General features: G+C 72.2%; 44 protein-coding genes, 2 pseudogenes and 1 riboswitch (1 of these 47 running past the window's edge). Of the genes and pseudogenes, 14 read left to right on the forward strand and 32 right to left on the reverse strand.

Annotated elements, in window-relative coordinates; all coding sequences use genetic code 11:
* Positions 1-21 precede the first annotated feature (21 nt).
* The 8 genes from gcvP to ACWGL3_RS05795 form a co-directional block, all read right to left on the reverse strand.
* Positions 22-2,916 carry an aminomethyl-transferring glycine dehydrogenase gene (gcvP, locus tag ACWGL3_RS05760; RefSeq protein ID WP_267945348.1) on the reverse strand — a complete coding sequence of 965 codons (2,895 nt, stop codon included), beginning with the start codon at positions 2,914-2,916 and terminating at the stop codon, positions 22-24.
* Between the two features lie 98 nt (positions 2,917-3,014).
* A riboswitch (glycine riboswitch) is annotated at positions 3,015-3,103 on the reverse strand.
* Positions 3,104-3,536: 433 nt separating this feature from the next.
* The gene (locus tag ACWGL3_RS05765; protein WP_267945349.1) at positions 3,537-4,022 is read right to left on the reverse strand and encodes a MerR family transcriptional regulator; all 486 of its coding nucleotides are present in this window, start codon (positions 4,020-4,022) and stop codon (positions 3,537-3,539) included.
* A gap of 438 nt (positions 4,023-4,460) precedes the next feature.
* Complete coding sequence (locus ACWGL3_RS05770; RefSeq protein WP_267945350.1) at positions 4,461-4,934, reverse strand: bifunctional nuclease family protein; 474 nt, start codon at positions 4,932-4,934, stop codon at positions 4,461-4,463.
* Between the two features lie 171 nt (positions 4,935-5,105).
* Positions 5,106-5,648, reverse strand: coding sequence for an FHA domain-containing protein (locus ACWGL3_RS05775; protein WP_267945351.1), 543 nt, complete (start codon positions 5,646-5,648; stop codon positions 5,106-5,108).
* A 610-nt stretch (positions 5,649-6,258) separates the two neighbouring features.
* The gene (locus tag ACWGL3_RS05780) at positions 6,259-8,763 is read right to left on the reverse strand and encodes a mannose-1-phosphate guanyltransferase (RefSeq protein ID WP_267950431.1); all 2,505 of its coding nucleotides are present in this window, start codon (positions 8,761-8,763) and stop codon (positions 6,259-6,261) included.
* A gap of 204 nt (positions 8,764-8,967) precedes the next feature.
* The gene (locus ACWGL3_RS05785) at positions 8,968-9,723 is read right to left on the reverse strand and encodes a CDP-alcohol phosphatidyltransferase family protein (protein ID WP_267950432.1); all 756 of its coding nucleotides are present in this window, start codon (positions 9,721-9,723) and stop codon (positions 8,968-8,970) included.
* Between the two features lie 324 nt (positions 9,724-10,047).
* Positions 10,048-11,439, reverse strand: coding sequence for a flavin monoamine oxidase family protein (locus ACWGL3_RS05790; RefSeq protein WP_452460939.1), 1,392 nt, complete (start codon positions 11,437-11,439; stop codon positions 10,048-10,050).
* Positions 11,440-11,550: 111 nt separating this feature from the next.
* A complete protein-coding gene (locus ACWGL3_RS05795; RefSeq protein ID WP_267945353.1) occupies positions 11,551-12,366 on the reverse strand; it encodes a PRC and DUF2382 domain-containing protein in 816 nt (271 codons plus the stop codon).
* 290 nt (positions 12,367-12,656) lie between these two features.
* On the opposite strand from ACWGL3_RS05795, the gene ACWGL3_RS05800 reads away from it, so the two are divergent.
* A complete protein-coding gene (locus ACWGL3_RS05800) occupies positions 12,657-13,205 on the forward strand; it encodes a chorismate mutase (protein ID WP_452460940.1) in 549 nt (182 codons plus the stop codon).
* Between the two features lie 160 nt (positions 13,206-13,365).
* Here the strand turns inward: ACWGL3_RS05800 and ACWGL3_RS05805 are convergent, their stop codons facing one another.
* Entirely contained in the window at positions 13,366-13,887 is a 522-nt protein-coding gene (locus ACWGL3_RS05805) for a DUF6309 family protein (protein ID WP_452460941.1), read from the reverse strand.
* A 133-nt stretch (positions 13,888-14,020) separates the two neighbouring features.
* Positions 14,021-15,274: a right-handed parallel beta-helix repeat-containing protein gene (locus tag ACWGL3_RS05810; protein WP_267945356.1), complete on the reverse strand. Its 1,254-nt coding sequence runs from the start codon at positions 15,272-15,274 to the stop codon at positions 14,021-14,023.
* A 292-nt stretch (positions 15,275-15,566) separates the two neighbouring features.
* Between ACWGL3_RS05810 and ACWGL3_RS05815 the strand changes: the two genes are divergently transcribed.
* Entirely contained in the window at positions 15,567-15,830 is a 264-nt protein-coding gene (locus tag ACWGL3_RS05815) for a hypothetical protein (RefSeq protein ID WP_452460942.1), read from the forward strand.
* A gap of 34 nt (positions 15,831-15,864) precedes the next feature.
* Here the strand turns inward: ACWGL3_RS05815 and ACWGL3_RS05820 are convergent, their stop codons facing one another.
* Positions 15,865-17,046, reverse strand: a complete 1,182-nt coding sequence (locus ACWGL3_RS05820) for an amidohydrolase (protein WP_452460943.1) — start codon at positions 17,044-17,046, stop codon at positions 15,865-15,867.
* Positions 17,047-17,632: 586 nt separating this feature from the next.
* On the opposite strand from ACWGL3_RS05820, the gene ACWGL3_RS05825 reads away from it, so the two are divergent.
* The 4 genes and pseudogenes from ACWGL3_RS05825 to ACWGL3_RS05840 all read left to right on the forward strand — a co-directional run bounded on the left by ACWGL3_RS05825 (position 17,633) and on the right by ACWGL3_RS05840 (position 20,061).
* On the forward strand, positions 17,633-17,851 hold the full coding sequence (locus ACWGL3_RS05825) for a hypothetical protein (protein WP_452460944.1): 219 nt from the start codon (positions 17,633-17,635) through the stop codon (positions 17,849-17,851).
* A 26-nt stretch (positions 17,852-17,877) separates the two neighbouring features.
* Positions 17,878-18,407, forward strand: a pseudogene (locus ACWGL3_RS05830) (DUF6879 family protein).
* A gap of 248 nt (positions 18,408-18,655) precedes the next feature.
* Positions 18,656-19,108: pseudogene (locus ACWGL3_RS05835) on the forward strand (hypothetical protein); the annotation flags it as partial.
* Positions 19,109-19,257: 149 nt separating this feature from the next.
* Complete coding sequence (locus ACWGL3_RS05840; protein ID WP_452460950.1) at positions 19,258-20,061, forward strand: hypothetical protein; 804 nt, start codon at positions 19,258-19,260, stop codon at positions 20,059-20,061.
* 21 nt (positions 20,062-20,082) lie between these two features.
* On the opposite strand, the gene ACWGL3_RS05845 is transcribed toward ACWGL3_RS05840, so the two are convergent.
* The 4 genes from ACWGL3_RS05845 to ACWGL3_RS05860 form a co-directional block, all read right to left on the reverse strand.
* Entirely contained in the window at positions 20,083-20,556 is a 474-nt protein-coding gene (locus tag ACWGL3_RS05845) for an SRPBCC family protein (RefSeq protein ID WP_344180774.1), read from the reverse strand.
* A gap of 183 nt (positions 20,557-20,739) precedes the next feature.
* Positions 20,740-21,537: an FAD-dependent thymidylate synthase gene (gene thyX / locus ACWGL3_RS05850; RefSeq protein WP_267945364.1), complete on the reverse strand. Its 798-nt coding sequence runs from the start codon at positions 21,535-21,537 to the stop codon at positions 20,740-20,742.
* Positions 21,538-21,776: 239 nt separating this feature from the next.
* Positions 21,777-21,917, reverse strand: coding sequence for a GPGG-motif small membrane protein (locus ACWGL3_RS05855; RefSeq protein ID WP_267945365.1), 141 nt, complete (start codon positions 21,915-21,917; stop codon positions 21,777-21,779).
* Between the two features lie 140 nt (positions 21,918-22,057).
* Positions 22,058-24,292 (reverse strand): anthranilate synthase component I, encoded by a 2,235-nt coding sequence (locus ACWGL3_RS05860; protein WP_452460945.1) that lies wholly within the window; start codon positions 24,290-24,292, stop codon positions 22,058-22,060.
* A 354-nt stretch (positions 24,293-24,646) separates the two neighbouring features.
* Between ACWGL3_RS05860 and ACWGL3_RS05865 the strand changes: the two genes are divergently transcribed.
* On the forward strand, positions 24,647-26,929 hold the full coding sequence (locus ACWGL3_RS05865) for a HelD family protein (RefSeq protein WP_267945367.1): 2,283 nt from the start codon (positions 24,647-24,649) through the stop codon (positions 26,927-26,929).
* Between the two features lie 128 nt (positions 26,930-27,057).
* Here ACWGL3_RS05865 and ACWGL3_RS05870 read toward each other — a convergent pair whose 3' ends face one another.
* From ACWGL3_RS05870 to ACWGL3_RS05895, 6 genes are all read right to left on the reverse strand, one after another.
* Positions 27,058-28,038, reverse strand: a complete 981-nt coding sequence (locus tag ACWGL3_RS05870) for an SEC-C domain-containing protein (protein ID WP_267945368.1) — start codon at positions 28,036-28,038, stop codon at positions 27,058-27,060.
* A gap of 164 nt (positions 28,039-28,202) precedes the next feature.
* The gene (locus tag ACWGL3_RS05875) at positions 28,203-28,970 is read right to left on the reverse strand and encodes a hypothetical protein (protein ID WP_267945369.1); all 768 of its coding nucleotides are present in this window, start codon (positions 28,968-28,970) and stop codon (positions 28,203-28,205) included.
* On the reverse strand, positions 28,967-30,760 hold the full coding sequence (locus ACWGL3_RS05880; RefSeq protein WP_267945370.1) for a hypothetical protein: 1,794 nt from the start codon (positions 30,758-30,760) through the stop codon (positions 28,967-28,969). The genes ACWGL3_RS05875 and ACWGL3_RS05880 overlap by 4 nt, the downstream gene beginning before the upstream one ends.
* 256 nt (positions 30,761-31,016) lie before the next feature.
* Complete coding sequence (locus ACWGL3_RS05885) at positions 31,017-31,856, reverse strand: hypothetical protein (protein ID WP_267945371.1); 840 nt, start codon at positions 31,854-31,856, stop codon at positions 31,017-31,019.
* A 119-nt stretch (positions 31,857-31,975) separates the two neighbouring features.
* Entirely contained in the window at positions 31,976-32,686 is a 711-nt protein-coding gene (locus ACWGL3_RS05890; protein WP_267945372.1) for a Crp/Fnr family transcriptional regulator, read from the reverse strand.
* A 227-nt stretch (positions 32,687-32,913) separates the two neighbouring features.
* Complete coding sequence (locus ACWGL3_RS05895) at positions 32,914-34,209, reverse strand: DUF5685 family protein (RefSeq protein ID WP_267945373.1); 1,296 nt, start codon at positions 34,207-34,209, stop codon at positions 32,914-32,916.
* A gap of 286 nt (positions 34,210-34,495) precedes the next feature.
* On the opposite strand from ACWGL3_RS05895, the gene ACWGL3_RS05900 reads away from it, so the two are divergent.
* Both ACWGL3_RS05900 and ACWGL3_RS05905 read left to right on the forward strand, forming a co-directional pair.
* On the forward strand, positions 34,496-35,893 hold the full coding sequence (locus ACWGL3_RS05900; RefSeq protein WP_267945374.1) for a DUF2201 family putative metallopeptidase: 1,398 nt from the start codon (positions 34,496-34,498) through the stop codon (positions 35,891-35,893).
* 94 nt (positions 35,894-35,987) lie between these two features.
* Positions 35,988-37,850, forward strand: a complete 1,863-nt coding sequence (locus ACWGL3_RS05905) for an ATP-binding protein (protein ID WP_267945375.1) — start codon at positions 35,988-35,990, stop codon at positions 37,848-37,850.
* A gap of 60 nt (positions 37,851-37,910) precedes the next feature.
* Here ACWGL3_RS05905 and ACWGL3_RS05910 read toward each other — a convergent pair whose 3' ends face one another.
* From ACWGL3_RS05910 to ACWGL3_RS05945, 8 genes are all read right to left on the reverse strand, one after another.
* Positions 37,911-39,791 (reverse strand): hypothetical protein, encoded by a 1,881-nt coding sequence (locus tag ACWGL3_RS05910; protein WP_267945376.1) that lies wholly within the window; start codon positions 39,789-39,791, stop codon positions 37,911-37,913.
* On the reverse strand, positions 39,788-40,564 hold the full coding sequence (locus ACWGL3_RS05915) for a leucine-rich repeat domain-containing protein (protein ID WP_267945377.1): 777 nt from the start codon (positions 40,562-40,564) through the stop codon (positions 39,788-39,790). The genes ACWGL3_RS05910 and ACWGL3_RS05915 overlap by 4 nt, the downstream gene beginning before the upstream one ends.
* A 428-nt stretch (positions 40,565-40,992) precedes the next feature.
* Entirely contained in the window at positions 40,993-43,839 is a 2,847-nt protein-coding gene (locus ACWGL3_RS05920) for a hypothetical protein (protein ID WP_452460946.1), read from the reverse strand.
* A gap of 305 nt (positions 43,840-44,144) precedes the next feature.
* Positions 44,145-45,122 (reverse strand): aldo/keto reductase, encoded by a 978-nt coding sequence (locus ACWGL3_RS05925; protein WP_267945379.1) that lies wholly within the window; start codon positions 45,120-45,122, stop codon positions 44,145-44,147.
* On the reverse strand, positions 45,122-45,520 hold the full coding sequence (locus ACWGL3_RS05930) for a MerR family transcriptional regulator (protein ID WP_267945380.1): 399 nt from the start codon (positions 45,518-45,520) through the stop codon (positions 45,122-45,124). Before ACWGL3_RS05930 ends, ACWGL3_RS05925 begins: the two co-directional genes overlap by 1 nt.
* Before the next feature lie 99 nt (positions 45,521-45,619).
* The gene (locus ACWGL3_RS05935) at positions 45,620-46,297 is read right to left on the reverse strand and encodes a TetR/AcrR family transcriptional regulator (protein ID WP_267945381.1); all 678 of its coding nucleotides are present in this window, start codon (positions 46,295-46,297) and stop codon (positions 45,620-45,622) included.
* A gap of 56 nt (positions 46,298-46,353) precedes the next feature.
* On the reverse strand, positions 46,354-47,148 hold the full coding sequence (locus ACWGL3_RS05940) for a hypothetical protein (RefSeq protein ID WP_267945382.1): 795 nt from the start codon (positions 47,146-47,148) through the stop codon (positions 46,354-46,356).
* Positions 47,149-47,335: 187 nt separating this feature from the next.
* Positions 47,336-48,217: an SPFH domain-containing protein gene (locus tag ACWGL3_RS05945; protein WP_452460947.1), complete on the reverse strand. Its 882-nt coding sequence runs from the start codon at positions 48,215-48,217 to the stop codon at positions 47,336-47,338.
* Positions 48,218-48,813: 596 nt separating this feature from the next.
* On the opposite strand from ACWGL3_RS05945, the gene ACWGL3_RS05950 reads away from it, so the two are divergent.
* On the forward strand, positions 48,814-50,043 hold the full coding sequence (locus tag ACWGL3_RS05950; protein ID WP_267945384.1) for an acyl-CoA dehydrogenase family protein: 1,230 nt from the start codon (positions 48,814-48,816) through the stop codon (positions 50,041-50,043).
* Positions 50,044-50,543: 500 nt separating this feature from the next.
* Here ACWGL3_RS05950 and ACWGL3_RS05955 read toward each other — a convergent pair whose 3' ends face one another.
* Together ACWGL3_RS05955 and ACWGL3_RS05960 are read right to left on the reverse strand one after the other, a co-directional pair.
* Entirely contained in the window at positions 50,544-50,894 is a 351-nt protein-coding gene (locus tag ACWGL3_RS05955) for a hypothetical protein (protein WP_267945385.1), read from the reverse strand.
* Positions 50,895-51,239: 345 nt separating this feature from the next.
* Complete coding sequence (locus tag ACWGL3_RS05960) at positions 51,240-52,688, reverse strand: XRE family transcriptional regulator (protein ID WP_267945386.1); 1,449 nt, start codon at positions 52,686-52,688, stop codon at positions 51,240-51,242.
* Between the two features lie 217 nt (positions 52,689-52,905).
* On the opposite strand from ACWGL3_RS05960, the gene aceA reads away from it, so the two are divergent.
* From aceA to ACWGL3_RS05975, 3 genes are all read left to right on the forward strand, one after another.
* On the forward strand, positions 52,906-54,204 hold the full coding sequence (gene aceA, locus ACWGL3_RS05965) for an isocitrate lyase (RefSeq protein WP_267945387.1): 1,299 nt from the start codon (positions 52,906-52,908) through the stop codon (positions 54,202-54,204).
* A 260-nt stretch (positions 54,205-54,464) separates the two neighbouring features.
* Complete coding sequence (locus ACWGL3_RS05970; protein WP_452460948.1) at positions 54,465-54,704, forward strand: DNA primase; 240 nt, start codon at positions 54,465-54,467, stop codon at positions 54,702-54,704.
* A 67-nt stretch (positions 54,705-54,771) separates the two neighbouring features.
* Positions 54,772-55,590, forward strand: coding sequence for a CPBP family intramembrane glutamic endopeptidase (locus tag ACWGL3_RS05975; protein ID WP_267945389.1), 819 nt, complete (start codon positions 54,772-54,774; stop codon positions 55,588-55,590).
* Here ACWGL3_RS05975 and ACWGL3_RS05980 read toward each other — a convergent pair.
* Positions 55,559-56,845, reverse strand: coding sequence for a CynX/NimT family MFS transporter (locus ACWGL3_RS05980; protein ID WP_267945390.1), 1,287 nt, complete (start codon positions 56,843-56,845; stop codon positions 55,559-55,561). The genes ACWGL3_RS05975 and ACWGL3_RS05980 overlap by 32 nt on opposite strands.
* Positions 56,846-57,013: 168 nt before the next feature.
* On the opposite strand from ACWGL3_RS05980, the gene ACWGL3_RS05985 reads away from it, so the two are divergent.
* Positions 57,014-57,671: the 5' portion of a FadR/GntR family transcriptional regulator gene (locus tag ACWGL3_RS05985; RefSeq protein ID WP_267945391.1), read on the forward strand. The gene runs 44 nt beyond the window's last position; only the first 658 of its 702 coding nucleotides appear in the window; the start codon lies at positions 57,014-57,016; its stop codon lies off the right edge, out of view.

Below are 57,671 nucleotides of genomic sequence, written 5' to 3' on the forward strand. Positions count from 1 at the left end.
CCCCTCGTCCGTCCCGCTCGCCTACATCGCGAAGGCCTCCGGCGGCGGGCAGGAGCAGACCAGGTTGCGGTCGCCGTAGGCCTGGTCGATACGGCCGACCGGCGGCCAGTACTTGTCCGTGCGCAGCGACGGCAGCGGGTACGCGGCCTCGGCCCGGGTGTAGCCGTGCTCCCACTTCTCGGCGGTGACCGCCTCGGCGGTGTGCGGGGCGTTGCGCAGGGGGTTGTCCTCGGCGTCCCACTCCCCGCCGGCCACCCGGTCGATCTCGGCGCGGATCGCGATCATCGCCTCCACGAACCGCTCCAGCTCGGCGAGGTTCTCGCTCTCGGTCGGCTCCACCATGAGGGTGCCGTTGACCGGGAAGGACATCGTCGGGGCGTGGAACCCGTAGTCCATGAGGCGCTTGGCCACGTCCTCGTTGCTGATCCCGCTGGCCTTCTGGAGCGGGCGGATGTCGATGACGCACTCGTGGGCCACCAGGCCCCCCGCACCGGTGTAGAGGACCGGGAAGTACGGCTCCAGCCGCTTGGCCAGGTAGTTCGCGGACAGGACCGCGACCTCGGTGGCCGAGCGCAGGCCCTCCTCCCCCATCATCCGGACGTACGCCCAGGAGATGGGCAGGATGCCCGCCGAACCGAACGGCGCGGCCGACACCGGGCCCACCCCCGTGTGCGGGCCCGCCTCGGACTGGGCCGGGTGGTTGGGCAGGAAGCCGGCCAGGTGCGAGCGGACCGCGACCGGCCCCACGCCCGGGCCCCCGCCCCCGTGCGGGATGCAGAACGTCTTGTGCAGGTTGAGGTGGCTGACGTCGGCGCCGAACTCGCCCGGCTTGGCCCAGCCGAGGAGCGCGTTGAGGTTGGCGCCGTCGACGTACACCTGGCCGCCGGCCTCGTGGACCAGGCGGCACACCTCGGTGATGGTGTCCTCGTACACACCGTGCGTGGACGGGTAGGTGACCATGATCGCGGCCAGGTCGTCCGCGTGCTCGGCGGTCTTGGCGCGCAGGTCGTCCAGGTCGACGTTGCCGTTGTCGTCGCAGGCGACGACGGCCACGCGCATACCCGCCATCACGGCGCTCGCGGCGTTGGTGCCGTGCGCGGAGCTGGGGATGAGGCACACGTCGCGGTGGGCCTCGCCGCGCGAGCGGTGGTAGCCCCGGATGGCGAGCAGTCCGGCGAACTCGCCCTGGGACCCGGCGTTGGGCTGGAGGGACACGGCGTCGTAGCCGGTGACCTCGGCCAGCCAGGCCTCCAGGTCGCGGATCACGGTCATGCTCCCGGCGGCCTGGTCGATCGGCGCGAACGGGTGCAGGCCCGCGAACTCGGGCCAGGTGACGGGTTCCATCTCCGTGGTCGAGTTGAGCTTCATGGTGCACGAGCCCAGCGGGATCATCGTGCGGTCCAGGGCCAGGTCTCGGTCGGACAGGCGGCGCATGTAGCGCAGCAGGGAGGTCTCGCTCCGGTGGGTGTTGAACACCGGGTGCGCGAGGTAGTCGACCTCCCTGGCCAGCTCGGCGGGGAGGCGTGCGGCCTCCGGGTCCACGTCGGGGAGGCCCTTGGCGGAGCCCCGCTCGGCCTCGCCGAAGGCCGCCAGCACCGCCTCCAGGTCGGCCACGGAGGTGGTCTCGTCCACGCTCACGCCGACCGTGTGCTGGTCGACGGGGAGGAGGTTGTACCCGGCCTCCAGTGCGGTCTCCACGACGCGGGCGGCGCTGGGCACGCGCACGCGCAGGGTGTCGAAGTAGGCGGAGTGGACGATCTCGAAACCGCGCTCGACGAGGGCGTCGGCCAGCGCCGCGGTGCGGGTGTGCACCTGGCGGGCGATCGCGCGCAGGCCGTCGGGGCCGTGGTAGACCGCGTACATCCCCGCCATGACGGCCAGGAGCACCTGCGCGGTGCAGATGTTGCTGGTGGCCTTCTCGCGGCGGATGTGCTGTTCCCGGGTCTGGAGGGCGAGCCGGTAGGCGGGCTTGCCCGCGTTGTCCACCGAGACCCCGACCAGGCGGCCGGGCAGCTGGCGGCGCAGCTTCTCCCCGACGGCCATGTAGCCGGCGTGCGGGCCCCCGAAGCCGAGCGGGACGCCGAAGCGCTGGGTGGAGCCGACCGCGATGTCGGCGCCGAGGTCGCCCGGGCTGCGCAGCAGGGTCAGGGCGAGGATGTCGGCGGCCACCACCGCGAGGGCCCCCCGCTCGTGGGCCGCGGCGATGACGTCGCCCGGGTCGCGCACGGCGCCGCCGGAGCCCGGGTACTGGACGAGGACGCCGAAGGCGTCGCCCTGGGGAAGGCCCTGCGTCAGGTCGGCGACGACGACCTCGATGCCCAGGGGTTCGGCGCGGGTGCGCAGGACCTGGAGGGTCTGCGGGAAGACGTCGGCGTCGACGACGAAGACGTCGGCCTTGCTCTTGGAGGCCCGGCGGGCCAGCGTCATGGCCTCGGCCGCCGCGGTGGACTCGTCCAGCAGGGAGGCGCCCGAGACCGGCAGGCCGGTCAGGTCGCAGACCATGGTCTGGAAGTTGAGCAGGGCCTCCAGGCGGCCCTGGGAGATCTCGGGCTGGTAGGGCGTGTAGGCCGTGTACCAGGCCGGGTTCTCCATGATGTTGCGCAGGATGACCGGCGGGGTGAAGGTGCCGTAGTAGCCCTGGCCGAGCAGGGAGGTGCGCACGTCGTTGCGCGCGGCCAGGTCGCGGAGTTCGGCCAGGGCCTCGGCCTCCCCGATCGCGTCGGGGAGGGCGAGCGGGGCGCTGCTGCCGGGGCCGGTGAGGATGGACTCCGGTACGGCCGCCGCCATGAGCTCGGCGGTGGAGCCGTGGCCGACCGTCTTGAGCATCTCCTGGATCTCGGCCGGGGTGGGGCCGATGTGGCGGTCGGCGAACACCCGGGCGGGCGCGCCGGGGGTGTTCACGGGCTGATCGGGCACGGAGACCTCCTGGTGACAGGGCCGAGTCGACTCGGCGGTGTTCCTCACGGTCTCCCCCTCTGTCACCGGGCACGGACGTGCCCCGGCTTCAGAGCGGCCTCCTCCGCGCGGTCCGTGGTGCCTGAGAGGTTACTGGGGAGTATTGCCCCGTCGGCGCCCCTGCCGGGGTCTCTCCCGCGCGGTATTGACAGCCTGCTGACGCTATGTACGCATGTGGGGACAGGGCGAATTCCACCCTTCGTCCCTGTTGTGAGTACGACGGTACTCGATCATCACCGCAGGCGCAGAGCCCGCCCACGCGTTTCGGCCACCTGTGCGCACCGGTGCGCACAGGGGTCCGCCACCTGTCGGGGGGTCCGCGTACACCCCTGCCTTGCCGGTGCGGTCGCCGGAACGGTCCCCGCCGCCGACGGGGCGGCCTCGGGCGCCGGGTCCCCGCGCCCGGGGCCTCGACGGCGGACCGGGCGGGCGGCCGCTCCCTGCTCGGCCCCCGGGCACACCGCAGGCCCGCGGTCGTCCGGGCACGGGCCGGGCACAGCACGGCCGGGGAACGGCTCTCGAATACCTGCCTGCTCCGGCGCGCGCGGGCGACACCGGTGGATGCCCGGAGGTCCCCGGGGTCAGCCCGTCCGGCGCTCCCTGCGCCGCCTGGCGAGTTCGTCCACCGGCGGGGGCGCGGAGGGGAGCTCGGTCCGCTCCTCGTCGGGGACCACGCCCAGTGCCTCCTCCAGCTCACGCCACACGTGGGCCAGCGCCAGGCCGAACATGCCCTGGCCGCGCTGCATGAGGTCCACGACCTCGTCGGGGGAGGTGCACTCGTAGACGCTGACGCCGTCGCTCATGAGGGTGATGCGGGCCAGGTCGGGGGCGGGGCGTCCGCGCAGGTGGTCCACCGCGGTCCGGATCTGCTGCAGCGATATGCCCGTGTCCAGCAGCCGCTTGGCCACCTTGAGCATCAGGATGTCGGGCAGGCTGTACAGGGGGGCGTTCTGGGCTCCGGTACGCACGCTCGGCTCGACCAGGCCGGTTCTCGCCCAGTAGTCGAGCTGACGGTAGGTGATCCCGGCGGCGGTACACGCCGCTGGGCCCCGATACCCGACGTCCATAGGCCGCGCCACCACGTCCTCTTCGCACAGTAGGCCCTGCTGCCCCGCTAGCCGCAGCGCGGACCGCCTGTCATGGGGATTCCGCTTGCCGCTCGCTACCGCCACGCCGACCTCCGGCTTCTCGTCCCGCGGCGGCCTCGACAGGGGATATCCACTCAGGGGATGGGTGCGCCGCGGGTTCCACTGCACTGACGGTAGGACTACCGACCGGCAGCGTCAACGACAGGACCCGGCGCGTCGCCAAGTGCGCGCGCCGTTGGTGCCCCGGGGCCCGCCCGGAGGCGCCCTGTGCGCCTCCACGGGTTTCGGCCCTGACCGCCACGGTCACTTCCCCAGCCCAATCTATCACCGGCACGTCGGACAAAGCCGCAGGTCGCAGCTGTGTCCCTTCTGCTTCCACGCTGGTCGGAGCCCTCGCCGCACGGACCCCGCAGCGGTCTATTCGGCCTTCCTGCCGAAGTCCTCGGGCGAGATGTTGTCCAGGAACTCCCGGAACGCCTCGACCTGGTCCTCCTGCTCGTCCGGGATCGGCATCCCGGCCTCGGCGATCACGTCCTCGTGGGCGTAGATCGGCGCACCCGTGCGTAAGGCGAGGGCGATGGAGTCGGAGGGGCGGGCGCTGACCTCCACGCCGTTGCTGAAGACCAGCTCGGCGTAGAAGATGCCGTCGCTGAGACCGGTGATGTTCACCGTGGTGAGGCCGGTGTCCAGGGCGTCCAGGACATCCCTGAACAGGTCGTGGGTGAGCGGCCTGGCCGGCGCGACGCCCTGTTGTGCCAGCGCGATCGCGGTCGCCTCCACGCCGCCGATCCAGATCGGCAGGTAGCGGTCCCCCTCGGATTCCTTGAGCAGGACTATCGGCTGGTTCGAGGGCATCTCGACCCGGACGCCGACAACCTCCATGTGCTTCACAGCGGCTCCGTCCCACGCGTCGTCATACCGGATGGGCGCTCGTCACCTGACCGCCGTCGGATTCAGGACCCGAAGGCGAAATCGGCACCCTTCGTTACAAAGCTCTCCGGCGGCGGGGGGCCGCAAACCTCATCGGCCCACCCGCCGCCGTCGTCCGTGGTCAGCGACCCCTCAGCGGCGCGGCTTGGTCAGCAGAACCATGCGGAACTTGCCGATCTGGATCTCGTCCCCACCACCGAGTTGGGCCTCGTCGACCGGCTCACGGTTGACGTAGGTGCCGTTGAGGCTGCCCACGTCGCGGACGCCGAACCCGTCGCCGCGGCGGAAGAACTCCACGTGGCGTCGGGACACGGTGACGTCGTCAAGGAAGATGTCACTGTTGGGATGCCGTCCGGCGGTGGTCACGTCGCTGTCCAGCAGGAAGCGGCTTCCCGCGTTGGGGCCACGCCTGACAACGAGCAGCGCCGTGCCCGGAGGCAGGGCGTCGGCGTTGGCGGGGTCGTCACCGCCCAGCTCGTCGCCGGACTCCTCCTCCTCCAGGGCCTGTATCCCCGAGATGGAGATGGTGGACGTGACGTCTCCGGCGGCGTCCCCACCCGAACCGGGTCGGGGGCCCTGCTGTTCGGCCCTGCGGACGGGGGTTCCACAGTGGGAGCAGAAACGGGCATCATCCGCAACGGCGTGACCGCACTGCGTGCAGTAAACGCTCGACATAGGTCGGCTCGGCCTCCTACCGCACGGGGCGGTGCTTGATTCGGCTGATCGGTGACACGCCCCGGGTCCCGCGCGGACACCTGGTCCACACGTCGCCCGGCACGTGGTGGGGCGGTTCGCTGTCGCGGCAGCGGTGCGCCTCACACGGTCGGTCGCTAGGTCTCATCCCCCGTGTCGTACTCCTCGTCACCCCCGGTCAGGGTGTCCGCCGTTGCCGGGATACCCGGTCCGGTGGGCGACGCGGCGCTCCAGGGAACACTCGACTTTAAACCATATCCCTGTCCAGGAAGGGTTTCGCTCCTCCTCGGCCTGCCGTAGGCGCCCCGGCCGCTCGTGCGGCGCGGGGATCGGTGGACCCGGCGCCCGGGGCGCCGCCTCCACCGGTGGCCGGCCTCGGGACAGTGAAACACCTGTCCTGATGCTGATGCTCCTCCGGGGGATTTGGTTCTCGGTGAACCCCCACGGATTCGCACTGCCGTCATCGGACGGCCTCAACCTGGTGATATGTCCATTTTATCCCTCAAAAGGGCGGCCCGGAGGGCCGTGACCGCCCCGGGCGCGACGCACGGGCGGGGACGGGGGGACCGCCCTCGCCCGCGCGTCGCACCGGTCAGCCCTCGGCCCGTTCGACCACGGCCGCCCACTCGTCCAGCAGGCGGTGAGCGGTGTCGGAGTCGGGACCTTCGGCCCAAAGATGGGTCACGGCCTCCGCCGTGTCCGGGAGGACGAGCGCCCAGCTGCCGTCGGACTCCAGGACGCGGACGCCGTCCGTGGTGTCCAGCCGACGGTCCCCAGCCGCCTCCACGACGGCGCGCATGACGCTCCCCTTGACCGCCCAGGGGGTGGGCACCGAACGGCGCAGGAGGTGCGCCTGGGGGATCGCCCGGTCGATCTGGCTCAGCGAGCGGCGGTCCCTGGCCACCAGTCCCAGCAGCCGGACGAACGCGGCGATGCCGTCGCTGGTCGGGCTGAACTCGGGGACGACGAAACCGCCCCGGCCGTCCCCGGCCAGAACGACGTCCTCGCCCCCGCTCTGGACCGCCTTGGTGAGTTCGCCCGTGGCTGTGGCGGTCCAGTGCACCTCGACCCCGTGCGCGGCCGCCACCGTCTCGGCGACCCGGGTCGTGGTGACGGGAAGCGCCACCCGGCCTCCCCCGCGCTCGGCGCAGACCAGCTCCAGGACGACCAGCAGGGCGCGGTCGTTGTCGACCAGCTCGCCGTTGCCGTCCACGATGGCCAGCCGTTCGGCCACGGGGTCGAAGCGCACCCCGAAGTCGGCTCCCGACCCCGAGACGAGCTCGCCCAGCCGCTCCAGGTCGCGGTTCTGCTTGGCGACGGTGTCGGTGGGCGAGGCCTCGTCGAGCCGGTTGTTGACCGTGAGGACGTCCACGCCGATCCGCCCCAGCAGGGAGGGGAGGATGAGCGAGCCGCTGCCGCCCGCGCAGTCGACGACCACCTTGAGCCCGGCCTCGGCGACCCCCGAGGTGTCGACCGAGCGCAGCAGGTCGTGCGAGTAGTTCTCGACACCGCGCGAGGGGAAGGTCAGCTCCCCGATCTCCCCGGGGAAGGCCCTGCGGTACTCGGCGCGGGAGAAGACCCGGTCGAGCTTGCGCTGGGCCGCCGGCGACAGGTCGGCCCCGCCCCCGTCCAGGAAGAGGATGTCCACCGACTCCGGGTCGCCCGGGGTGGTGCGGAGCGTGATGCCTCCGCTGACCCCGCTCTGGGAGGTGTGGAAGCGCGCCACGGGCAGCGGCACCACCTCCAGGTCGCGCACGTCGATGGCGGCGGCCGTGAGCGCGCTGATCACCGCGCGCTTGAGCGTCCGGGCGGCCCGGGACACGTCACGGGACGTGGTGACGAGCGCGCCCTTCTTCAGGGTGGTGGCGTAGGCGTTGGCCAGGCGCACCGCCAGCTCGGGGGTGATCTCGACGTTGATCAGCCCGGACACGCCGCGGGGGCCGAACAGCGAGCGCTGCCCGCGCGACTCCCAGATGACGTTGGTGCTGACGACCGCGCCGGCCTCGATGGTCTTGAAGGGGTAGACCTTGACGTCGGCGTTGACGTAGGCCTCGGACTCGATGACGCAGTCCTCGCCGACGATCGCCCCCTCCTCGATCCGGGCGGCGGCCATGACGTCGGTGTTCTTGCCGACGACGCAGCCGCGCAGGTTGGCGCCCCGGCCGACGAAGACGTTGTCGTGCAGGACCGTGCGGTGGCAGAAGGCCTCGGACCGCACCACGGCGTTGCTGCCGACCACGGTGAACTCGCGCAGCTCGGCGCCCGCCTCGACCTTGGCGTAGTCGCCGATGAAGAGCGGGCCCTTGAGGATCGCGCGGGGGTGGACCTCCGACCCCTCGCCGACCCACACCCCGGGAGAGACCTCGAAGCCGTCGATGTCGACGTCCACCTTGCCGGACAGCACGTCGGCCTGGGCGCTCAGGTAGCTCTCGTGGGTGCCCACGTCCTCCCAGTAGCCGTCGGCGATGTAGCCGTAGAGGGGCTCGCCCTCCTCCAGGAGCTGGGGGAAGACGTCGCCCGACCAGTCGACCACCTCCCCCTCGGCGACCCGGTCCAGGACGTCCGGCTCCATGATGTAGATGCCGGTGTTGACGGTGTCGGAGAAGACCTGGCCCCAGGTGGGCTTCTCCAGGAAGCGCTGGATCCGGCCCTGCTCGTCGACGATGATGATGCCGAACTCCAGCGGGTTGGGGACCCGCTTGAGCGCGATGGTGACCTTGGCGCCGCTCTCCTTGTGGAAGCGCACCATGTCGGTGAGGTCGATGTCGGTGAGCGCGTCGCCGGAGATGACGATGAACGGCTCCCCGCGCAGGTGCTCCTCCGCGTTCTTGACGCTGCCCGCGGTGCCGAGGGGGACCTCCTCGGCGACGTAGTGGAGCTTCATCCCGAGCTCCTCGCCGTCCCCGAAGTAGTTGCGGATGAGGGTGGCCAGGAACTGGACGGTGACCACGGTCTCGGTGAAACCGTGCTTGCGCAGCAGGCGGAGCACGTGCTCCATGATGGGCTTGTTGACCACCGGAAGCAGGGGTTTGGGCTGGTTGGCGGTCATGGGGCGGAGGCGGGTCCCCTCGCCGCCGGCCATCACGACGGCCTTCATGGGAGGCGCCTGAAAAGCGCTCTCCGGGGTTTCCTCGTGGGTGCTCATCGCCGGTGCCTCCGTAGGACGGTGCCGTGGGAGGACGCGGCGGGGGACGGGTTCTCGGAGCGCGCGCCGTGGCGCGCGGTGGGACATGTTCTCATGACGGAGACGACACTCCCTTTCGATCCGACAGGACTCGCGGTGAGCCGGTCCGTCGGTGGATCAGGGTCCGGTCCGTCCCTGATCCGGGCGGCTCGGCCGGTCCGAGCCTTCGGCTACCGCTCCAGGATCGCCGTCAGCGGCCGCCGATGTGGCTGGATCGGGTCGATCCGTGTCGTGGCCGCGGACGTGGTCGCTGTCTCCGGCGACCGGTCGGTCCCCGTGGTGATCAGCGCTTTCGTCGCGGCGGGTCTGGGCCATCAGGCGCAGGCCCTGTACGGCGTAGAGCAGTCCGGCCCACCAGTAGAGAGCAGTTCCCCAGAGCGCGAAGGCCCAACCTATAATTCTCGCCACATCCGCCACGGTGGACTCGTAGCCCGCGATGAAAAGCAGGGGGAACGAGTAGAGGAGGCACAGCGTGGCGGCCTTCCCGGCGAAGTTCACCGGGAGGGGCCCGTAGCCGAAGTGGCGCAGGAGCGGCAGCGCGCCGAGGATGAGGACGTCGCGCAGGACGAGGATGGCCATCAGCCACCACGGGACGATGTCCCGGATCACCAGGCCGAGCAGCGCGGCGAAGATGTAGAGCCGGTCGGCGAGCGGGTCGAGGACCGTGCCCAGGCGCGAGGTCTGGTTCCAGGCGCGGGCGATCTTGCCGTCGAGCCAGTCGCTGAGCCCGGCGAAGCCGAGCACCAGCAGCGCCCACCAGTCGGCCTGGGGTACCAGGACGAGCCAGAGGAACAGCGGCACGCCCAACAGCCGGAGCATGCTCAGCAGGTTGGGAACCGTCCAGATGCGGTCACTGACCGCCGGGCTGGCCACATCGCCCCCCGCCTCGAGTCTGCCATCTTCCGCGGATCGCCCCATGGCGCCCACGATAACGGGCGGGTGGGTCGTTTCCCGCCATCACGGGGGCCGACGGCCCCGACGTGGCCCGAGGGACGATCGTCCGCCAATCGTACCGTGTACGTTTTGGGCCTTTTACCAGCGCAGTGTCTGTTTCGGAAAGCACGGACGCGTATCCGGCCGCCTCCGGCCACGGCGCCCGCTCCCTCCCACGGGTTCCAACGAAGGGGCCTCCCCCGGGGTTCCCGGCCGCACGGGCCTCCCCCGGCGCGGCCGCTCCCCCGGACACCGCGGGGGCCGCTAGAGCGTGAGGATGCGGTCGGCCGCGCGGCGGCCCGACAGCAGGGCGCCGTGCACCGTGGCGGTGTGCTCGATCTCGGTCGCCTCCCCCGCGAAGAACAGGCTGTCCCCCACCGGGTTGTCGAGCGCCACCCGGTCCGCGTCGCCCGAGCCGACGGCCGTGTAGGAGAAGGCGCCCCGCGCGAACGGGTCGTCCCCCCAGTGGGTCACCAGGTGGTCCACCGGGTCCGGCGCCTTGCGGAACATGCCGCGCAGGGTGGCCATCGCGTGCTCGACCACCTCGCCGTCCTCCTTCCCCTCCAGGAACCGGGCCGCGTTGCCGCCGTTGCGGCTGACCAGGACCGGCGCCCCGAGGACCCGCTGGCCCGCGTACCAGTGGAACCAGGTGCCCTCCTCCGCGCCCAGGTGGACGATGACCTCCGCGTCGCCCCAGAACACCTCGTCGAAGCGCAGGAACAGCTTCTCCAGGCTGCCGTTGCCCAGGCGCTCGACGGCGTCCCGCTTCTCCTGGGGCAGCGGGGGGTCGAACCCGACCTGCCCGGCCTTGAGGACGCCCAGGGGCACGGTGACCAGGACGCGGTCGGCCGTCAGGGTCCTCTCCCCCTCGGGGGTGTCGACCCGCACCCTGGCGCCGTCGCCGCCGTGGCCCACCGACAGCACGACGTGCTCCAGGCGCACGTCCAGACCGCGCGCCAGGTGGTCGGTGATCCGGTCCATCCCGTCGGGGAAGACCACGTCGTCACCGCTGAACTCGTGCCGGGCGGCGACCGCGGAGAAGGCGATCTCCTCCGCGTCCGCGCCGTGGTCGCTCTCGGCGATGCGGTGCACGATCTCGTCGGCGTCGCGGGCACGGGCGCGCACCAGGTTGGCGTCGTAGAGGGCCTGCTTGATGCCCTCCTCCATCGACTCCTGGGGGTTGGCGCCCACGGTCCCCCAGTACATGTGCTCCTGGAGGAGGTGGACGTCCTCCATGTTGCGGCGGTGGCGGTCGAAGAGCAGCCTCCGCCCCTTGGGGTCGTAGGCGGTCTCGGTGGACCTGTTGAACACGGCGGTGCGCAGACCGATCTCGTTGACCAGGTCGGCGAGGGGGTTGTTCTCCTCGCCCCGCATCCAGGAGGCGCCCACGTCCAGCGTCGTGGAGCCGCCCCAGTCGCGCACGGAGTGGATGCGCCCGCCGGTGCGGTCGCGGCCCTCCAGGACGGTGACGCGCTCCCCCTCCCGCGCCAGGCGGTCCGCGGCGGCGAGTCCGGCCATGCCGGCGCCCACCACGACGGTGTGGCCGCGCCCGGGGCCCGCCTCGCGCCCGCGCGGTTCGACCTGCTCGCTCCCGGCCTCCCGTCCGGCGTCCTCCCCCTGCGTGTCCTCCCCGCCCGCGTCACCCGGGTCAGTCATGGAACTCCCCCTCCGTGCCGGTGACCGACACGAGCGACTGTAGGCGGTCCCCGGGCCGCGCCCGGGGACGACACCCCGCCCTCGGTCGGAACCGCTCGGCCCCGGCTCCGGTCAGGAGCCGGAGGGCTCCCCGTCCTCGTCCTCCAGTTCGATCCTCTCCCTGCGGCGCTCACCCTGGACGTGCTCCTCACGGGTGACGTCGCGCTTGCGGACGTGGACCTCCTCGACGGGCACGCGCTCCTTGGAGACGACCGGCCGCTCCTCGTAGAGCGTGAAGGTCTGATCCTCCTCGTGCATGTCCCCGGCGTCGTCGGCCCTGGTCTCGTCGGTCACCGGACGGCGCTCCATCTGGAGCTCGTCGTGATGGAGCGGGACCGTCTCGTCGTACTGCTCGGTCTCCACGTACTTGTGGAGCCTGGCGTGGCCGGCCTCGCGGCGCTCCACACCGATGTCCACACGCTCCTCGGAGCGGACCATGGAGATGTCGTCCGCCTCGGGCCGGCCCGTGTCGCCGGCCGCCCCGGCGGTTCCCGCGGTACCAGCCGTGCCGGCGCGGTCCCCCATGCCCGCCGGGGGAACGCCGCCCGCGCGCTCGCCGCCGGAGGCGTCCGCGCTGCCGTGGCGGGCGTAGTAGTCGCGGACCAGCCGCTCCTCCTCAGGGGAGATGTGCCTGTCCGCGTCGATGTTCGGGGCGTCCTTCACCGTGGACTTGTCGAAGGGCACCTGGATGTCCTCCTCCTTGGGCCGGGAGCCCTGGAGGGGCACGAGGGTCTCGTTGCGGCCGAAGAGGCCGGTCTCGACCGACACCCAGCTCGGCTCGTTCGTCTCGTCATCCAGGTAGACCTGCTTGATCTTGCCGACGTTGTGGCCCTCCTCGTCCAGGACGTGGTGTCCGATGAGATCTCCGGGTGCGCGGTCGCGTGCCATGGTCCCTCCCCTTCTCTGCGGTCCCCTGCCGGAACACCGGGTGTCCCGGCCTCGTACGACCTCACCCCTACCCCTCGTGGCCTGCGGGAAGAGCCGTGAAAGGGAGCCGCTAACGGGCCGAGGCCGAGAATTGAGCAGAAGTTTTTCCCGGCCTCCAGTCCTTGACCCGTGCGAGGGGCGCCGCTGTCCTCCATGGACGTTCGACCACGGCCGGTCACTCTTGGCATGCGGACGAACACGCACGGATACACTCCAGGGGTCCCCGCCAGAACCGTCCGAAGGAATCCGCCGTGCGCCCAGCCGTGGCCGTCCCGCTGGCCGTCCTGTTGCTCGCCTGTCCCGCCGCCGGCTCCACCCGTGCCGTGGGGCCGGGCGCGGTCGTGGAACTGTCCGCCGACCGGCTCGCGACGGCCCTGCCCGTGGCGGCGGCCAAGTGGCACAGCGGCGACCCGGTCGACTCCCCCGAACGCGAGAGGGAGGTCCTGGCCGCGGCCGAGCGCCACGCGTCGGCGCTCGGGGTGGAGCCGGAGGCCGTCGCGGCGGTGGTGCGCGACCAGATCGAGGAGAACAAGACGGTTCAGCGGAGCCTGCACGCCCGATGGCACGCGGACCCCGGCGGCGGGCCGGGAACGGAACCCGACCTCTCCCGGGTCCGGGCCGAACTGGACCGGCTCACCCCCGAGCTGGTGCGTGCGCTGGCCGACGCCGGCCCCGCCCTGCGCTCGCCGGACTGCGGGGCGGACCTCGCCCGGAGCACCCGGGAGGTCGCGGACGAGCGGGGGCTCGACCGGGTCGGCGCAGCGGCCCTGGCACGCTCCCTGGCCTCGGTCTGCCCCTGACCCGTGCCCGGCCGGAGGGCGCCGGGGCGACGGAGGAGGGAGGCGACGGCTGGGCCCTGCCCCCGGGGCTCCGGGAGCGGGGTGCGGGCCCGAGGGGGGCACGGGCCGGGGAGGGCGCGCGGGGGCGCGTGCGCGCACCCGCGCCGTCGGGGCCGTGTGCCTACAGGGGGCCGGCCACGTAGGCCTCCAGGCGGGGCCCGTCCGGCAGCCGCCCCCAGAGCGCCCAGGCGAGCATGCGGTGCAGGCCGTCCAGGTGGGTCAGGGCGTCCGTGCGTTCGAGCCTCTCGTAGTAGGGGTGGTCCACGGCCGAGGAGCTCAGGAAGACGGGACTGGGGTCGGCCGCGGCGTGCCAGGCCAGCTTCCCCCAGCACACCGGGTTGCTCTCGGTGTAGCGGCCCTCCCACGAGGAGAGGGTGTCCACGGCGTCGGCCACGGTCGTCCCCTCGGGGTCGACCAGCACCAGCTCGCCGCCCTCCCCCGTGTGCCAGGGCAGGACCGTCGCCAGGACGTCCTCGCGGTCCAGGGCGACCCTGTGCCACGTGCCGCCCAGCTGGCGGGAGGCGAGGTCGAGGATCCCCTCCGCGTACTCGTTGGTGCGCCGGGAGACCTCGTCGCTCACGGGGTGGGTGGCGCGGAAGCGCCGGAGCACGTCGTCGGGGGTGACGGTCGCGATGGTCTTCACGGGCTCGGCTTCCTCCGTTCCGCGCCCGACGGGGGCCGGGCGTCGAGTGCGTAGAAGGATAGACGGCCCGGGGCGCGGCCGGGAGCCCGTCCGGAGCGGTCCGGCGGGCCCCCGGCGTCGTCGCCGGACGGGATCAGCAGGTGTTGTCCCGGCTGTTGTCCCAGGTGATGTTCCGGACGACCGTGCCCGCCGCGCACGGGTTCTCGTTGAGCGCGGTGTTCACCAGCCTCAGGTTCTCGAACGTGATGTCCGAGGTGTTGGCGAACTCGGAGCGGGCGGCGATCCGGATGTCGCCGGGACCGGCGATCGTCCCGCCGTCCTCGGCGATGGTGACGTTGTGGCAGTTCTCGACCAGGACGGCATTGCTCCCGGTCTGCGCGATGTCGACGCGCTCGATCACCGCGCCTCCGCTCTCGGAGACGCAGAAGATCCCGCGGCCGCCTCCCCGGGCGCGCACCTCGCCGACCCGGATGTTGTCCGGGTACCCGTTCCCGATCCGCCCGTTGCGGTTGGCCATGCGGAAGGCGGCGTAGCCGGTGCCCGTTCCGGCGTCCACCGCGTCCACCAGGCCGACGTCGGCGTTGACCGTGTTGTTGAGGAGCAGACCGGAGTACCCGGTGTCGCGGGCGGTGACGGTGCCGATGGTGAGCCCGTCGACGCTGTAGGTCTCCACGCCGTGGTTGTTCGTGCCGGAGACGTAGACGTCGTCGATGGTGATGTCGCGGGTGGTGCGCACGGCGTCGCTGCCCCGGCTGTCGACGCGTATGCCCAGGCCCGAGGAGAGGCGCAGGTCGATCTGGCCGAGGTGCACCTGCTGGGAGCCCCGCACGAAGACCCCGAAGTAGGGGGCGCCGGTGACCGACAGGTGGGGCACGGAGACGTTCTGGGCGTTGCGCACCCGTACCGGGGCGTGGTCCGCGGCGACCGCGCCGGAGACGTGGATGGTGCCGCAGACCTCCAGGGAGGTGTGGCTCGGCAGGTCGAGCGAGGCGTTGCCCGGGACGGTGCCCGACTGCCACACCACCACGCGCTCCTGGGAGGAGCGGCCGGGGGTGAGGCTGCCGACGGCCGTGCGCATGGCGGTGAGCATGTCACCGCCCTCGTAGAGGACGGTGCCGCCGTTGCGCGCGACCCAGGTGGAGCCGAGCAGGTAGGCCTCGGCGTCGAAGCCGCTGTCGCCGCACGCGGCGGCCGCGGTGCTTCGGTCGCTGCCCGCGTTCCGGATGTCGTGGGGCTCGGGTGCGGCCGGCGCCTGAACGGCCGCGGCGGCCGTTCCCAGGGCGAGGCCGGCGGCGAGCGCCGCGTTCAGCAGGAGGCGGCGGGCGCGTCGTCGCGGTCCGGCGGCGCGGGTCCGGCCGCGCCCTCCGGTGGTGGGGGTGGGTGTCATCGGTGCTTCTCCTGTGCGAACTCCGGGACGTCTGCGTCCCGGGAGGGGTGAGCGGGGACAGGGAGCGCTCCCAGGAGTCCGGAACCTAACACGGAAAGCGCATTCCGGGTAGCCGTGCAACTACGCATGGAACACGGGTCTGGCCACGGAGACAGGGGTTCTGGCACAATCCGTCCCATGCACAACAGCCGAGAGGACCGTGCCGCGTAGGCGGCCGGGAGACGTCCGCTCCGGGGCCCCGCCCCGGGAACGGCGACGACACACCGCGATCGACGGCCTCTCCGGACCCGCGATGGCCGAGATCTCGCGGCTCGAACACCGGCACCCGGAGATGTCCCCGGGGTGGACGCGCGAGCTGGTCGGGATCTGGCGGCGGTTCGTGCGCTCCTCGTACCACCGGCTGTGGGAGGAGCGCGACGACAGCTGCGGCGTATGGGAGTGCTGCGGCGACCCCCACGAGGCCCGCGTCCTGCTGGAGGCCGTGGCCCACCGCATGACCTCCCGCCGTGCCCGTGAGTTCCGCGCCCTCCTCCGGACCCTGGACGACCTCTACTGACGGCCGGGGACCGGCGCCCCCGGCCGCGCCCGGGTCAGACCAGGCGTCCGTCCCGGGCGACCACGCGCCCGGCACGGACGACCGTCCGGCGCCGGGGGAGGTCCACCACGACCTGCGGCAGGCACTCCCCGTCCACCAGCAGGAAGTCGGCGGGAGAGCCCACGGCCAGGTCGGCGGCGGGCAGCCCCACCACCTCCGCGCCGGAGTGCGCGGCGGTGAGGTAGGCGTCGGACAGCTCCCCGTCCAGGCGCGAGCTCAGCGCCCTGGCCATCATGTGGGCGCGGTGGAGCATGTCCGCGTCCCCGAAGGGGCTCCAGGAGTCGCGGACACCGTCCGAGCCGACGCCCACGCGGACACCGTGCTCGCGCAGGCGCGCGGCGGGCAGGACCCGGGCCGCGTCGGAGGCGACCGTGGTCAGGGAGATTCCGGCGGCGCCGATCCGGGCGGCCAGCCGGTCGAAGCCGTCACCCGCCTGGGCCACGCAGAAGGCGTGGCTGACGGTGACGGAGCCGCCCATGTCGAGAGCGCGGGTGCGCTCGATGACGGCGTCCATGGTGCGCACGCCCAGGTCGCCGCGGTCGTGCAGGTGGATGTCGACGCCGACGCCGTGGCGGTCCGCGATGTCGAAGACCAGGTCGAGCTGGCCGTCGGGGTCCCCGTCGAAGCCCTCCGGGTCGATGCCGCCGACCAGGTCGGCGAGCCCCGTCCTGACGGCCTCCTCCAGAAGGCTGTCGGTCCCGGGCGAGCGCCGGACACCGTGCTGCGGGAAGGCGACGGTCTGGACGTCCAGGGCGTGCGCCAGGCTGCGCGCCGCCCGCCGGACCCCCTCCAGGCCCTCGAGCCCGTAGACGGGCGCGACGTCGGCGTGCGCGCGCATGGCCCGCGTGCCCCGGGTGACGGCGTGGGCCATGAGCCGCTCCGCGCGGACGCCGACCGGCGTGGGCGAGGTCCGGAAGAGCTCGGCGTCCTGGGCCCCGAACCCGGCGATGCCCTGTGCCGGGCTCCGGGAGTGCCAGGGCTCGCCCCAGGTCGTCTTGTCCGGGTGGATGTGGGCGTCGACCAGGGTCGGCAGGGCGATCAGCCCACCGCAGTCGACGACGGCCGTCTCCCCCTCGGCTTCCGCGGCCACATTTCCGTCTACCACGACCAGGTCGACGGGGTCGCCGCCCAGGGGGCGCAGGTCGCGGAAGACCGTCGTACGGGGCTGTTCGTCCATGGTGGGCCTCTCCACACGGGTGCCGGTACGTGCGCCGGGGACCGACCGGCCCCGGACGCGCGGCGAATGCTACGCCTCCGACCGCGCAGCACCGCAGGTGGGGCCGGATGCGGGGCTTCGCCTTGCACGGGCCGTCCGGGCGGACGGGCTCCTGAGGAGGAGGCGGATGCGCTTCACTGGAGGAGGGCCCGCCGACCACGGCACGGGAAGGGCCTCGTTCCCCACGGCCGCTCCGGGCACCGGGCGACCGCGGTCGGACGCGAACGAACCGGAGAGGGCCGTCCTACCCCGTACGTCCGACCGGTTGGGGTAGGAGACATGTGGGAGGGAAGAGACGAACGACGCCGGGGAACGCACCGATCCGCATGACACAGACCAGATGCGTGTCCTGCTCGACGCGCTCGCCGCCGCCGACGTCAAGCGGCTGGTTTGCGCGTCGCGTGAGAACGATGGGGACGAAGTGGAACGGATACGGCGAAGGTACGTGGAGGGCTGAGACCAGATGTGACCGAAAGCCCTACGGCGCAAGGGGTCCGTGTTAGCTTCGAAGGCCTGGGAACGTTCTACTGGGCCCGACCGGAGAGCCATGGAACTGGAACTGCTCGCCGAGGACGACAAGTCGGTGAACAAGGGCTGCCCCTCCGTCTACCTGAGCGATACGGGTGACTTCGTCGTCCAGGGCGCCGGCCTCGACGACGCCGACTTCGCGAAGCTGGTCGATCCCCTGCCGGGCGAGACCGCGGTCCGCATCTCCCCCGAGATCGTCCTCGCCGCCGTCGAACGCTTCCGGCGGAGGGACGCGTGACCTTGGCAGGTGTCCGCTCCCGGCCTGTGGGCGGGGACGAGTTCGACCGATTCTTCGAGGACTGCCGGTACACGGCGTTCCGGCTGGAGACCCTCCAGGTCTACGACGTGGGCTACGAGAAAGAGGCGTTCCGCCGCTTCCTGAGGACGGGGAGGTCATCACGTCCGAGTCGCACGAGTCCTGGGCGCGCCTCGTCGGCGGAAGCCGACGGTTCAGCCGGGTCCACGTGGTCGTCGAACCGCTGACCGACTACCTTCGGTTCGAATCGGTGTGGGGTTACCGCTCCAGCGTGCAAGCGGGCGAGGAGGTCAACACCCTCCCCGTCACCGAGGACACCTGGCCCGAGGGCATCCCGCGGCACGACTACTGGCTCTTCGACTCCGAGCGGCTGGTGCGCATGAACTACGCCCCGGACGGCACCATGCTCACCCCCGAACTGGTCTGCGACCCGCAGGAGATCGTCCGGGCCAACGCGGTACGCGACCGGGCCCTGCACCGGGCTGTCCCCTTTCCCGAGTACGAGAAGCGTTTCGACGCCGACATGCATCCCCTGTGACCGACATCGACAACCACCGGACCGCGAACACCGTGCACGGCAGCCCCGGTACGGCGGTGCAAGCGGGTCTCGCGCACGGCGGCATCCATATCGTCTCCGGGTCCGCCAGATCCGTTCGGGTCCCGCGACAACTACCGCCGGCCGCCACCGCGTTCGTGGACCGCACCGCTCATCTTCAACACCTGGACGCGCCGGCAGCCGAAGCCGGGACCGGGGTTCCGGTCGCGGTGCTCGTCGGCCCACCGGGTGTGGGCAAGACCGCTCTGGCCGTCCACTGGGCGCACCGGGCGCGCGACCGGTTCCCCGACGGGGACCTCTACGCCGGTGTCCACGGGCACGGACCCGGCCCACGCGCCGAAGCCGGCCAGATCCTCGACACCGTCCTGCGTGCTCTCGGCGTCCCACCGGACCGCATCCCCTTGGACCTCGACGGCCGTGCGGCCCTGTACAGGTCCGAGCTCGACGGCAAGCGGATCCTGGTCGTCGTCGACGACGTGCTCGACCCCGCGCAGGTACGCCCCCTCCTGCCGGCGTCACCCGGTTGCATGGTCGTGGTGACCAGCCGCAGCGCGCCGGCCGGGCTCGTCGCGCGCGAAGGGGCCCGGCGTCTCGCGCTGGGCGTCCTTCCCGTGGCCGATTCGGTGAACCTGCTACGCAACACGGTCGGGGTCCGGGTGGACTCGGAACCGCGCGCGGCACACGAACTGGCCGAGCACTGCGCACGCCTCCCCCTCGCTCTCCGAGTGGCCGCCGAACGCCTCATCGCCCGGCCGGACGCGAGCTTCCCTGGCTCGACTCTGTCCGTGACGCGCTGGATTGGTTCGAGACCGAGCGTACGAACCTGGTCGCCGTGGTGGGTGCCGCTCTGGAGCACGGCCACCACGGCACCGCTTGGAGACTGCCCGCGACCGTTTACGGTCTGTTCGAGCTGCGCCGGTACTGGCACGAGTGGCGTGACCTCCACACCCTCGGTCTGCGGGCGGCCGAGAGCGCGGGCGACGCCTTCGGAACGGCTCGCAACCACCTGGGGACGGGCGACGCCCAATGGCTGCTGGGCGACCTGGACTCGGCCGTGCGCCACTACCGGGCTGCCCTGGCCTCCAACCGCGAGGCCGGTGACCCGTGGGTGGAGGGGTTCGCTCTGCGCCAACTCGGTGTGGTGGCCTGGCAACGCGGCGAGCGCGGCGGCGCCGTGGAGACCGTCGAACGGGCCATCGGGGTCTTTCACGAGGCGGGAGAGCGGCGGGGGGAGGCCATGGGGCTGCTCAGCCTGGCCGACTTCCGCGCGGACCTCGGCGCGTTCGACACCGCACTCGGACACTGCCGGGCCGCGATTCGGATGTTCGAGGACATCGGTGACGTGTGGAGTACGGCGTGGGCACGCTGCACGCTGGGGCGGATCCTCACCGGTTCGGCTCGGGCCGGGGATGCGGTGGCGGAGTACTTGTCGTCCATCGAGGTCTTCGAGGAACGTGACGACCGGGACAGCCGGGCAGTGGCACTGATCGGGCTGGCGGAGGCCCGCGTCGCCCTCGGCGACGGGGAGGGCGTCCGGGAGGCGCTGGGAGCCGCCCTGGACTACCTGCGCGACCACGGCGACCCCCGTGCCGAAGATGTGGAGGCGCGGCTGCTCCGGCTGGCCGCCGACGGCTGAGGCGTGCGCGCCGGCGGGTGCTCAGGCCTCGACGTGGGCCGCGAGGTTGGCCAGGGACGAGGCCAGACCGTCCTCGTGGTCGGCCTGCGAGATGCCCCGGGGCACGTCGGTCGCCTCGACGGTCACCTCGGTGCCGTCCTCCGTCTCGGCCAGCCGCCAGGTCATCGTCATCGTCCCGGCGAACGCGGGGTCCTCGGACTCGAAGGCGACGCGCTGCACGATCCGCTCCCCCGGGACCAGCTCGGCGAAGCCGACCTCGGTGACGTCGCTGGCATCGGAGGTCTTGCCGTGTCCGGCGGCCGGGTCGAGGTAGGTCAGCACCATGCGGAAACCTCCGCCGGCCCACGGCTCGAAGCGTTCCATCCGGCCGGTCATCCCCTCCGGCGGCAGCCATGCCTCGAGGGAGCCCGGATCGGTCATGGCGCGGTAGACCGCGGCGGCGGACGCCCGCACCGTCCTGGTCCCCCGGTCGGTACGCGGTTCCTCGCCGCCCATGCCCACGGTCCTTCCGCTCGGGTGCTCCTTACCCACGAACCTAGCGGACACGGTCCCCCGGCGCGACGCGGGGACACGGTGCCGCGCCCCCGTGCGAACGGCCCGCCCGCCCTCGGGCGAACCGGGGCGGACGGGCCGTGTGCCGGCGCGGGACCGGACCGGCCGGTCGCGCGCGGAAGGGGGTCAGACCTTGCGCCACCGCGGCACCCACGCGCCGTCCTCGACCTCGTAGTCGCCGAAGAGGGCGGGGGCCTCCTTCCTGAGGGTCTCGCCGATCAGGTTGAAGAGCAGGCGGATCTCCTCCTCGGCGCCCGGGGCGGTGCGCGCCTCCAGGGTGTGGCGCAGGGTGCGCACGTTCGCGGTCCACACCAGGCCGGTGGCGACGCCCTCGGGGGCGAAGCGGCGCATGAAGGACGTCTTGTGCTTCTTCTCCGCGAACTTGACGCCGTCGTCGTCCAGGCCGAAGTGGTCGGCCATCCAGAGCTGGAACTCCTCCATCTGCTGGAGCATGGCCGTGGCCCGCTCCATCAGCTCCGGGTCCTCCTCCGCCCAGTCCGGGAACCAGAACGGCAGGTCGCTCAGGCGCACGAAGCGCAGCGACTCCTGCGAGACGGCGACGCCGGGACGGTGCCGGATCAGCTCGTGGGTGAGCACCCGGGACACGTTGTGCAGGACGAAGCTGAAGCTGACGTGCTCCAGGACCGAGCCGTGCAGGCTGGCCAGGATGTTGCCGAGGTACTGGTCCTGGTCGGTGCGCACGCGCGTGACGTTCGGGTTGAGGCCCGGCTCCCAGGAGCGGTAGCACAGGCGCCCGGCGAACTCGGCGAGGTTCTGCGGATCGTTGAGGTGCGCGTCGAGCTCGCCGCGGTCGAACCGCTCGATCCACGCCTCACCGCCGACCTCCTTGAGGTAGTCGGTGATCGCGTCGTAGTCGACCTGCGGACGCGCGACCAGACGAACCTGCGGCTCGACCCTCTTCACAGCACTGCCTCCCGTTCGGTGGGCCCCGCCTCCGGGCACGCGTGAACACCGTGACCAGGGGTTCCGGGGGCACGGGGGCGTGTGTGGGGGCGGGGCCGATTAGCCTCACCCGAGGGTACACGTCCGGGGACGGGAGAGGGCCGGGTGTCCTCCTGGGAGGACACCCGGCCCTCGGACCGGTATCGGTGGTGTCGGCGTGGTGGAGGTTTCCCGCTCGGCGGCGGGCCTGCCTTCACCGGCTAGAGGCCGTAGAAGGTACCGGGGGCCAGAACCAGCCCGACGACGATGGAGATGATGCCCCAGAGGAGCTGTCCCCGCAGCACTCCGAGAACACCGGCGACGATGAGGATGATTCCGAGGATCGTTAGCAAAATACCCATACACAACCACTGTCCTATAACGAAATCATCAAACAGCGTGCGGTGATTTGTTTTGCTTTGGTGGCATCGGTGCAGGTGAGGAGGCCCGCACGTGGCACAGGCCACGCGCGGGCCCGGATCCGCCGTCCCCTCCGGAGGCGTCAGTCCCGCGCCAGGCGCAGTGCCCGCGCCACGATCCCCTCCCCGACGCTCGCGGTCAGGATCGACTCGGGGTGGAACTGGACGGCGTACCGGCGCGTCGCCGGGTCCTCGATCGCCATCACGACCTCCTCCCCGTCCGCGCCGTCTTCCAGGACGGCGGTGACCTCGAAGCCCTTCACCAGGTCGGGAAGGGTGTAGGTGGAGTGGTAGCGGGCCGCGGGGAAGGCCTCCTCCTCGCTCAGCCCGCTGAGGAGCCGCCCGCCGGACACCCTGACGCGGCCCGGCTTGCCGTGCACCGGATCGGCCAGGGTGCGCAGCTCCCCGCCGGCGTGCTCCACCATGCCCTGGAGGCCCAGGCAGACCCCGAACACCGGCAGGTTCCGGGCGGCGAGGGCGTCCAGCAGGGCGGACATCCCGAAGTCCTCCGGAAGGCCGGGGCCGGGCGAGATCACCACCAGGTCGGGGGCGAGCCGGTCCAGGAGCGACGGGTCGAACCCGTAGCGGACGGTCGTGACCTCGGCCCCGTGCCTGCGCACGTAGTCGGCGAGGGTGTTGACGAAGGAGTCCTCGTGGTCGACGAGCAGGACCCTCATCCCCTCGCCGGACAGGTCCGCCGCGGGGGCCGCGACCGGTTCCGGGACCGCGGGCGCCCCCTCGGCGGTGAGGACCTCCCGGCGTGCGGCCTCCTCTCCCAGGGCGAGGGTCTCCAGCAGTGCGCGCGCCTTGAGGAAGGTCTCGCGCTCCTCCGCCTCGGGGTCGGAGTCGTAGAGGAGGGTGGCGCCCACCCGCACGGCGGCCACGCCGTCACGGATGTGGGCGGTGCGCAGGGTGAGGCCGGTGTTCATGGAGCCGTCGAAGTTGACGACGCCGACGGCGCCTCCGTACCAGCGGCGGGGGCTGGACTCGTTCTGCTCGATGAACCGCATGGCCCAGGTCTTGGGGGCGCCGGTGACGGTGACCGCCCACATGTGGGTCAGAAAGGCGTCCAGCGCGTCGAAGTCGCGGCGGAGGGTGCCCTCGATGTGGTCCACGGTGTGGATGAGGCGGGAGTACATCTCGATCTGACGGCGGCCGATCACCCGGACGCTGCCGGGCTCGCACACGCGCGACTTGTCGTTGCGGTCCACGTCGGTGCACATGGTCAGCTCGGACTTCTCCTTGACGGAGGACAGCAGCTCCTGGATGTTCTCGGCGTCCCCGAGGGCGTCCTCCCCGCGCCGGATGGTGCCGGAGATCGGGCAGGTCTCCACGCGCTGGCCGGTCCCCGGCTCACCGGTGACCCGCACGAACATCTCCGGGGAGGCACCGACCAGGTACTCGCCCTCCCCCAGGTTGAAGAAGAACTCGTAGGGCGCGGGGTTGCGCTCGCGCAGCAGCTCGTAGAAGCGCGCGGGCGAGGAGCAGCGGGCGTAGGTGCGGTGGCCCGGGACGACCTCGAACAGGTCGCCCCGGCGGAACTTCTCCTTGGCCCGGGCGACGACCTTGGCGTAGGAGCCCGGTTCGGGCCCCTCGGGAACCTCCGAGGCGACCACGGGCGGGGTCGGCTCGGTCTCGCGCGGCAGGCCCTCGGTGGTGGCCTCGGGGCGGTCCCCCCCGGCGGGGACGGTGAACTCGTAGGTGTAGCGCACGCAGGTCTCGCGCTTGCGGTCGCGGACGATGACGGCGTCGGGCAGGTGCAGGACCAGGTCGCGGTCGTCCGGGTCGCGCTCGATGTGCTGTTCGATCGGCTCGAACTGGAAGGACAGGTCGTAGCCGAACGCCCCGTACAGGCCCAGGTTGGCGTCCTCTGGGCTGCGCAGGGAGGCGATGACGGCCCGCAGCGCGGTGAAGACGCTGGGGCGCCGGCTGCGCTCCTCCTCGGTGAAGAACGCGTCGGGGTCGGGTTCGGGGACGACGACGCAGACCTGGTCGCGGTCGCGCCCGTCGGTGGCGCCGACGGTGCCCAGCGCCCGGGCCAGCACCGGCAGGAGCACGCGTCCGCGGTCGTTGAGGGCGGTGGCGGTGACGCGGCGTCCGCGGGTGGTGATCTCCAGGCACGGGTCCACGTACCCCAGGTGCCAGCGGTCGTAGCGGCCCGGGTACTCCATCCCGGAGGAGAGGACGCCCCCGCGCCGGTACTCGACCGACCGGACGAGGTCGGTGAGGACCTCCGGGTCGCAGGGGGTGGCGCTGCGGTGGACGGTCACGCCGCCCGGGGTGCTGTACGTGGTGGTCTGTGTGGCGCTGGCGTTCACGGCCGGTCCTTTTGCGCAGTGTGCGGACGGGATGACCGCACCGGCCGGGGCCGTGAAAACACGAACGACCGCCGGTCCGGGGCGGTCGCTGGGGTATGCGAAATCGGAGCACCGCCTAGAGGCGGCGCCACCACTGGGCTCGGGGCGAGGTGGTTCGCATGGGCCCGAGTGTAGCGGGTGCGAGGGGGCTCGGGGAGTCCGACGGGGAAGTCGGCGCCCGTGTCCCGCAGGAGGAGTGCGGAACGCTGGACGAGCCGGTCGATCGGGGAGCGCAGGACTGTGCTAAGCTTCGGAACCCACTGTGCCTTTCCGAGCAAAAACATAGTTACCTGCAACAGGTAGGATATCAAGCACATGCAGTTCTGTCAAGACGGCGCCGGGGAGGCGTCACCGGAGCAGTCCGCACTGGCCGCGGAACAGGCCCGGGTCGGCACGATGTACGAGCGGCTCGACGTCCTGCGCGCCCGCACCGCCGAGCAGCTCGCCGAGGTCCAGCTCGACGCGCAGACCGGCTACGCGGCGCTCGTGGAGCGCGAGACGCGCGCCTACGAGCACGCCCGGCGCCGCGCCCAGCTCAGCGCGGTCGAGGAGGGGCTGTGCTTCGGCCGGATCGACTTCTCCCACGACGACGGCCCCGAGGCCCGCTACGTGGGCAGGATCGGCCTGCGCGACACCGAGCACGAGACCATCCTCGTGGACTGGCGCGCCCCGGCGGCCCGGCCGTTCTACGCCGCCACCCCCGGTGACCCGCAGGGGCTCACGCGCCGCCGCCACCTGCGGGTGCGTCGGCGCAGGGTGACCGGACTCGACGACGAGGTGTTCGACTCCGCCGGCCTCTCCGAGGGCGACCGGCGCCAGCTGGTCGGGGAGGCGGCACTGCTGGAGTCGCTGCACCGCGAGCGGACCGGGCGGATGGCCGACATCGTCGCCACCATCCAGTCCGAGCAGGACCGGGTCATCCGCGCCCGGCTCGCCGGGGTCCTCGTCGTCCAGGGGGGACCGGGCACCGGCAAGACCGTCGCCGCCCTGCACCGCGCCGCCTACCTGCTCTACACCCACCGCAACGTGCTGGAGCGCCGCGGGGCGCTGGTGGTGGGCCCCAACACGGCGTTCCTGCGCTACGTGAGCGACGTGCTGCCCTCCCTCGGCGAGACCGACGTGGTGATGCGCACCCTCGGGGAGCTGTTCCCGGGGGTGGAGGCGACCGCGCACGACGCGTACGCGACCGCCGCGGTCAAGGGCTCCCCGCTCATGGCGGACCTCGTCGCGGCGGCCGTGCTCGACCGCCAGCGCACTCCGCTGGAGGCGTTCGGGTCGGGAGACCTGGTGGTGGAGGCCGACGCGGGAGCGCTCACCGTCCCGGAGGAGGCCTGCCGGCGGGTGCTGGACACCGCGCGCGGGCTTCCGCTGGCCCACAACACGGCGCGCAAGTACGTCGTGCGGACCCTGCTGAGCGAGCTGGCGCGGGCCGAGTCCGTGCTGCTGTCCCGCCCCGTCCAGGACGACGACCTGCCGTTCGTGGGCGAGCGGCTCTGGCACGAGGCGCCGGTGCGGCAGGCGCTGGACGCGCTGTGGCCGGACCTGTCGCCGGAGCGGCTGGTCCGCGAACTGCTCACCGACGCGGCGGCGCTGGAGCGCGTCGGCACGCGGGTCGGCCTGGACGAGGCCTCCCGGGCGGCGCTGCTGCGCTCCCCCGGGTCGCCGTGGACGGTCGAGGACGTTCCCCTGCTGGACGAGGCCGCCGACGTCCTGGGGCGCGACGACACCGACGAGCGGATCCGGGAGCGCCGGGCCGAGGAGGAGCGCGCCGAGGAGGTGCGGTTCGCCCAGGGCGTGCTGGAGTTCACCGGCCTGGCCGAGGACGAGATGATGAACGCGGAGGCCCTGGCCGACCGGCACCGCGACAGCGGCCCGCGCCGCACCACCGCCGAGCGGGCGGGCGAGGACCGGGAGTGGGCGTACGGGCACGTGATCGTGGACGAGGCCCAGGAGCTGTCGCCGATGGCGTGGCGCACGGTGATGCGGCGGGTGCCCACCAGGTCGTTGACCGTGGTCGGCGACGTGGCCCAGACCGGCAGCGCGGCGGGCGCCCGTTCATGGACGGACGTCCTGGAGCCCTACGCCCCCGGCAAGGTGCACGTGGAGCGGCTGCTCGTGAACTACCGGACCCCGGCGCCGATCATGGCGGTGGCCGCCGACGTGCTGCGCGAGGCGGCGCCCGGCGAGGAGGTCCCCGAGTCGGTGCGCGAGGACGGTGAGCCGCCGCGCGCCGTGCGGCTGGCGTCGCTGTCCGAGGGGCTGCCGGGGATCGTGGCCGAGGAGGCGGCGGCTGTCGGCGCGGGCCGCGTCGCGGTCGTCACGTCGGACCGCCGACTCGCCGAGGTCGCGGAGGCGCTTCCGGACGCCGCCCGCCCCGGCCCGGTCAGGGACGCCCTGGAGGAGTCGGTGGTGGTGCTGACCGCGACCGAGTCCAAGGGGCTGGAGTTCGACTCGGTGGTGGTCGTGGAACCGGACACGCTGCTGGAGCAGCCGCGCGGCGCCAACGACCTCTACGTGGCGGTCACGCGCGCCACCCGGCGGCTGACGGTCGCGCACACCTCCGACCTGCCCGAGGTCCTCAAGCGCCTGGAGGGGTGAGAACGGGCCCCGGCCACCGCGTCGGCGGCGTCGAACAGGTCCTGGGGCCGGTCAGCCGGGGGCGGCGGACGATCCGCCGCCCCCGTCCGTCTGCAGGGGCGGGAGCGGCGTGCCCGGGACCGCGGGGCTCAGCGCACGGCCGGGGACCCGCAGCACTTCTTGTACTTGCGCCCCGAACCGCACCAGCAGGGGTGGTTGCGTCCGGGGGGCCAGGGGGCCAGGCGCCCGGACTCCGGGGACAGCGTCCCGGCCCAGAGCCGGAGGGCATCGCCGTCCGCCGCGTCGAGTCCTCGGGCGCCGGCGAAGGCGCCCAGTTCCTCCGGGGTGGTGAGGACCGTGGCCATGAGGGCGCCGGTGTGTTCCGCGGACTCCGCCCGCAGGGACCGCTCGACGCCGTGGTGGTGGGCGTCCGTGTCCGCGTCGTCGGACAGGAGGCCGAGGTTCCGGGCCTCGGGGAGGGCGTCCCGCGCGAAGGCCGCATGGACGACCGGGCCCCGGCCGGGGACGGCGTCGTCAGCCCGGTCCAGGGCGGTCTCCAGCGACGACGGCGCCCCGTCCGCCGCCAGGGCCGCGCGGTCGTGGGCGTCCGGGGCGAGTCCGAGCCTCTCGCGGGCCACGGCCCGGCCGACGAGCGGCAGGAGTCCGTACGGGTCCAGCTGGGAGATGATCTGCGCGGGCTGGGCGAGGATGGCGCGACAGGCGACGTTGTAGCAGTACAGCGCCTTGTCGAGGTCTCCCTCGCGGGCGAACTCGTCGGCGAGCACGACGGCCGTGGCACGGCCGAGCACCCCGGGGCGCATGAGCCCCTCGATCAGGTGGTCGGCCTCGTCCACGCGGCCCTCGGCGCGGAGGGAGGCCGCCAGCATGTGGGTCGCGTACTGGCGGTGGTCGGGGTTCGGGGCGAACTCCCGCAGTGTCTCCAGCAGATCCCGCGCCGTCCGCGGGTTCGTGGGGCCCAGCCCCTGAGCCGCGTTCAGGAGGATCTCCCCCGCCTCGTCCGGGGCCGCCGCCAGGTCGTCCAGGTACCGCTGGGGCAGGTCCATCTCGAAGAGGGCCCCCACCAGTTCCGGGGGGAGCGGGGACGGGGGCAGGGGTGCGCTGTCGGTCATGCTCCCAGGTTAGGAGCGGCCCGGACCTGCGGTGACCGGCCCGCCCGTGGCCTCCGGTCCCGTCCCCCGGGACCCCTCCCCGGGTCCCTGGCAGGCCGGACCGCTCCCCGGTTCGCCCCGCTGTCCCGGCTCGTTTCACCCGTGAGCGGACCGGTCGCCCGGGCTCATGCGCTCGGCCACTTCTCGCGTAGGAGGTTCACCAGGTCGGGGCGTTCGAAGCCCTCCAGCAACGTGGTCAGGCGCTCCAGAACCGCGGGGACCTCCCACTCCTCCAGTCCTTCCAGGAAAGCGTCCAGAACAGGGTCGCCCGCGGCCTCCCGCCCCTCCCCGACTCCGGACACCTCCTCACGGGAGGTGGCCATGGTGTCGAGGGCCACCCCCGCGTTCTCAATGTCGTGCAGCAGGTCCGGGTTCTGCTCGTACCACCACACGCGCGCGACCTGGGGGTCGCTGAGCACGTCCTTGCGGAGTTCCCCGACCCTCTCCATACTCACCCGGTGCAACGCCCTCTGGATCTCCTTGCGCGGACCGATCCGTTCACGTTCGCGGTCCAACGCCAGGTCCTCCTGGTCGGCGGTCAGGCTCACCAGCACCGCGACCTCGCGCACCACCTCCTCACGGAAGTTCCGTGCCTCCGCCAGCCCACAGGCGATCTCGGCCTCGGCCGAGCCGTGGTCCCCCAAGGAGAACCGGGCACTTTCCTTCGAGGCCATGCGGATGACCTCGCGCTGGATCCTCGCCAGTGCATGTGCCCGCGCCGCCGCCCCTGCCCCGTTCCAGGAGACGGTCACCTCGAATGCCCCCTCGAACCACATGCCCTCGGTGTTGGTCGGTACCCGGGCCTGGAAGGCGTGCGTCGTGTCCGGGGTCCTGAAGGCGATGCTCCAGGAGGGCACCTCCCCGCCGTCGCCCTTGCGTCGCCATGCGCTCATCGCTTCTCCTCATGTGTGCTCAGGCAGTGAGCCAGATCGTCGAGAACGGGGGACCTGCGTGCATGGGCGTGCTTCCACCGCCCGATGGAGCGGGCCAGGGTGTGGGAGAGGGCTTCGTGACCGCTACCCGCGCGGCGCAGGACGTCAAAAGCTCCGGGGTGTCCTCCCCCTCCTGCCTCGAGAGCGTCGAACCAGGACCACAGGGGTTTTCCCACCTTGCTGCCCGATCGTGAGGCCGCACGCCACGCGACAGCCACGAGGTCTCTGTCGATCTCGCGCCGGTTCACCTCGGCCATCACCCGTGGTGTCGTGTCGTCTTCCCGGGCATCCAGGATCCGGCACAGTGCAAGTGCCGCCACGAAGGTCCGTCGGCCCCTCTCGGGCCGTTCCGTCCAGGAGACCAGTTCCTCGAGGACGACGGGGTCGTTGGGGGTTTCCCCGGCAATGTCCTCCAGAGCCCGGATCACCGCCTGGTCCCAGTGGGTCGGTACCTTTTCCGCGATGTGGCGTATCCGGGTCAGAGCCGTCGACGGTTGGACCCGACCGTAGACCCGGCATGCCTCGAGAACGGTCCGGTCCCGCAGGGTCACCCCCGCCCCCCGGGCCACTTGGTACAGCACGGAACGCACCTGTGTCCCCAGTTCCGGCGTGACGGCGGCCTCCGCGATCGCAGGCACCGCCTCCCACATACCGGTTCCGGAACGGCCCCACCTTTCGATCAGCGCCCGTACGGGCGCGGCGTCACGATGGCGCCGTGCAAGGCGCAGCCACCGCTGTGCGGCCACGGCCCGCTGCGGACTGTCCAGGTCGGTCACGGCTGTGCTCGCCCATTCCTGGATGTGTTCGCGTGTGCCCGGATGTTCGCGCCACAGGTAGTCGAGCGCATCGTCCGCACCTCCACGACGCTTGAAGTGGACCCGGTCCTCGATCACGTGTGCGCCGAGTTCCCAGAGGTGCGAGGTCAATCCTTCGCCGGAGATGGGCGTGCGCCACAGCGGCGGGATGTGCCACTCTCGGGCCAACCGATCCGCGTGGCGCGTGATCACCTCGCGGTGTCCGCCCTCGAGCAGGGCGACCGTCGTCATCAGCACGCGGCTGAACTCCGTCTCGGCGTCATGCCTGTTGAACCACCGCGCCATCTCCTCGGTGGCGTCGGCGAAGCTGTCGAGGACCTCTTTGATCCAGACGGCCTCGTCCTCCCCCGGCATCCGCCCGTGGCGACGACTCCGGTCCGCCTCCTGCGCAAGCCTGAGTGCTCTCGAGGGTTCGGCCCCCTCCAGAACGTCCCGAACCTCGGGATACCTCAACCACCGGTCAGCGGTTTCGAGCCCGCAGCGCTGCCCCATAGCCCGGCGGAAGACGTCGACAGCGCTGGCGGGGGCGTCGATGTGCAGCCAGGCCTGGTACTCGGCCAGGAACTCCTGCCGCTGCCCCGGCCCCGCGATGAGGACCAGCAGCGCCCGGGCGTCACGGGCATCCTCCACCAGACCTCGCAGAGCGACCAACTGGGCTGTCGTCGGCCTGGTGAGGGAGGTGAGATCGAGGAAACGGGAGTGGTCGGAGTTCAAGCTGATCAGGGAGATACCGGCGTCCTTCTCCCCCGTGTCGATGGTGAGCTCCTCGATCGACGTCCTGGGTCGGACCCCGTCCAATGCGTGCACCGCGGTGAAGGCACGGCCGGTGCCGGGCTTACCGGTGATGACCCCCACGCCATGGGACCGCAGGTCGCTCTGGAACGCCGCGTACTTGCCCTCGTCGGGGGAACAGAAGGTGGCGCGCACCTCACCCACCCGCTCAGGCGAGAGCTTGGCCGTCTGGCGGAGCCGTCGAGTGGTCCCCTCCCCGATGTACTCGTGATAATGGACCCCACCGTCTATCCGACCTGCGGTGACCGCCTGGCCCCGGTTCTCATCGACCCGGTTGCCCCATGGCGACTGCCGAGGCACGTCCTTGCCGTCGTGGCCCGTCTGTGGCTTCGGCGTGTCTGGGGGGCCTCCGGTCTCATCGCTTCCTCCGTCTCCTCGCGCATCTTCGGGAAGCGGCACATCATCCGCCATGTGATGCACCGCCTCCGAAGACCGCCCCACCGTTCAGGGTCTCGGCTTGAACCACCTGACCGTGGTTGGTGTTGATCGAGTTGCCGATGTGGGGCTCACCGACCCCAGGAGCACCGTTCACGGGGGCCGACACGTCGGCTGCCCGGTCCGTCTTCTCCGGCGCGGCCGCGTCGTCCTGGGCCCGCGACGGCACAGGGACGAACAGGTATCCCTCGGCCTGGAAACCCTTGTCGGCGACGGTCGCCTGCACCGGCTGCCACCGGGGGGCCTTGACGGGGGTGAAACCGCCCAGGACGACGTCCTCGTAGACGCGCCGGGAGACGATGACGGCCACCAGGGTGGTGTCGGCGTCGGTCCGGCGCAGTTCCTCCCGCACCGGTTCGGAGTCCAGGAGGCGGTGGGTGCTGATCATGGCCTCGCCCATGGCGTTCATGGGGTCCCCCTCCCCGAGGTCGGGAAGGGGACCGACGTCGACGCTGACACGCAGCCTCATCCGGAGGGCCCGGTCCAGGCCGGCGAGGTTCGGCTGGACCTCCTGCAGCACCTGCTGCAGGTTCTCCAGAAAGGGGCTGATGAGAAAGGGCAGGTGCTCGGGATCGGTACCGAACACGTAGCCGTCTCCTCCGTGGCGCGGAAAACGGCGTCCCTCCCAGACGTGGCTCAGGCCAGAGCGGTTGAGGGCCAGCTCCAGCACGTGGGGGATGAGGATGCCGATGGTCTGCTGGTTGAGGGAGCTGGTGGCGCTGAACTTCTCCATGTCCACGGCCAGGACGGCGCGGTAGGGAGGGAGGGGCGCGACCGTTCCGTAGCGGGGCGGAATCAGTTCCATGGGGATCTCCTCGTCGGGTGCTCGGCAGGGCTTCTGTTGCCTGCCGACAGCATTCCGGGAGGATCGGTGACCCTCTGTTCACTTCTGAACAGAGCAGGAGCAGAGTGACGCAAGCCACGTCAGTCGCGATTGTCTCCGCGTGCCAGAGCCTCCAGCCCGACCAGGTCGAGGATGGCCACGTACTGCCTTCCCGTGCGGATGAGACCCTGCTCCTTCAGCTGGGTGTAGGCGTTGTGCACAGAGGTGCGGGAGAGGCCCGCGAAGGCCGCGATCTCCTGTTGGGGGAGGGGGATGCGCAGCAGGCGGCCCTCCTTCTGCACGCCGGGCCGGTCGGTGAGCATGGCGGGGATCGGCTCCCCCAGCATCGAGGCCAGGTGCACCAGTGCGGCGGGCAGCCTGCGTTCCGCGGGCAGGACGGCCTGCTGGACCCGGATCTGGTCGCTCTCGTCCTGGCGCTCGAACACACTGCGCCAGAGGGCGGCGACGAGCTTGAGCTCGGTGAGCCTGCTCTGGAAGTGGGGCGCGGTCAAGTACACGGTGCTGCCCTCGCACATGGCCGTCACCGTGGCGTTGCGGGCACGGCCCTCCCCCGCCAGTACCGACTCGCCCAGCACGTCTCCGTAGGAGCGAAAGGCCAGGGGGACCGACGTACCGTCGGTGCGCGTGGTCTCGACGCGTGCCCTCCCGCTGAGTATGAGGTGCACTCCTGATCCGGTCTCCCCCTGCCTCAACAGGGTCTGCCCCGGGGTGAAGGGCGTTCGGGGGATCGCGACCGTCAGGCGGGCCCACTCCAGGTCGGTGAGCAGCCCGCCGAAACCGTGTCGGGGCATGGGGGATCGTCCTCTTCTCCTCTGGGGGTACCCGGGGATTCTCCTTCGCCGTCGGCGGCAGGCGGTCGGGTTGGCCGACTCCGGTCACGGCCCCGCCCGGAGCGCGGGGGGCGGCCGGGTGCCGCCGGGGCCCGGAGGCGGCGCGGGCGCCGGGCGGGGCGCCCCCGGCTTCCGACGGGCACGGTCGCGCACGCCGCCGGAAGCCGGGGGTACGGGGGCGGCTGGTCTCAGACTCCTTCGCAACAGGCACAGCACTGGCAGCAGTTGCAGCACTCGCACAGGTCGCACCAGGAGTTGCGGGGTTTCCCGGTCCAGGGCCCGGGGTGCGGGTCCCGGCAGCAGAACTGGCACGTGCCGCACATGAACAGCGCCACCGCGCACCCGCTGAAGAAGCCGCGCGTCTTCGGTGGGTTGGAGAGCGCGGGGGTGTCGCACGAGCAGGCGTCGCAGCACCCTCCCCCGCCGGACTTGCCGCCCCCGGAGCCGGAGCCGTGGCCGCCCTCGCCGGGTCCGTGCCCCCCGTGGTGGTGGCCTCCTCCCCGGTGCGGGGTTTCCACGCCGTAGGCGTCGTGGGGGCCGTGGGAGTAGCGGGGCGTGTGGGGCCCGGGGGCCTGATGCTGGTGCGGGCCTTGAGGGTGGTGGGGGCCGTGCGGCCCCGGCGCGGGGTATCCCGCCTGGGAGAAGACCCTGTCGACCGAGCGGCCGAGTTCGCGGACCAGCAGGGCGCGGACCAGGCGGTCGTCGGTGAACTCGGCCTCCTCCAGCGCCAGGCGCACACCCAGGACCGCTCCGTCGCACAGTTCCCGGGCGCGGTCGGGGCCGGTGTCCGTGGCGGTGAGCGGGTTCCAGGCGCCGCGTACCAGGTCCTCCTCACGGTCCTCGACCGCGTCCAGCAGATGGGCGATACGGCCGAAGAGGCGCCCCGCCTCACGCAGCGGAGCGGCGTTGGCGGGGCGGTCGGCGAGGAGGGCGGTGTGCGCGAACGCCTCACCGGTGGCCTCCTCGGTGGGGGCGGTGACCGTGAGGATGTCGGTCCCCTCCCCCGCGGCGAGTTCGACCTCCCGCTGCCGGTCGATCACCGCGATGAGCCCGGCGCCGTCGAAGCCGAGCCTGTCCCCCGCCTCCGTGGCCCCGTGCCGCCAGCGCGCGGCCACCCGGCCCGCGAGCGAGCGGACGCCGCGACGGCCGTAGAGGCCGTCGCCGTCCTCGATGTGGTCGGTGATCTTGGCGGAGGCCAGCATGAGGGAGACCGCGGCTGCCAGGTACGCCCCCGAACCGTTGGCCGCCCGGGCGCCGCGCATGCCGCGCAGCGGACAGCGGCCGGCGGCGCGGGTGTCGGCCTCCTTCTCGGACTGCGCGGCCGTCAGGACCGAGACGACCAGTCCATCGTAGTTGGTGGCGACCCGGGAGGCCTGGCCGTGGTCGTCGCGCAGGGCCAGGCACAGCCCGCACATGTGGGACATCCACTCCTCGGCGAGTCCGTCGGGCAGGGAGTGCCGACAGGGGCGCAGGATTCCGAACACGAACCGCTCCTCATCATTCGACGCGACGATCTCGCGTTGACGACGGGGTTCGACGCCCGAAGTGGCCGTGGAGTTCACGACCCCGTTCGCGTTGTCGCACCGGGCCGCTATCGTGCAGGTTCCTCCACGTCACCCCGCACCGGTCTCCCCCGGCGAAAGGGCTCTCATGAGCCGCAGAGCAATCGAGAACACCGGCACCGCCGACCACCGTCCGGTTGACTCCCAACACACCCACCCGACGTCTCGGCACCGATCCGGGCCCCTCCTGTGGGACCTGCGTCGTCTGTTGTCGGAGGAACCGGCCGCCCCGGAGGTCGTGGAGCAGGCCCGGCAGCGCAAGGAGTCCGCGCTGCTGGGCTTCGGAGTCGGGCAGAGCGTGGTGGCGTCGTGGCTGTACGCCAAGTGCCATCACCACATCCCAACCACCGTGGTCCCCACCGCCGCGGTGGTCGCCACCGGCGACGGCGCCTGCGCACTGCTCTACAACCCGTACTTCTTCGTCGAACTGGACCCCGAGGGAGTCGGGTTCGTGCTGTTCCACGAGGCCCGGCACCTGATGCACCGGCACCTACACGTGGAAGAGGAGCTGCGCGGCGACCCGGCGTTCACCCTGGCCGCCGAGGTGGTCATCAACCACGTCGCCCTGCGTCGGCTGGACCTTTCGGACCTGCCCACGGTTCCGGCCCGCGGAGGGGCCGGCGACGGCGCACGGGAGCCCGTGGGCATCGACCCGGTGCTCGTCCATCAGGCGTACGAGGAGGATCTGCGGCAGCGGGGACTGTCTCCGCTACCGTACGACGAGTTCGTCCACACCGACCTCACGGTGTACGCCGAGCTGCGCCGGATGGCCTCGTTCGACGAGCCCGTGCCGACGTTCTGCATGCACCTGGCCGGTGATCCGGGCGCCAACGGCTCGGGCGGCCGGGTGACCGTCCCGGCGGACCCGGAGACCGTGGAACGGGTGGGCCAGGAGGTCCTGGGGGAGGTGATGCGCGATGCCCTGCGCGGCGGCAGGTCGGCACGCGGTGAGCTGCTCGACCTGGCCGACCGCACGCTCGACGGCGGGGAACGGCTGACCCGCCTGTGGGGCGGTCTGGGTCTGGACAGACTGCGCGGCGTCACCCCGAAGACCCGCCGGGTGGACTGGTGGCAGCGGTGGCTGACCGACGTGCTCGCCTCGAAGCTGGCCGAGAGCGACCGGCTGGTCTACCCGAAGAAGCAGGGGGCGATCATGTTGGCGCTGGGCCACGAACCGATGCTGTCACGTCGAGGACCGGAACGGGCGAAGGTGGTGCTCATCGCGTTCGACACATCGGGGTCGATGCCCGGCTTCGTCGTCGACTGGCTGACCACCCTGGTCGGCCGGACCGACGGGGTGGAGAGCCACTGGCTCAGCTTCGACGGGGCCCTGATGCTGTTCGCCCCCGGAGAACGGGTGCTGGGCGGGGGCGGCACCGATTTCCAGAACGTCGTCGACTACGCCGAGGGCCGACTGGAGGTGAACGGCAGGCGGTTCGAGACCGAACCCGACGCGATCATCGTGGTGACAGACGGGTACGCGCCCGCCGTCACCCCCGCCGACCCCGACCGATGGATCTGGCTGATCACCGACAACGGCAATGACTGGCCGGAACGGCACCACCCGCCGATGGCCTGCCACCGAGTCGTGTCCGGACAACACTGAGGAGAGTCGGGTCGTGCCCACCGTGAGAACATCCCGGGCGGATCGCCCGACCACGCCGGGAAGCGCTCCCTTCGAAGGGGACGTGGAGCCGGGCGTGGAACGGCGGTGGGGGAACACCGCCACCTATCCGGCGCCACCGGAGGGCGATCCCACCGCAAAGCTCGAGAAGTTCATCGACGCGATGGTCGCCACCGGCCAGACCGGTCAGGTCTTCGGCGAGCACGGCATCGGAAAGACGTCCACGTTCGTGTCGTACATTCCGCGGCGGTTCCCCGGGACCACCCTGGTGGTCGTCCCCGCCGCCAACCTCGCCCCCGACGACCTGTTGGTCAACGCCCCCGTACGCGACCACCACAGCGGGGAGCTTGTGCTCCGCCAGCTCATCATGCGGCAGCTCGCCCCGGGAAAGCCGTTCATCTTGCTCATCGACGACTCCCTCCAGGCGGGCAAGACCGTGCAGTCGCAGCTCATGCAGATCGCCTGCGACTGGTCCCTGGGCGAGTACGACCTGCGTGAACTGGGCTGCGTCGGAGTGTTCCTCACCGACAACGAGTCCCTGGCCGAGACCGGTGCGCGCCGGACGGACCTGGCGGTCCTGGACCGGATGGTCACCATGAAGCTGACCGCGAACGACACCGCTTGGCGGTCGGCGCTGGCCGCGCGGTACCCGGACTGGGATCTGCGCGAGGTGTTCCGGCAATGGGCCGCCCTCCACCCCCGGCTACGTCGGCTGCTCTCACCGCGCACCCTCCAGCACGTGCTCGACTGCGCCCGCGCCGGGTTTCCGCTGGCCTGGGGCCTGCCCTTGCAGAACGGCGGCCGGCTGGCGCTGACAGAGGAGACGAAGGAAGGCAAGCCGGGCCGGGATCGCACCTCGGAGGTGCTCGACGCGATCGCCGAGTCGGTCGGGGCACGCAATCCGGCCACCGTGGCCGACCCGGTCCGCCGCATCCTCCGGGCCGCGACGACCCACCGCTGGGCGGTTCTGCTGCAGGGTCCGCCTGGGTGCGGGAAGACACAGATCACCAAGCAGATCGTCCGGGAGGAGACCGGTCGCGACCCCGTGTACTTCTCCCTGCCGGTGACCAACGTCGAGGATCTGTGTGTGCCGGTGCCCACCCCGGACGGGGCGCTGGACGCCATGCTCACCCGGTCCCTGCTCGACCCGGAACCGAAGGTACTGGTCTGGGACGAGTACAACCGGCCGAAGGACAAGGCCACTTTCGCGAGGCTGATGGAGATCACCCAGGAGTGGACCCTGGCAGGACGAGAGCTCCCCGGTCTGCGGGCGCAGGTGGCACTCCAGAACCCGCCGTACCACCTCGGCCGCAAGTTGCTGGTCTCGAGCAACAACGTGGCCCAGGCCAGTCGGTTCACGATCAGTTACGAGGTGCTCCCCGAGGACATCCCCGCCAACGAGTGGCTGATCTCGACGTACGGCGAGACGGCCGAGACGGTTCTGGAATGGTGGAAGAACGACATCGACGACGAGGGGCGGGCCTGGGTCACCAAGCGCACCCTGGAACGGCTGGTGAAGCTGCACCGGGAGGGGATGCCGCTGGAACCGGCCCTGATCTACCTCGGTGACGGCGAGTATGCCCCGGTACCGTTGTCCGAGCTGGAGGCCCGCCTGGCTGACCGGCGGCAGATCGGCCTGGTCCAGCTCGCCGGCGACCTCCCGGTCTGGGCGGCCCGGTTGTCGGCCGCCACCGAGACCGATGAGGAGGGCACCAACGACACCGACCTGGTCCACCAGGTGTTCTCCAACGCCGAGTTGTCCCAACTGGAGAGGCACATCGACGTGGTGGCGCGGCTGCTCCCGTACCTGCCGCCGAAACTGCGGGCCACCTATCTCGTGGGCCAGACCCGCGAGCGGCAACGCTTCTGGTTCACGGCCCTGGCCCGGATGGCCGAGCTGTCCGTGGCCGACCCCGGGCTCACCGGCGACGCCCCCTGATGAGGGCCCCGCCCCCTCCGTACCGCCGACGTAGCCGGTCTCCGGTCCCCTGAGCTCCGGTCAGGAGACCTTCTCGTCCTCGTCCTCGAAGTCCTCTTCGTCATCCTCCTCGTTGTACCAGTCCTCCTTGTGGTCGAGGTCGATGTCGGAGTCAAGGTCGAACGAGCGGATCATCGGGACGGACACGGTGGACTGCTCGTGACGCACCGTCCAGGTGTTGCGGAAGAAGTCGAACTTCAGGTGATAGCAATCGTCGGACTCGGTGAAGAGGATCGGCGGGACGAGGAAGTGCGCCGCCCCGACGGTGGCTGCGGCGGTGATGAATTCCTTGGCGGGCCGGATGCCGGGACCGGCCTGGCAGGAGGCGAAGTTCACCGGTGTCAGCGACTCCTTGCCGAGGACGTGGATGCGGTTGCCCTCGACGACGAACATCTCCGGGTCGAGGACCACGTCCTGTCCGAGCATCAGGATCGGCGCCTGGTCGACCTCCGCCTTCGCCGCGTCCTGTGCGCGCGTGTACTCCTCGATGACCTCCTCGTTGCGGGCGGTGTCGAAATCGGGGTTCGCCACGTTGTCGCCGTCGCAGAAGTAGCAGGCGCAGGCGGGCATGTCCGCGGTGTTGGGCTCCTCCGGTCCGGGGAAGAGAACGGACTTGTCGAACGGTGGGACCGCCGACCCGCCACTCCTGCCCTGGAGAAAAGCGGGGATCCAGGCGCTGTCGTCGGCCTCGATCACCTCTGAGCGGCACTGGGCGCGGAACGCGGTGTCACCGACCTTGCAGTTGAAGTGGTCCAGCAGCGTGATCGCGGCGCATTCGGCGAGCGAGAGCCCGTCGCTCTTGGCGAACCAGAAGTCGTAGCCGTTCGCGACGAAGTGCACGTCGCGAAACCGCTTGTGGACGAAGGGTTCGCGGGAGGAACCGGGGACGAGGCCTCTCCAGTGCGCCTCGGCGACCCGGTTGTAGTAGGCGTCGGCGTAGCGGGAGAGTTCGGGTGCGAAGGCGCTCTCCCCGGTCAGGTAGCACGCCTTGCCGAACAGCGCACCGATCTCGGGATCGTGCTCGACGTCCGGATCGGTGAAGACGAGTTCGGTACGCAGGAAGACCTTGCGGCCATCGCGGTAGGGCGCGCCCTCGTGCTCGTAGCGCTGGTCGAAGACCACACAGGTGAAGGGCTCGATCTCCGTGAGCGAGGCACCGCCGGTGAGGTCGAGGACGGACTCGCCGGACCCACCGGTGAGGTACAGCAGGATCGTGTAGCGGGAGACGTGATGGCGCGCGGCGTCGTAGTAGGGGGTGTCGAGGTGGCGGTGGAAGTTGGCGTCGTCCGGCTCGAAGCGGTTGCAGCGGAACACCGGGTTCACGTGTGAGAAGCCGTCGAGCCGCTCCCGCGGCATGGATGCGGCCACCGCCGCGGTGAGCGCCTCGGCGAGGAGCGCCGAGTGGAAGATGAAGCGGTCGCCGCCGCGGGAGGCGGCGTTGAGGGGCGGGACGTAGAGGTCCAGCGAGTCGAGGTCCGCCAGGCGGGCGCGCGCGGAGTCCGGGAGCCGCATCGCGAACGAGTACGCGCCCTCGGCGAACTCCTGGCGCTCCGTGAGCCGGAGCTCCAGTCCGGCGTCCGCGAAGAGGTGGTCGAGGGGGAGGATGTTCTCGAACGTGCGAAACGACAGCTCGCGGGGGTCGACGAAGACGGCGGCCAGGTACGGCGCGGTATCGCTGGGCCGGGCGAACAACTCGCGCACATCGGCGTCGATGAGGTCTGCGTCGACGAAGCGCACCGACTTGAACCGCACGGTCGGATGCCAGGAGACGGCCAACCCGTCGATCGTCGTCGCGGGACCGGTGTCGACCTCATCGACCTGGGCGCGGTACCGGGCGACCTCCTCCTCGGGTGCCCGGTCTGTCGACAGGGCAAAGAACCGGTCGCGGAGCTCGATGCTCATACGCTTCTCCAATACATGCGCAGTGCGGCTGGGATGTGGGGGGCCGATGCGAGCAGTTTCGCGCCGTCGGAGCCGACGTCATCGGGGTTGAGCAGCATCCGCCCGAGCGAGCCGGCGAACGGGGCTTCGAGCAGGGCCCTCACCCCCTCCTCACCGATCCCGTTGTAGCGGAGGTCGAGCTCGGTCAGCCCTGCGAACCGGTGCAGTGAGCGCACCCCCGCGGCGGAGAGGGCGTTCCTCTGAAGATGCAGGCATCGGACGCCCCCGAACTGTGGGGACGCCGCGAGCGCCGCCAGGCCCACGTCACCGACGCGGCAGTAGCGCAGGTCGAGCGTCTTCAGCCGCCCCGCGGTGGTCGAGGTGGCCGGTGCCGTGACGTCGGTGGCCTCGCTGTGGAAGTACGCCGAGGCGGCGAGGGCCTGGGCGCCCAGCGTGCCGATGCGCTGGTAGGACAGATCGAGCTCGTCGAGTCGGCTGAGGTCGAGTGTCGCGAGGGTGCCGGACTCGAAGTTCGGGGCCGGTTCCGTCTCATCGCTGTCGGGGTCCGTGTCCCATTCGTCCGAAGGGACGTCGTTCCTCGACGTGATCCGCAGTGCGGTCACGAAGGGGCCTCGCAGGGCCCGGTCGACCGGCGCCGGTGCGCTCTCGGACCATTCGACGGCGATCTTCGTGGCGAATCCGTACCGGCGCTCCAGGACGGTCGCTTCCGGTGGCAGCCCCGCGTCCCAGCTCCGCCGGTGTTCCCGCACCAACTCCTCGATCTCCCGCCCCACGGCACCTCGATCGGCGGGGCGGGTTCGGGCACGGCTCTGTTCCAGGCGGATCAGTCTTCCCCGGGCGTCGCCCCGCTCACGAAGCCGGTCACTGTAGGAGAGCCACATCGCTGCATCACCGGGGTGGTCCCGTAATCTCTGTTCAAGAGTCGCCAATTTCACGCGCGGAACGCTAGCAGTGCCATGTGACACACCCAAACCACCGGCGGGGCCCCGCTCCGGCACACCGACGGCCCAGTTTGAGCCCTCTCGGTGCAGCCGCGGCCGGTACCGGGGCAGCGTCCCGGACGTCAGGAGCGAGCCGTACGGGGGCACGATCCTGCCGAGGATCTGCCGACGCCCCCACCACAGGTGGCCGGGGAAACCCATCCGCCGAGGTCCTGGGCGGGGACGGTCCGGGACGCCCCCGGGGCCGGAGCCGGGCGGGGTCACCCGAACAGCGAGGCGATCCCGTCGCCGAGGAGGGCGAGCAGGTCCAGGGCGCCCAGGTCGAGACGGGCGCCCGCCTCCAGGCCGGTGGCGAGGAACGCCACCAGGAGGATCGGCACCAGGACGCGCGGGAGCCGGCGGCGGGTGCGGGGGGCGAGGGGTGCGTCGTGCTCCTCCTCGTCCTCGGGGTCCAGCCAGGGGCGGTCCAGCCGGGCGACGTCGCGCCGCAGGTCCTGGACCTCCGCGTGGTAGTGGTCGCGCTCCTCGCGCACCCGCTGGAGTTCGGCGCGTTCGGCGCGGACGGCGGCGCGGGCGTCGACCACGTCCACACGGGCCCCTTCCGGGCCGCGGCGGGAGTGCCAGCGCTCAAGGCGGGCCAGGGGCAGGTCCGCGTACTGGGTGGGCCAGTTGTCGTCGGCCGGCCCCTCGTCGAAGGGGTCGTCGAACCCGGGCTCGGTCTCGGCCGCGTAGTCGAGGGGTTCGTTCCCGCCCCGGTTCCCGTTCTCCCCGTCGGCCGCGGCGACCACGCCGAGGGGCGGGGCGTCGGCGGGGGCCCGGAGTTCCGGGGCGGCGACGGGCTCGAGCGGGGCCGGAGGGGCGAAGTCCTCGGGGGGAGCGTCTGCGGGGAGGTCGCGGCGTTCGGCCGGGGGCACGGCGACCGTCCGCTCGTGCGGCTCCCGCCAGGCCGGGGGCTCCTGGGTCTCCGTGGCCTCGGGCACCTCCGGCGCCTCCCCCGCCCCGGGAGCCAGGGCGGCCTCCTCGGCCTCCCGGCGTTCGGCGGCGCGGCGCTGGGCGGCCCTCGCGTCCCGGTCGACGGCCCTGCGGAGGGTGCGGCCGAACATGCGCGGCCGCCCGGCGACCGGGGTCGGGTCGTCGGTGACGATCTCGCCCGCCTCGTAGTAGGCGGGCGGTGCCAGGGGGTCGCGGGCGGGAACCGGCCCGTGCTGCGCGTAGGGTTCCGGGGCGTCGAAGATCCCCGTCGTCCGCCGGTGTCCGCCCTGCGGTTCGCCCCCGTCCGCCTCCCCCGTCCGGAGGGCGCCGGAGGTCGACGGTTCCCCGGGCGCGGGGGCGATGCGGGGCATGCGGGCCCTGGGGGGAGCCTCGGCGGCGCCGTCGGGCCCGTCCACGGGCTCCGGCGCCTCGGGCAGGGGCTCGGGGTCGGACGAGGGCCAGAGCGCTTCGTTGGTCCGGCCCTGCGGGGCGTTCCCGTCCGGGTCGCGTCCGGACCCTGCGGCGGACCGCGCTCGTCCGGCCTCGCGCTCCGCGTCCGCGGCCCGGGCGATCTCCTCGGCGAACGCCCGGAGCGAGCCCTGTCCCAGCCGGGCACCGGGGGCGGGGCGTGCCGCTTCGGTGCGCTCGGCGGGCGCCCATGGCTCCGAGGGCGGGCGGGGTCCGGTCTCCTCCTCCCCCGGGGCCTCGGCCTCGGGGAGGTCCGGAAGGGGGATGTCGTCCTGCTCGGACGCGGTATCGAAGCTCCCGCCGCCGGCAGGGGCTCGGTCGCCGGCGGAGCCGCGTCCACCGTGCGGGGCGCGGTCGCCGCCCGGGTGCCGGTCGCGGGCGGAACAGCGGTCGCCGTCGGACCCCCTGTCCGCGTCGGCGTCCGGCGCACCCGTGAGGCCGTCCCCGCTCCCGGGTTCCGGTTCGCCGTCCGGCAGCGCCTCGGCCTCGGGGACGTCCTCCAGTCCGAGGTCGTCGTCGAGATCGCCGTATCCGGGGGCGCGGGTCTCGGCCGGGGACTCCGGGGCCTCCTCCCCGAACCCGCGCGGTGGCGCGGATTCCGGGGCTCTGTGCGCCTCGATCCCCTCCGCCGGTTCCGGGGACGCGGCGCCCACCCCCGCGTCGCACGGCGGGAGGGGGACGGCCTGCGGGGCCTCCGCGGGCACGGTCCGGGACGGGCGGGGGGACGGGGCGAGCCAGTCGGCCAGCAGGTCGCGGCGGTCGGCGAAGGTGGGGGCCTCCGGGATCCCCCGTTCGGCCAAGTGGGCGGCGAGCGCGTCCCCGCCCTCCTCGCGGAGCACGGCGACCAGGGCCTCGGCGGTCCTGCGGTGGTCCGGGGGCGGCGGGTTGAGGAACGGCGTCGCCGCCGGGGCCGCGGGCGGACCGAAGGCCAGGTGTCGGCCGTCGGCGGTGCCGAGCACGGGGTCGTAGGTGGAGAACGACCAGCTCCACCCTGCCGCCGGGATCGCCCGGGGCGGTGTGAGCACGTCGTGCAGCGCCCGGTGCATCCCCCACAGGAAGCGCAGCTGTACCGCCTGCCACAGGTCGGCGCGCTCCGGCGCCAGGGCGATGTGGACGGGCAGGTCGGGCCGTGCCAGGGCGGCGGCGACCGCGCCGACCAGGAGGGGTTCTCCGCCGACGGCGGTCTCGGCGGCGTGCCGGTCGCGGGTGCGCACGGCGCCGGGCGCGGCGGTGCGCTCCCAGGGCTCGGGGGCGGGCAGCGTGTCCATGGCGGCCCAGCCGGGGGCGGGCGGGCGGCGCTGCGCCGGGCGGGTGTTGGGGTTCTCGTGCAGCGCCAGGACGCGCGGCAGGGTCAGCCCGTACCCCGGGCCGACGATGGCCCAGGCGTGCGCGGAGCGGACGTCCCCGGGCCACCGGTAGACCAGGGCCGCCTGCCCGTCGGGGTAGGTGTGCGCCCACAGGGTCTCGGGGTAGTCGGCGGGGTCGGTGTCGGGCAGGGCGGACCGGTAGTCGGCGGTGAGCGCGGGGATGAGCCGGTCGCGCCAGGAGCGCAGTACGGGCTGCTCCGTCTCGGGCAGCGAGGAGGAGGCGGGACCGGGTCCGACTCTGCCGAGGAGGGTGGGTTCGGCCCAGGCGAAGTGGATCTGGTGGTACATGCTCTCGGGCAAGTCGCCCCTCCCACGGGTTCGCGGACCGAGGCGGCGCGGCCGCCCCGCCGCCACTAGGGAAGGTATCCGGTCATGGCTTGAGAAAAACCGTACACACAGTTTTATGTGCGCGTATGCGTACTTTGCCCCGGTCTTGTTGACCGGCCCCGGCCACGCCACCCCTGTCCCCCGCGGAGCCCCCGCCCCCGGAGCACCGCCTCTCCCGTCCCGTGGGCCGCCGCGCACCGGTACGGGGAGGCGCTGCCGCGCCGGTCGGCCCCCGCCCCGTCGGGCGCCCGACCGGCGGGCCCGGCGGCCCGTGGCCGCTACCCGGCGTCCGCCAGGCGCCCCCACTGCTCCGCGCTGAGCGTCAGGTCGGTGGCCTCGATCGCCTCGTTCAGCTGGTCCAGGCTGCTCACCCCCACCAGCGGCACGACACGCGGGTCACTGTCCATCAGCCACGCGAGGACCACCTGGTTGCGGGTGGCACCGGTCTCCCGTGCGACCTCGTCCAGGACCGCCAGCCGGGCCGGGGTCCCGGGGTGGTCGTAGACCGGGTCGAGCCCGGCGGCCTTCTCCGGCCTCGTGTAGGCGCCCCACAGCAAGGAGGTGTAGGCGACCAGCGTGTGCTCCCGGCCCTCGGCGGCCTCCTCCCGCACGAAGTCGAGGAGTTCGGGCGTGACGTGCATGTGCCCCGTGGAGGCGAGGGGCCGGTCGAACCGGGGCTGGAGGTAGCTGTACCGGTACTGGAGCACGCGGGGGCGCGGCCAGCCGTTGGCCTCGGTGACGGCGCGGGCACGCTCCAGCCGCCAGGTCCGGTGGTTGGACAGGCCCAGCTCGGCGACCGCGTCCTCGGCGACCAGCTTGGCGAACGCGCCCAGGGTCTCCTCCATCGGGACCGACCGGTCCTCGTGGTGGGCGTAGAGCACGTCGAGCCGGTCCACCCCCAGTCGCTCGCGACTGCGTTCGGCGGCCGTGGCGACGGCCGCCGCCGACAGCCCCTCCTTCGTCTCCGGCCCCGTGCCGGGCACGGTGGGCTGGGCGCCGAGCTTGGTCGCGATCACGACCTCGTCGGTGATCCCCCGCTCCCGGCGCCACCGGCCCAGGAAGGTCTCGCTCTCGTGCCCCTCGAACCCCTCCACCCAGAACTGGTAGCAGTCGGCGGTGTCCACGAAGGTGCCCCCGGCCTCGACGAAGCGGTCGAGCAGTGCGGCGGAGGTGGCGTCGTCGGTCTGGCTGCCGAACTTCATCGCGCCCAGGCAGAGGGCGCTGACGCTGCGGTCGCCGATGGTGGTGTGGCGCATCAGATGGTCTCCTCGACCGGTTCGGGGGTGCGTTCGGCGAGCACGCCGAGGTAGTAGTCGATCTTGTGCTGGATGACGGCCTGGCGGTCGCGCAGCTCGGCGATGCGCTCGTCCAGCCGGCGCTGGTGTCCCTGGAGCACCTCGACGCGGTCGGGGACCGTGTGGTCACCGGCGCGGACCAGCTCGGCGAAGTCGCGCAGGCGTGCGATGGGCATGTCGGTGTCGCGCAGGCAGCGGACCAGGTGGAGGAGTTCCACGTCGTCGGTCCTGTAGCGGCGGTGACCGCTGGGCGAGCGCTCCACGCGGCGGAGCAGGCCCGCCTTCTCGTAGTAGCGCAGTGTGTCCAGGGTCAGTGCGAACCTCTCGGCGACCTCGCCCGGCGTGTAGTAGTCCCTCATGTCGAGAAGCATGGGACCTGGAGTGCGCTCCAGGTCAAGGGGTTCCGACGAATTGCCGGAAAGTTCCCCGTGCGGGGGCCTTCCCCCCGGCCGGGGCGCTCAGCCGCTTCCGCCCCGGATCGCACCGACGACCGCGTCCGTGAGGTCGTCGATGATCTCCCGCTCGCTGACCTCGGGATGCTCCAGCCACCACTCCCCCGCGGCCTGCACCATGCCGACCACGGCGTGCGCCACGATCTGGGACCGCAGGCGGCTGCCGACCCGCGCTTCGGCGAGGAGCTGCTCGGCGAGCTCCTCACCGAGCCGGCGGACCATCATGCCCAGGTCACCGCGCATGCGGGAGTCCTCGGACGTGGCCCGGTCCATGAGGAACCGGTAGAGGTTGAGGTTCTGGGAGATCATCGACAGGTACGCGCCGACGGTGGCCCGCGCCCTCACCTCGAACCGGGTGTGCTGGTGCAGCTCCTCGCGGATGCGCTCGATGAGCGGGTCCACGTGGCGCCGGGCGAGGGCGCGGTACAGCCCGCCCTTGTCACCGAAGTGGCGGTAGAGGATCGGCTTGCTGATCCCGGCCTCGGCGGCGATGGCCAGCATCGACGCGTCCGGCCCGTCGCGCTGGATCACCCGGTCGGCGGCGTCCAGGATCGCGCGCCGCCGTTCGGGGTCGCGTCCCCGGCCCCCGCGCCCCCCGCGTGCCGGGGGGATCTCCGGGGCGGGGGTTCCGGAGGCGTCGGTGCTGTCGGTCGGCGCGGTCGAGCGCGGGTGTTCGAGGGCCACAAGGGTTCACGGTAGCGGTTCTGCGAGGTGGGAGGGCGGATCGACCGCTCCCCGGCTCAGGCCCGGAGCGCGATCCAGGTGGCGGCGGCGCGGGCCAGCGTCCTCCCGGTCCCGTCGAGGAGCGCGCTGGTGGTGTGGATCTTGCGCCCGTCGACCGATGCCAGGTGGCCCGCCACCACGTAGGTGCTCCCGATCCGCGGGGCCTCGTCGATCCGCACGGTGAACCGGCCGAGCACGGCGGGGCGGCCGACCACGTCGCTGGACCAGCCGCCGGGGCAGTCCAGCGCGGCCCACACCTGGACCGGTTCGGCGGCGCCGGTCCCGTCGTCCAGTCCGGGGTGCGGGGTCCAGGTGCAGGCGACGGTGTTCCCGGCACCGCCGGGGCCGGCGCCGGGGCGCACGGAACCGGCGAACAGGCGCAGGCCGTCGCCCTCGGCGCGCTCGGGGCCGCAGCTGTAGCAGCGCGGGAAGGGGTGCCCGGAGAGTCCGGCGTAGCGGCTCTCGGCCTCCGCGGCCTCGGCGAGCCCGATCGGGCCTCCCGGTATCCCGGGGGCTCCTGGCCCGCCGGGGAGGTCGGCGACCGCGGCCTCGGCGACCAGGTGGCCCGCCTGTCCCTCTCCGACCGCCGGGTCGGTGAGGCGGAGGCCGGCGGCGGGGTCGCCCTCCACCGCCAGGGGGTGGTCCAGGGGCGGCGGGGTGCGCAGGGTGACCTGGACGGCCGGCCCTCCGACGGCGGTGAGCCGTGCGGCGAGCAGACCCGCGGTGTAGCCGCCGTTGCCCGACCCGTCCGGCCCGTTGTAGGCGGCGGGGACGGTGATGGTGGGGGCGCCTTCGCCCGTGGTGGCGTTCATGGCGCCAGCGTAGACGTCGGATGAATCGGACCGTCAGGGCGCCCGCGGCCGGAGAACCGCCCGGCGCGCACACGGGCGGGGGCCGGCGCGTCCGGCCGGCCGGACGGGCATCACACGCACGGCCCCGCACGGGACGGCGGGACGGCACGGCGCGGGACGGGGTGCTCCCCCGGCCCGCGCCGACGCGTCAGTCCCCGCTCCCGGTCACCGACACCCCCGCGCCCGGGGACAGCGCCACCACGTCCACGTCACCGTTCTTGATGGCCTCGTACAGGACCGCGCCCTCCGGGCCGAGCAGGTCCACGAGCGACTGCATCGCCTCGGCCTCGGCGTCCGCCAGCTCCTCCCGGGCCTCCGCGGTCTGGATCTGCTCCGCGACCTGGTGGGCCTCGGTCATGGCCTCCCGGACGGTCTCCGGCGGCACGGGCCGCTGGAGCGTGAGCTGCGGGGCGCCCAGGTCGTCGCCGTCCTCGGTGGTGTAGGTGGGGCTGATGAAGAACGCCCCGCCGCCCATCTCGGTCACGTACTCGACCAGCAGCTCCCCGACACGGGACTCCCACTCCCGCTTCGCGTCGTCGTCGGAGTACAGGGCCTGCCACTCGAATTCCGCGCTGGCGTCGTCCAGGGCCCGGCGCAGCGGCTGCCCCACGTAGTCGCGGATCATCTCGTTCCAGCCCGCGTCCTCGTGGGCCTCGTACTTGGTCCCGACCAGCTCGTGCATCTGCTGGAACACGTCGCAGTCGGGGTTGAGCTGGAACGTCACGACGCCGGTGGAGGTCATCTCCAGGTTGTCGGCGGTGACGACCGTCTCCGAGGACATCTCCGCCTCGTCGCCGCCGGAGAAGGTGAACGTGCGCTGGCCGCCGGGGTAGACGTACACCTCGTCGCCCGGGCCGTAGTACTCCCGGTTCCCGGATTCGACGCACTGGTCGAAGGCGGTGGAGGAGAACAGGCCGGCGTTGTACTCCAGCCCCATCTCGTCGGGGTCCACGCTGACGGAGCAGGCGGTGAGGCCGAGTGCGAGGGCGGCGGTCGCGAGGACGGCGGTGGTGGTGCGGTTGGGGGTCATCGGGGGTCCTTAGGGGTGTCGTGGGAGTCGATGAGGTGGACCGCTCCGCCGCCGGCCGGTGTACCGGTCCGGTCGGCGGTCTCGTCGTGACGGCGGGCGGGGCGAGCGGAGCGAGCGGCGCGGGGCCCGGCGCGGCCCGGAGGGGGCCGCGGACAGGACCGGCGTGGGCTGTCCGCCGGGTGGGCTCCCCGCGCCGTGCGGCGCGGAGGGTGTCGTACTGCTCGCCGGTGTGTCGTCCGGTGGGGGTGCTCGTGCCCGCCGGAGGGCTCCCGGTGGTGTCGGGAAGGCCCCGGGCGGCCGTGTCCCCGTTCTCCGCGGGACTTCTACGATCCGCCGCGCCGGCCGCGGGTTCGGCGGAACGGGGACGGCCGGGCGCTGTGGCCGGATCCGGCCAGGGCGGGGTCGGTCGAACGGCGGGGGAGGCGGGGGCGCGACCGGCGGCGCCCGCTCGCCCCGCCGGGCGTGACCTGCCTCCGCCGCCGAGGGGCAGGCCGCGCCCGGCGGACGATTGTGCCTGGAAGATCCTGCTGTTACCGTTGGTAACACGCATTGACCGCCCCTCCGCCCCCGGAGGGTCCGACAAAGGATGTAAGCGCATGAGTGAGGCCCCCGCGCCCGCCTTCAGCCTGGAACCGAGCGAGGACGTCCGCGACGTCCGGGACTGGGCCCACGGGTTCGCCGCCGACGTCATCCGCCCCGCCGCGGCCGAGTGGGACGAACGCGAGGAGACCCCCTGGCCGATCATCCAGGAGGCGGCCAAGATCGGGCTCTACTCCCTCGACTTCTTCGCCAACCAGTGGCTGGAGCCGAGCGGGCTCGGCATCCCCGTCGCCTTCGAGGAGCTCTACTGGGGCGACCCCGGCATCGCCCTGTCCATCACCGGCACGGGGCTGGCCGCCGTCTCCGTCGCCTCCAACGGCACCCAGGAGCAGCTCTTCGAGTGGGTCCCGCAGATGTTCGGCAGCGCCGAGGACGTCAAGCTCGGCGCGTTCTGCTCGTCGGAGCCCGACGCCGGGTCCGACGTCTCGGCCATCAGAACCCGAGCCGTCTACGACCAGGCCAAGGACGAGTGGGTCCTGAACGGCGTCAAGACGTGGGCGACCAACGGCGGCATCGCCGACGTCCACGTCGTCGTCGCCTCGGTCGAGCCGGAGTTCGGTTCCCGCGGCCAGGCCTCGTTCATCGTGCCCCCGAACACCCCGGGCCTGTCCCAGGGCCAGAAGTTCAAGAAGCACGGCATCCGCGCCTCCCACACCGCCGAGGTCGTCCTGGACGACGTCCGGGTCCCCGGTTCGTGCCTGCTGGGCGGCAAGGACAAGCTCGACGAACGCCTCGCCCGCGCCCGCGAGGGCCGCAGCTCCAAGGGCCAGGCCGCCATGAAGACCTTCGAGGCCTCCCGCCCGAGCGTGGGGGTCATGGCGGTGGGCACCGCGCGCGCCGCCTACGAGTACGCGCGGGACTACTCCACCCAGCGCGAGCAGTTCGGCCGCCCCATCGGCGACAACCAGGGCGTGGCCTTCCTCCTCGCGGACATGGCCACCCGCATCGACGCCGCCCGCCTGCTGGTGTGGCGCGCCGCCTGGATGGCCCGCAACGGCAAGGACTTCACGAACGCGGAGGGCTCCATGAGCAAGCTCTACGCCTCGGAGACCGCCACCTTCGTCACCCAGAACGCCCTGCGCATCCTCGGGGGCAACGGCTACACGCGTGACTACCCGGTGGAGCGCTGGCACCGCGACGCGTCCATCTTCACGATCTTCGAGGGGGCCAGCGAGATCCAGAGGCTCATCATCGGCCGCGCCGTCACCGGCCTGCCGATCCGGTGACGTCCGTGCAGGTCGGAGCGCCGGTTCCCTCGGTGCGCCCCGGGTCGCGGACGGATGGTGTCGGGTGGGTGGGGAGGACGGGGTTACCGGGGTTTACCGGTCTTTCCCGCACGAGTGTTGCCGGTTCTGTTGCCGACAACAGGGGCGCGGAAGCCTGACCAGGGGGAGAAACCCTGGGCACGGTGGAAGGTGAGGCGGGGACACACCGGTCCGAGGAGTCCTGCCGCCCACCGTCCCCTCTCCTGCCTGTGCCGGTGGGACACCGGGGAAACGGCCCCAGCCGGGGGATGGCTGGCCTGCCGTCTCAGGCTTCACCGGCGATCCGCAGCGCCAAGGGGAAGTCACCTCGACCGGACTCAGCAGGACGGTGGAACACGGGAGCGGCCCCCGCGTCCGGGGAAGGGACGCGGGGGCCGGTCGCTGCCGGGCAGGCCCCCACCCGTCGAACGCACGCTCGGAACGGCGTGCTCATCGAAGGCCGGGCACCAGGAACGGGCCCCTCACGCGGCAGCGCGGGAAGCCTCCACCTCCCCCGCCGGGCCGTACGCCGGCGTCTGGCGGGTGAGCCCCCACGTCAGCAGCACACGCCCCACGGTGCGCACGCGGGCGGGGACCCGGGTCTCCAGGAACCGGCCTGCCGCGAAGTAGGCCACGGTGACGGCGCCGGACACGACCGGGGTCACCACCTCGGCCAGGGACCCCTCGGGGATGACGATCCCCCGTGAGCTGGCGTGGTGGACGGCCGCGCCGACGATGACGCCGACGATGACGGGAATCAGGGTGCGGATGTTCGCGGGCAGGTTCATGGGCTCCCTCTCAGGGGTGTCGAAGGGGGCGGAGCGGCGCACCACGCGAAGCGGTTCCCCCTCGGCGGAGCACCGGCACACGCACCGCCCGAAGGCGGTACCACTACCGGTACAGGCGGTTCGGGCAAACGACAAGGAGCTGGTACGCCCGGTAGCGGCCCCCTGAGGTGCGGTTGTTCCCCTCGGGAGGACCTCCGCAGCGGCCGACACGGCGGACGGCCGGGGGTCTCCCGGGCGGGCGCACCCGCGCCCGGCGTCCCCCGGCGAGGCCGCCCCGCCACGCGTGGGCGGCCGTCGCCCCGGCGCGCTCGGGACCGTCCCCGCCACGGGAACACCGAGGGGCCGGGGCCCCTGGCCCCGACCCCTCTCCGTCCGTCCTCCTCCGGCGCCTCAGACGCGGTCCTCCCCGCTGTGCTTCTCCAGGAACGTGTAGACGTCGTGCTCGTCCACGCCCGGGAAGGTGCCCGAGGGCAGGGCCGACAGCACGTGGGAGTGGGCGCGGGCCGACGGCCACACGTTGCCCTCCCAGCGGGCGGCCAGGTCCGCGGGCGGGCGCACGCAGCACTCGCCGGTGGGGCAGTTGGACTGGGTCCGGTTGGTGGTCTCCCGTCCGCGGAACCAGCGCGACTCCTTGTAGGGCACGCCGAGGGTGATGGCGTAGTTGCGCTCCCGGCTCGGGTCCACGTGCGCCACGCACCAGTGGGTGCCGTTGGGCTTGTCCGTGTACTGGTAGTAGATCGAGTAGCGGTCCGGGGAGGCGAACACCTGGCGCCCCGACCACTGGCGGCACATGCGCTGGCCCTCGATGGCGCCGGTCTCGTCGGTGGGGAAGACCAGGCCGTCGTTCTCGTAGGCCTTGTAGATGATGCCGGTCTCGTCGTTGCGGATGAAGTGGCAGACCAGGTCCAGGTGGCGGTGGGCCAGGTTGGTGAACCGGTGGGCCGCCATCTCGTAGGAGACCGAGTAGACGTCGCGCAGGTCCTCCACCGAGAGGTCGCGTGCGTGCTTGGCCTCCTGGAGGTAGGTGACGGCGGTGCTCTCGGGGATGAGGACGGCCGCCGCGAAGTAGTTGGCCTCGACCCGCTGGCGCAGGAAGTCGCCGAAGTCCCGGGGCTGGCCGTGGCCGAGCACCACGTGGCCGAGGGTCTGGAGGAGGATCGTGCGCGGGCTGTGCATGCCCAGCGTGGTCTCGCGCTTGAGGTAGATCCGCCGGTTGACGTGGTCGGTGAGGGAGCGCACCGAGCGGGGCAGGTCCTGCACGTACCTGAGGCTGAACCCGTGGTGCGTCGCGATCGCGAGTATCTGCCCCTGGGAGAGGGCGCCCGCGGTGTAGTTGACGGCGTCCAGGGTCTCGGTGGCGGCCTTCTCGATCTGCTCGAAGTAGTTGCCGCGCTCGCGCATCTGCCGGCGCAGGTCGGCGTTGGCCCGCCTGGCCTCCTCGGGGCTGGCCGTGGGCTTGGCGTGGCGCCGCTTGAGCTCGTCGTAGAGGCCGACGATGTGTTCGAGCACGTCGTTGGGGACCCTCTTGCCGACCTTGAGGTGGGGGAGGTTGAGCTCCTGGTAGAGGGAGTCGCGCTGGGCCTCCTCCACGGAGATCTCCAGCTGCGCGCGCCGGCTCGGGGGCTGCTTGGAGAGGAGTTCCTCGACGGAGACGCCGAGGGCGGAGGCCAGGGAGGTGAGGAGGGAGAGCTTGGGCTCGCGCTTGCCGTTCTCCAGCAGGGAGAGCTGGGAGGGGGCCCTGCCGACGCGTTCTCCCAGGTCGGAGAGGGTCATACCTCGCGCGCGCCGCAGATGACGGAGCCGCTGACCAAAGGTGACGAGATCTAGGTCACCTGTCAAAGACGGTATTTCTTCAGCACCAAAGTACGCCATGGGTTCATCTTACGGAAAGAATCGCTGATCTTCGCACGATTTCAAGTGGAAAAGCTCTGGAACTTCACCAAGAATCATAGTTACCGGCGGGGAACATACGCCCAGGGCTCAGCCCCTGGTCCTGGCAGGAACTCCCTCGACCGGTGCGAACACCTTGGGGACTACACGTAAGGCGGGAACGAACATGGGCACCAGCGCTCGACGTCAGGAAGCCAGCGCCGAACTCCAGCGCGACTGGGAGACCAACTCCCGGTGGGCCGGTATCGAGCGCACCTACTCCGCCGACGACGTGGTCAAGCTCCGCGGTTCGGTCACCGAGGAGCACACCCTGGCCCGCCGGGGCGCCGAGCGCCTCTGGGACCTGCTCCACACCGAGGACTACGTCAACAGCCTCGGCGCCCTCACCGGCAACCAGGCGGTCCAGCAGGTCCGCGCCGGCCTGAAGGCCATCTACCTCTCCGGGTGGCAGGTCGCCGCCGACGCGAACCTCTCCGGCAGCACCTACCCGGACCAGAGCCTCTACCCCGCCAACTCGGTCCCGGCCGTGGTCCGCCGCATCAACAACGCCCTGCTGCGCGCCGACCAGATCACCTGGTCCGAGGGCGACGACACCGCTCCCGAGTGGCTCGCCCCGATCGTGGCCGACGCCGAGGCCGGCTTCGGCGGCGTCCTCAACGCCTACGAGCTGATGAAGGGCATGATCGCCTCCGGCGCGGCCGGCGTGCACTGGGAGGACCAGCTGGCCTCCGAGAAGAAGTGCGGCCACCTGGGCGGCAAGGTCCTCATCCCGACCGGCCAGCACGTCAAGACCCTGAACGCCGCCCGCCTGGCCGCGGACGTCGCCGGTGTCCCCTCCCTCGTCATCGCGCGGACCGACGCCCAGGCCGCGACCCTGATCACGAGCGACATCGACGAGCGCGACCGGCCCTTCGTGACCGGCGAGCGCACCGCCGAGGGCTTCTACCGCTTCCGCAACGGCGTGGACGCCTGCGTCGCCCGCGGCCTGGCCTACGCCCCGCACTCCGACCTGCTCTGGATGGAGACCGCGACCCCCGACCTGGAGGTCGCCCGCGACTTCGCCGAGCGCATCAAGGCGGAGTACCCGGACCAGATGCTGGCCTACAACTGCTCGCCGTCCTTCAACTGGAAGCGGCACCTGGACGACGCGACCATCGCGAAGTTCCAGCGCGAGCTGGGCCACATGGGCTACAAGTTCCAGTTCATCACCCTGGCGGGCTTCCACTCGCTCAACCACTCGATGTTCAACCTGGCCAAGGGCTACGCCCGGAACGGGATGACGTCGTACGTCGAGCTCCAGGAGGCCGAGTTCGCGTCCGAGGCCGACGGCTACACCGCCACCCGCCACCAGCGCGAGGTCGGCACCGGCTACTTCGACGCGATCAGCACGACCATCTCCCCCGAGGCCAGCACCACGGCTCTCACCGGCTCCACCGAAGAAGACCAGTTCTCAGCGGCTCACTGACCTGGTCTTCGTTCCCAGGAGTCCGTCCCTCCCCGCTTTCGTGGCTGGGGCGGGGCGGGACGGACTCCGCCCCCTGGCCGTCGGCCGTACGCGGTCCGTGTCACACGCGTATGGCCGGCGGCTTGTCCGTGTCCGGTTTCGGGCGTCCTCCGTCGCGTATTCGCACACGCGTCGCTTTGGCCGCCCGCCGTACCGGGACCTAGGCTGGCGACCGCGCGGGGTCGGCGCCCGCCGGCCCGCCACAAGACCAGGAGGCACCCGTGAAACTCCTCGACCCGCTCCTCGCGACCCTTCCCGTCCTGCGCCGCGTCCTCGCCGTGGGCGCCCTGTCGGCGTTCGTGGTCCTGGGCACCGCCGCCTGCGACGACGTCCTGCCGGACGTGGACACGGAGCAGCAGGACGACGGCGACCAGGACGACGGTGACCAGGACGACGACGGTGACGACCAGGACGGCGACGGCGACGACCAGGACGACCAGGACGACGACGGCGAGAGCTGACACCGGGGAGCCCCGTCCCTGAGCCCCCCGGTCACGCGTCCGGCGCACAGCGCGTAGATTGCGACGCGTGACCGACAAGACCCGAGCACCGCACACCGCCGAGGACGCGGGGACGCCGTCCTCCCCCACAGCACCGCCGGAGCGGGGCCTGCTGCGCTGGGAGGTCGTGTGCGTCCTCGCGCTCTCCCTGGGCGCGTCCGCGGTATCGGCGATCATCTCCTTCGCGGGCGTGCTCACGGCTCCGGGGGGCCTGGCCGAGCAGACCGCGAGCCTGGTGAACCCGCGCGCCGACGCCCGCCCCTGGCTGGACCTGTCCCGCCAGCTGTACGCGCTGGTCTTCTCACTGGCCCCGGTACTGCTGGTGGCCTACCTCATGCGCCGCTCGGGGGAGTCCTCCCGCACGATCGGCTTCGACGTGCGCAGGCCGGGCTTCGACCTGGGCACCGGCGCCGGTCTGGCCGCGCTGATCGGCGCGGGGGGCCTGGCCGTGTACGTGGTCTCCTGGAACCTGGGGCTGACCCTGACGATCGTGCCCAGCACCCTGGAGGGCAACTGGTGGGACGTGCCCGTCCTCGTGCTCCAGGCCGCCAAGAACGGCGTCCTGGAGGAGGTCATCGTCGTCGGGTACCTGCTGCACCGGCTGGGCCAGCTCGGCTGGGCGCCGTGGAAGGCGGTGCTCGCCAGCTCGGTGCTGCGCGCCTTCTACCACCTCTACCAGGGGGTGGGCATGTTCTTCGGCAACCTGGTGATGGGGCTGGTCTTCGGCTGGTTCTACCTGCGCTACGGGCGGGTCATGCCGCTGGTGGTCGCGCACACCGTCATCGACATCGTGGCCTTCGTCGGCTCCGTGTACCTCATCGGCCGGATCGACTGGCTTCCCTTCTGAGCGCGCGGTCCCGGATGGCGTCCTCCAGGTGGCCGGGTCTGCCCAGCAGCAGGCCCACACCCAGGTTGACCGCGACCAGGGCCACCACCAGCAGCAGCGGGGCGTGCCAGCCGCCGCTCGCCTCGTGCAGCAGGCCGAACAGGAAGGGGCCGGCTCCGCCCATCAGGTAGCCCAGGCTCTGGCTGGAGGCCGACAGGGCGGCCGTGCCCGCGCCGGTGCGGGTGCGCAGCGCGAAGGAGGTCAGGGCGAAGACGAAGCTGCCCATGCCGATGCCGACGAGGGTGGTCCACACCCACACCCCCGAGAGCGGGGAGAACCACAGCCCGGCCAGGCCCGCGAGGTAGGCGGCGGCGAACACGACCACGAACGGCCGCTGGTCGCGGAGCCGGGTGAGCAGGGTGGGCAGCACCAGGGACATCGGGATGCCCAGGACGGTCAGGTAGGACAGGGCCAGCCCCGCCGTCTGGGGGGACATGCCCTGGTCGCGCAGCATCTGCGCGTACCAGCCGAACATGATGTAGGCCACCGAGGACTGCGTGCCGAAGTACAGCATGGCCTGCCAGCCGATGCCGGTGCCCAGCACCTGGCGGAAGCCCAGCGCCTGGGAGGGGTCCCCGGGGGCGGGCTCGTGGCGCAGCGCCAGCAGCCAGGGCACGGCGGCGACGACGCCGAAGAGGGCGTAGGCGCCCAGGGCGATCCGCCACTCCCCCGTGGACTGCTCCAGGGGGACGGTGGAGGCCGCCGCGATGGTGGTGCCCAGGGCCAGGGCGGTGGTGTACACCGTGGTCATCAGGCCGACGCGGTCGGGGAAGTGCTGCTTGACCAGGGCGGGGAGGATGACGTTGCCGACCGCGCCGCCGGAGAGCGCCACGGCGCTCAGGGCCAGGAACATCCAGGGCTCGGGCACCAGCGCGCGGGTGGCGAGGCCGACGGTGACGGCGGTCAGCGCGTAGACCAGCAGGTGGTGCTCCCCCAGGCGGCGGGCCAGGGTCGGGGTGAGGCCGCCGAAGAGGGCGAAGCACAGGACGGGGAGGGTGGTGAGCAGGCCGGCGCCGACCGCGGTCATCCCGAGTCCGGCGGTGACCTCGCCGAGCACGGGGCCGACGCTGGTGATCGCCGTGCGCAGGTTGAGGGCGGCGAGGGCGATGCCGGCCGCGAGGAGCAGGAGGACGGCCCGCGGCGGGCGGGCGGGGGCGGTCGTGCCTGCGGGGGGACCGCTCGTCACGGGCGTGTGGGGCGCTGATCCGGCGCTCATGGAAGGCGACTCGCAGATTCGTAGGATGACCGGATGTACTTCATGAGGATAACGCATTGCCGTTCGAGGCCAATTCCCGACGGTAACTGGTCTAAGCTCCGGCCTTAACCGTTCCGTACCTGTGCGCTGGCCCTGTCATCCGGCGACCCGCCCCTAGGAGGTAAACGCGTGCCCCTCGCCTCGACACGCCGGACCGGTCTCGTAGACCAGGTCATCAGTCAGTTACGAGCGCAGATCGACTCGGGTGAATGGGGCGTCGGCGACCGCATCCCCACCGAGTCGGAGCTCTCCGACCAGCTCGAGGTGGGCCGCAACACCGTGCGTGAGGCCGTCCGCGCCCTCGCCCACGCGGGCCTGCTGGAGATCCGCCAGGGTGCGGGCACCTTCGTCCGCGCCTCCAGCGAGCTCGGCGGCGCGCTCCGGCGCCGTCTGGAGCGCTCCCGCCTGCGGGAGAACCTGGAGGTGCGCCGCGCGCTGGAGGTGGAGGCCGCCAGACTGGCGGCCCTGCGCCACAGCGACGAGGACATGGCCGACATCGACCGCGCGATGGCCCTGCGCGAGGCCGCCTGGCGCGACCGCGACATGAGCGCGTTCGTGGAGGCCGACTTCACGTTCCACCGCTCGGTCGTCAACGCCACCCACAACACCCTGCTCATCGACCTGTACGACGACATCGCCCAGGTCGTGTACGCCAGCATCGCGCACACGGCGTACGAGCAGAACGACGGCGCCACGAACCAGCCCTCGTCCGAGACCGACGGCGTGGACCACTCGAAGCTGACCGAGGCCATCCGCTCCGCGGACCCGGCGGCGGCCGCCCGGGAGG

This window comes from Nocardiopsis sp. NPDC055824 (assembly GCF_053616335.1).

Coding starts and splice junctions, on each gene's coding strand:
- ACWGL3_RS05765 (WP_267945349.1), bottom strand. CDS start 4,022: ATGGACGTCGGGTATCGGGGCCCAGCGGCGTGTACCGCCGCCGGGATC.
- ACWGL3_RS05775 (WP_267945351.1), bottom strand. CDS start 5,648: ATGTCGAGCGTTTACTGCACGCAGTGCGGTCACGCCGTTGCGGATGAT.
- ACWGL3_RS05780 (WP_267950431.1), bottom strand. CDS start 8,763: ATGAAGGCCGTCGTGATGGCCGGCGGCGAGGGGACCCGCCTCCGCCCC.
- ACWGL3_RS05790 (WP_452460939.1), bottom strand. CDS start 11,439: ATGACTGACCCGGGTGACGCGGGCGGGGAGGACACGCAGGGGGAGGAC.
- ACWGL3_RS05795 (WP_267945353.1), bottom strand. CDS start 12,366: ATGGCACGCGACCGCGCACCCGGAGATCTCATCGGACACCACGTCCTG.
- ACWGL3_RS05810 (WP_267945356.1), bottom strand. CDS start 15,274: ATGACACCCACCCCCACCACCGGAGGGCGCGGCCGGACCCGCGCCGCC.
- ACWGL3_RS05815 (WP_452460942.1), top strand. CDS start 15,567: ATGGCCGAGATCTCGCGGCTCGAACACCGGCACCCGGAGATGTCCCCG.
- ACWGL3_RS05820 (WP_452460943.1), bottom strand. CDS start 17,046: ATGGACGAACAGCCCCGTACGACGGTCTTCCGCGACCTGCGCCCCCTG.
- ACWGL3_RS05825 (WP_452460944.1), top strand. CDS start 17,633: ATGGAACTGGAACTGCTCGCCGAGGACGACAAGTCGGTGAACAAGGGC.
- ACWGL3_RS05845 (WP_344180774.1), bottom strand. CDS start 20,556: ATGGGCGGCGAGGAACCGCGTACCGACCGGGGGACCAGGACGGTGCGG.
- ACWGL3_RS05855 (WP_267945365.1), bottom strand. CDS start 21,917: ATGGGTATTTTGCTAACGATCCTCGGAATCATCCTCATCGTCGCCGGT.
- ACWGL3_RS05865 (WP_267945367.1), top strand. CDS start 24,647: ATGCAGTTCTGTCAAGACGGCGCCGGGGAGGCGTCACCGGAGCAGTCC.
- ACWGL3_RS05870 (WP_267945368.1), bottom strand. CDS start 28,038: ATGACCGACAGCGCACCCCTGCCCCCGTCCCCGCTCCCCCCGGAACTG.
- ACWGL3_RS05875 (WP_267945369.1), bottom strand. CDS start 28,970: ATGAGCGCATGGCGACGCAAGGGCGACGGCGGGGAGGTGCCCTCCTGG.
- ACWGL3_RS05885 (WP_267945371.1), bottom strand. CDS start 31,856: ATGGAACTGATTCCGCCCCGCTACGGAACGGTCGCGCCCCTCCCTCCC.
- ACWGL3_RS05890 (WP_267945372.1), bottom strand. CDS start 32,686: ATGCCCCGACACGGTTTCGGCGGGCTGCTCACCGACCTGGAGTGGGCC.
- ACWGL3_RS05910 (WP_267945376.1), bottom strand. CDS start 39,791: ATGAGCATCGAGCTCCGCGACCGGTTCTTTGCCCTGTCGACAGACCGG.
- ACWGL3_RS05925 (WP_267945379.1), bottom strand. CDS start 45,122: ATGCGCCACACCACCATCGGCGACCGCAGCGTCAGCGCCCTCTGCCTG.
- ACWGL3_RS05930 (WP_267945380.1), bottom strand. CDS start 45,520: ATGAGGGACTACTACACGCCGGGCGAGGTCGCCGAGAGGTTCGCACTG.
- ACWGL3_RS05940 (WP_267945382.1), bottom strand. CDS start 47,148: ATGAACGCCACCACGGGCGAAGGCGCCCCCACCATCACCGTCCCCGCC.
- ACWGL3_RS05945 (WP_452460947.1), bottom strand. CDS start 48,217: ATGACCCCCAACCGCACCACCACCGCCGTCCTCGCGACCGCCGCCCTC.
- ACWGL3_RS05950 (WP_267945384.1), top strand. CDS start 48,814: ATGAGTGAGGCCCCCGCGCCCGCCTTCAGCCTGGAACCGAGCGAGGAC.
- aceA (WP_267945387.1), top strand. CDS start 52,906: ATGGGCACCAGCGCTCGACGTCAGGAAGCCAGCGCCGAACTCCAGCGC.
- ACWGL3_RS05980 (WP_267945390.1), bottom strand. CDS start 56,845: ATGAGCGCCGGATCAGCGCCCCACACGCCCGTGACGAGCGGTCCCCCC.